The sequence below is a fragment of the Streptomyces sp. NPDC001536 genome, from assembly GCF_042894505.1.
In the GTDB taxonomy this organism is placed as follows: Bacteria; Actinomycetota; Actinomycetes; order Streptomycetales; family Streptomycetaceae; genus Streptomyces.
The window spans coordinates 1-56625 of record NZ_JBIAVQ010000019.1; the positions used below are offsets into that span (position 1 = coordinate 1).

At 70.1% G+C, this 56625-nt stretch carries 51 protein-coding genes, 3 pseudogenes and 1 riboswitch (1 of these 55 only partly in view); of the genes and pseudogenes, 29 read left to right on the forward strand and 25 right to left on the reverse strand.

The window, feature by feature from the left end; all coding sequences use genetic code 11:
* From ACFY0U_RS38425 to ACFY0U_RS38440, 4 genes are all read right to left on the reverse strand, one after another.
* The coding region (locus ACFY0U_RS38425; protein WP_388644032.1) for a putative T7SS-secreted protein at positions 1-559 on the reverse strand (559 nt) is incomplete at its 3' end.
* Positions 560-670: 111 nt separating this feature from the next.
* A complete protein-coding gene (locus ACFY0U_RS38430; protein ID WP_388644035.1) occupies positions 671-979 on the reverse strand; it encodes a hypothetical protein in 309 nt (102 codons plus the stop codon).
* 62 nt (positions 980-1041) lie between these two features.
* Positions 1042-2121, reverse strand: a complete 1080-nt coding sequence (locus ACFY0U_RS38435) for a hypothetical protein (RefSeq protein ID WP_388644037.1) — start codon at positions 2119-2121, stop codon at positions 1042-1044.
* Positions 2109-2765 carry a hypothetical protein gene (locus ACFY0U_RS38440; RefSeq protein ID WP_388644040.1) on the reverse strand — a complete coding sequence of 219 codons (657 nt, stop codon included), beginning with the start codon at positions 2763-2765 and terminating at the stop codon, positions 2109-2111. Before ACFY0U_RS38440 ends, ACFY0U_RS38435 begins: the two co-directional genes overlap by 13 nt.
* Before the next feature lie 317 nt (positions 2766-3082).
* Between ACFY0U_RS38440 and ACFY0U_RS38445 the strand changes: the two genes are divergently transcribed.
* The 4 genes from ACFY0U_RS38445 (at position 3083) to ACFY0U_RS38460 (ending at position 8558) form a co-directional block, all read left to right on the forward strand.
* Positions 3083-6067: a BTAD domain-containing putative transcriptional regulator gene (locus ACFY0U_RS38445; protein WP_388644042.1), complete on the forward strand. Its 2985-nt coding sequence runs from the start codon at positions 3083-3085 to the stop codon at positions 6065-6067.
* On the forward strand, positions 6064-6795 hold the full coding sequence (locus ACFY0U_RS38450; protein ID WP_388644044.1) for a prepilin peptidase: 732 nt from the start codon (positions 6064-6066) through the stop codon (positions 6793-6795). Before ACFY0U_RS38445 ends, ACFY0U_RS38450 begins: the two co-directional genes overlap by 4 nt.
* Positions 6796-6886: 91 nt before the next feature.
* Positions 6887-8086 (forward strand): cyclic dehypoxanthinyl futalosine synthase, encoded by a 1200-nt coding sequence (gene mqnC, locus ACFY0U_RS38455; protein WP_388644046.1) that lies wholly within the window; start codon positions 6887-6889, stop codon positions 8084-8086.
* Between the two features lie 7 nt (positions 8087-8093).
* On the forward strand, positions 8094-8558 hold the full coding sequence (locus tag ACFY0U_RS38460) for a hypothetical protein (RefSeq protein WP_388644048.1): 465 nt from the start codon (positions 8094-8096) through the stop codon (positions 8556-8558).
* Here the strand turns inward: ACFY0U_RS38460 and ACFY0U_RS38465 are convergent.
* On the reverse strand, positions 8555-9508 hold the full coding sequence (locus tag ACFY0U_RS38465; RefSeq protein WP_388644049.1) for a chitinase: 954 nt from the start codon (positions 9506-9508) through the stop codon (positions 8555-8557). The genes ACFY0U_RS38460 and ACFY0U_RS38465 overlap by 4 nt on opposite strands.
* 307 nt (positions 9509-9815) lie before the next feature.
* Here ACFY0U_RS38465 and ACFY0U_RS38470 point away from each other — a divergent pair, with 307 nt between their 5' ends.
* From ACFY0U_RS38470 to ACFY0U_RS38485, 4 genes are read left to right on the forward strand one after another with little or no spacing between them, the layout of a single operon-like run.
* Entirely contained in the window at positions 9816-10205 is a 390-nt protein-coding gene (locus tag ACFY0U_RS38470; protein WP_388644051.1) for a hypothetical protein, read from the forward strand.
* 19 nt (positions 10206-10224) lie between these two features.
* A complete protein-coding gene (locus tag ACFY0U_RS38475; RefSeq protein ID WP_388644054.1) occupies positions 10225-12510 on the forward strand; it encodes a bifunctional polysaccharide deacetylase/glycosyltransferase family 2 protein in 2286 nt (761 codons plus the stop codon).
* A complete protein-coding gene (locus tag ACFY0U_RS38480; protein WP_388644055.1) occupies positions 12507-13724 on the forward strand; it encodes an acyltransferase in 1218 nt (405 codons plus the stop codon). The genes ACFY0U_RS38475 and ACFY0U_RS38480 overlap by 4 nt, the downstream gene beginning before the upstream one ends.
* A gap of 23 nt (positions 13725-13747) precedes the next feature.
* The gene (locus ACFY0U_RS38485) at positions 13748-14443 is read left to right on the forward strand and encodes a demethylmenaquinone methyltransferase (RefSeq protein ID WP_388644057.1); all 696 of its coding nucleotides are present in this window, start codon (positions 13748-13750) and stop codon (positions 14441-14443) included.
* Between the two features lie 4 nt (positions 14444-14447).
* Here the strand turns inward: ACFY0U_RS38485 and ACFY0U_RS38490 are convergent, their stop codons facing one another.
* Both ACFY0U_RS38490 and ACFY0U_RS38495 read right to left on the reverse strand, forming a co-directional pair.
* A complete protein-coding gene (locus tag ACFY0U_RS38490; protein ID WP_388644059.1) occupies positions 14448-14762 on the reverse strand; it encodes a PASTA domain-containing protein in 315 nt (104 codons plus the stop codon).
* Between the two features lie 120 nt (positions 14763-14882).
* On the reverse strand, positions 14883-15389 hold the full coding sequence (locus ACFY0U_RS38495) for a GNAT family N-acetyltransferase (protein ID WP_388644062.1): 507 nt from the start codon (positions 15387-15389) through the stop codon (positions 14883-14885).
* Positions 15390-15498: 109 nt separating this feature from the next.
* Between ACFY0U_RS38495 and ACFY0U_RS38500 the strand changes: the two genes are divergently transcribed.
* On the forward strand, positions 15499-16788 hold the full coding sequence (locus tag ACFY0U_RS38500; RefSeq protein ID WP_388644065.1) for a geranylgeranyl reductase family protein: 1290 nt from the start codon (positions 15499-15501) through the stop codon (positions 16786-16788).
* A 1-nt stretch (position 16789) separates the two neighbouring features.
* On the opposite strand, the gene def is transcribed toward ACFY0U_RS38500, so the two are convergent.
* Positions 16790-17416 (reverse strand): peptide deformylase, encoded by a 627-nt coding sequence (def, locus tag ACFY0U_RS38505; protein WP_388644067.1) that lies wholly within the window; start codon positions 17414-17416, stop codon positions 16790-16792.
* An 83-nt stretch (positions 17417-17499) separates the two neighbouring features.
* Here def and ACFY0U_RS38510 point away from each other — a divergent pair, with 83 nt between their 5' ends.
* A complete protein-coding gene (locus tag ACFY0U_RS38510; protein ID WP_388644069.1) occupies positions 17500-19326 on the forward strand; it encodes an FAD-dependent oxidoreductase in 1827 nt (608 codons plus the stop codon).
* A 91-nt stretch (positions 19327-19417) separates the two neighbouring features.
* Here the strand turns inward: ACFY0U_RS38510 and ACFY0U_RS38515 are convergent, their stop codons facing one another.
* On the reverse strand, positions 19418-20242 hold the full coding sequence (locus tag ACFY0U_RS38515) for a C40 family peptidase (protein ID WP_388644070.1): 825 nt from the start codon (positions 20240-20242) through the stop codon (positions 19418-19420).
* Between the two features lie 714 nt (positions 20243-20956).
* Between ACFY0U_RS38515 and ACFY0U_RS38520 the strand changes: the two genes are divergently transcribed.
* The 14 genes from ACFY0U_RS38520 to nuoN are packed head-to-tail and all read left to right on the forward strand — an operon-like array spanning position 20957 to position 36923.
* The gene (locus ACFY0U_RS38520) at positions 20957-21316 is read left to right on the forward strand and encodes an NADH-quinone oxidoreductase subunit A (RefSeq protein WP_266823449.1); all 360 of its coding nucleotides are present in this window, start codon (positions 20957-20959) and stop codon (positions 21314-21316) included.
* A gap of 14 nt (positions 21317-21330) precedes the next feature.
* Entirely contained in the window at positions 21331-21885 is a 555-nt protein-coding gene (locus tag ACFY0U_RS38525; RefSeq protein WP_365394045.1) for an NADH-quinone oxidoreductase subunit B family protein, read from the forward strand.
* Entirely contained in the window at positions 21882-22628 is a 747-nt protein-coding gene (locus tag ACFY0U_RS38530) for an NADH-quinone oxidoreductase subunit C (protein ID WP_388644073.1), read from the forward strand. The genes ACFY0U_RS38525 and ACFY0U_RS38530 overlap by 4 nt, the downstream gene beginning before the upstream one ends.
* Positions 22625-23947, forward strand: a complete 1323-nt coding sequence (locus tag ACFY0U_RS38535; protein ID WP_388644076.1) for an NADH-quinone oxidoreductase subunit D — start codon at positions 22625-22627, stop codon at positions 23945-23947. Before ACFY0U_RS38530 ends, ACFY0U_RS38535 begins: the two co-directional genes overlap by 4 nt.
* Complete coding sequence (gene nuoE, locus ACFY0U_RS38540; RefSeq protein ID WP_388644078.1) at positions 23944-24831, forward strand: NADH-quinone oxidoreductase subunit NuoE; 888 nt, start codon at positions 23944-23946, stop codon at positions 24829-24831. The genes ACFY0U_RS38535 and nuoE overlap by 4 nt, the downstream gene beginning before the upstream one ends.
* Positions 24831-26180, forward strand: a complete 1350-nt coding sequence (gene nuoF / locus ACFY0U_RS38545; protein WP_266823440.1) for an NADH-quinone oxidoreductase subunit NuoF — start codon at positions 24831-24833, stop codon at positions 26178-26180. The genes nuoE and nuoF overlap by 1 nt, the downstream gene beginning before the upstream one ends.
* On the forward strand, positions 26177-28681 hold the full coding sequence (locus ACFY0U_RS38550; RefSeq protein ID WP_388644081.1) for an NADH-quinone oxidoreductase subunit G: 2505 nt from the start codon (positions 26177-26179) through the stop codon (positions 28679-28681). Before nuoF ends, ACFY0U_RS38550 begins: the two co-directional genes overlap by 4 nt.
* Positions 28678-30033, forward strand: coding sequence for an NADH-quinone oxidoreductase subunit NuoH (nuoH, locus tag ACFY0U_RS38555; RefSeq protein WP_388644083.1), 1356 nt, complete (start codon positions 28678-28680; stop codon positions 30031-30033). Before ACFY0U_RS38550 ends, nuoH begins: the two co-directional genes overlap by 4 nt.
* On the forward strand, positions 30026-30637 hold the full coding sequence (nuoI, locus tag ACFY0U_RS38560) for an NADH-quinone oxidoreductase subunit NuoI (RefSeq protein WP_388644085.1): 612 nt from the start codon (positions 30026-30028) through the stop codon (positions 30635-30637). Before nuoH ends, nuoI begins: the two co-directional genes overlap by 8 nt.
* Positions 30634-31476 carry an NADH-quinone oxidoreductase subunit J gene (locus ACFY0U_RS38565; RefSeq protein ID WP_388644087.1) on the forward strand — a complete coding sequence of 281 codons (843 nt, stop codon included), beginning with the start codon at positions 30634-30636 and terminating at the stop codon, positions 31474-31476. Before nuoI ends, ACFY0U_RS38565 begins: the two co-directional genes overlap by 4 nt.
* Complete coding sequence (gene nuoK / locus ACFY0U_RS38570; RefSeq protein WP_003974374.1) at positions 31473-31772, forward strand: NADH-quinone oxidoreductase subunit NuoK; 300 nt, start codon at positions 31473-31475, stop codon at positions 31770-31772. The genes ACFY0U_RS38565 and nuoK overlap by 4 nt, the downstream gene beginning before the upstream one ends.
* A gap of 14 nt (positions 31773-31786) precedes the next feature.
* Complete coding sequence (gene nuoL / locus ACFY0U_RS38575; protein WP_388644090.1) at positions 31787-33700, forward strand: NADH-quinone oxidoreductase subunit L; 1914 nt, start codon at positions 31787-31789, stop codon at positions 33698-33700.
* Between the two features lie 5 nt (positions 33701-33705).
* Positions 33706-35277 carry an NADH-quinone oxidoreductase subunit M gene (locus ACFY0U_RS38580; protein ID WP_388644092.1) on the forward strand — a complete coding sequence of 524 codons (1572 nt, stop codon included), beginning with the start codon at positions 33706-33708 and terminating at the stop codon, positions 35275-35277.
* Positions 35274-36923 carry an NADH-quinone oxidoreductase subunit NuoN gene (gene nuoN, locus ACFY0U_RS38585; protein WP_388644094.1) on the forward strand — a complete coding sequence of 550 codons (1650 nt, stop codon included), beginning with the start codon at positions 35274-35276 and terminating at the stop codon, positions 36921-36923. Before ACFY0U_RS38580 ends, nuoN begins: the two co-directional genes overlap by 4 nt.
* Before the next feature lie 95 nt (positions 36924-37018).
* Here the strand turns inward: nuoN and ACFY0U_RS38590 are convergent, their stop codons facing one another.
* Entirely contained in the window at positions 37019-37576 is a 558-nt protein-coding gene (locus ACFY0U_RS38590) for a hypothetical protein (RefSeq protein ID WP_388644096.1), read from the reverse strand.
* Between the two features lie 243 nt (positions 37577-37819).
* Here ACFY0U_RS38590 and recQ point away from each other — a divergent pair, with 243 nt between their 5' ends.
* Positions 37820-39823 carry a DNA helicase RecQ gene (gene recQ, locus ACFY0U_RS38595; protein WP_388644097.1) on the forward strand — a complete coding sequence of 668 codons (2004 nt, stop codon included), beginning with the start codon at positions 37820-37822 and terminating at the stop codon, positions 39821-39823.
* A 120-nt stretch (positions 39824-39943) separates the two neighbouring features.
* Here recQ and ACFY0U_RS38600 read toward each other — a convergent pair whose 3' ends face one another.
* The 10 genes from ACFY0U_RS38600 to fahA form a co-directional block, all read right to left on the reverse strand.
* Positions 39944-42802 (reverse strand): fumarate reductase/succinate dehydrogenase flavoprotein subunit, encoded by a 2859-nt coding sequence (locus ACFY0U_RS38600; RefSeq protein ID WP_388644100.1) that lies wholly within the window; start codon positions 42800-42802, stop codon positions 39944-39946.
* 11 nt (positions 42803-42813) lie between these two features.
* On the reverse strand, positions 42814-43698 hold the full coding sequence (locus tag ACFY0U_RS38605; protein WP_388644103.1) for an ABC transporter ATP-binding protein: 885 nt from the start codon (positions 43696-43698) through the stop codon (positions 42814-42816).
* Entirely contained in the window at positions 43682-44635 is a 954-nt protein-coding gene (locus ACFY0U_RS38610; RefSeq protein WP_388644106.1) for an ABC transporter permease, read from the reverse strand. Before ACFY0U_RS38610 ends, ACFY0U_RS38605 begins: the two co-directional genes overlap by 17 nt.
* The gene (locus ACFY0U_RS38615; protein ID WP_388644108.1) at positions 44632-45975 is read right to left on the reverse strand and encodes an ABC transporter substrate-binding protein; all 1344 of its coding nucleotides are present in this window, start codon (positions 45973-45975) and stop codon (positions 44632-44634) included. The genes ACFY0U_RS38610 and ACFY0U_RS38615 overlap by 4 nt, the downstream gene beginning before the upstream one ends.
* A 16-nt stretch (positions 45976-45991) precedes the next feature.
* A complete protein-coding gene (locus ACFY0U_RS38620) occupies positions 45992-46219 on the reverse strand; it encodes a ferredoxin family protein (protein WP_388644110.1) in 228 nt (75 codons plus the stop codon).
* A gap of 87 nt (positions 46220-46306) precedes the next feature.
* Positions 46307-47095 carry a GntR family transcriptional regulator gene (locus tag ACFY0U_RS38625; RefSeq protein ID WP_388644113.1) on the reverse strand — a complete coding sequence of 263 codons (789 nt, stop codon included), beginning with the start codon at positions 47093-47095 and terminating at the stop codon, positions 46307-46309.
* A gap of 121 nt (positions 47096-47216) precedes the next feature.
* Entirely contained in the window at positions 47217-48158 is a 942-nt protein-coding gene (locus tag ACFY0U_RS38630; RefSeq protein ID WP_388644114.1) for a M56 family metallopeptidase, read from the reverse strand.
* A 230-nt stretch (positions 48159-48388) separates the two neighbouring features.
* On the reverse strand, positions 48389-48769 hold the full coding sequence (locus ACFY0U_RS38635; RefSeq protein ID WP_388644117.1) for a GntR family transcriptional regulator: 381 nt from the start codon (positions 48767-48769) through the stop codon (positions 48389-48391).
* Between the two features lie 43 nt (positions 48770-48812).
* Positions 48813-49586: a hypothetical protein gene (locus ACFY0U_RS38640; RefSeq protein WP_388644118.1), complete on the reverse strand. Its 774-nt coding sequence runs from the start codon at positions 49584-49586 to the stop codon at positions 48813-48815.
* Positions 49587-49689: 103 nt separating this feature from the next.
* Complete coding sequence (fahA, locus tag ACFY0U_RS38645; protein WP_388644120.1) at positions 49690-50910, reverse strand: fumarylacetoacetase; 1221 nt, start codon at positions 50908-50910, stop codon at positions 49690-49692.
* A 249-nt stretch (positions 50911-51159) separates the two neighbouring features.
* Between fahA and ACFY0U_RS38650 the strand changes: the two are divergent.
* Positions 51160-51308, forward strand: a pseudogene (locus tag ACFY0U_RS38650) (ATP-grasp domain-containing protein); the annotation flags it as partial.
* A 44-nt stretch (positions 51309-51352) separates the two neighbouring features.
* Here the strand turns inward: ACFY0U_RS38650 and ACFY0U_RS38655 are convergent.
* From ACFY0U_RS38655 to ACFY0U_RS38670, 4 genes and pseudogenes are all read right to left on the reverse strand, one after another.
* Complete coding sequence (locus ACFY0U_RS38655; RefSeq protein WP_388644122.1) at positions 51353-51958, reverse strand: hypothetical protein; 606 nt, start codon at positions 51956-51958, stop codon at positions 51353-51355.
* Positions 51959-52057: 99 nt separating this feature from the next.
* Positions 52058-53206 carry an arabinogalactan endo-beta-1,4-galactanase gene (locus ACFY0U_RS38660; protein WP_388644124.1) on the reverse strand — a complete coding sequence of 383 codons (1149 nt, stop codon included), beginning with the start codon at positions 53204-53206 and terminating at the stop codon, positions 52058-52060.
* 115 nt (positions 53207-53321) lie between these two features.
* Positions 53322-53525 (reverse strand): Beta-galactosidase C-terminal domain, encoded by a 204-nt coding sequence (locus ACFY0U_RS38665; RefSeq protein ID WP_388644354.1) that lies wholly within the window; start codon positions 53523-53525, stop codon positions 53322-53324.
* 12 nt (positions 53526-53537) lie between these two features.
* A pseudogene (locus ACFY0U_RS38670) lies at positions 53538-54203 on the reverse strand (beta-galactosidase); the annotation flags it as partial.
* Between the two features lie 254 nt (positions 54204-54457).
* On the opposite strand from ACFY0U_RS38670, the pseudogene ACFY0U_RS38675 reads away from it, so the two are divergent.
* From ACFY0U_RS38675 to ACFY0U_RS38685, 3 genes and pseudogenes are all read left to right on the forward strand, one after another.
* A pseudogene (locus ACFY0U_RS38675) lies at positions 54458-54756 on the forward strand (extracellular solute-binding protein); the annotation flags it as partial.
* Between the two features lie 276 nt (positions 54757-55032).
* Positions 55033-55866 carry an HAD family hydrolase gene (locus tag ACFY0U_RS38680; RefSeq protein ID WP_388644126.1) on the forward strand — a complete coding sequence of 278 codons (834 nt, stop codon included), beginning with the start codon at positions 55033-55035 and terminating at the stop codon, positions 55864-55866.
* Positions 55863-56120, forward strand: coding sequence for a hypothetical protein (locus ACFY0U_RS38685; RefSeq protein WP_388644127.1), 258 nt, complete (start codon positions 55863-55865; stop codon positions 56118-56120). The genes ACFY0U_RS38680 and ACFY0U_RS38685 overlap by 4 nt, the downstream gene beginning before the upstream one ends.
* Here ACFY0U_RS38685 and ACFY0U_RS38690 read toward each other — a convergent pair.
* Entirely contained in the window at positions 56117-56596 is a 480-nt protein-coding gene (locus ACFY0U_RS38690) for a transglycosylase SLT domain-containing protein (protein ID WP_388644130.1), read from the reverse strand. The genes ACFY0U_RS38685 and ACFY0U_RS38690 overlap by 4 nt on opposite strands.
* Before the next feature lies 1 nt (position 56597).
* A riboswitch (cyclic di-AMP (ydaO/yuaA leader) is annotated at positions 56598-56625 on the reverse strand; it runs 169 nt beyond the window's last position.

Sequence of the window (56625 nt, forward strand, 5' to 3'; positions counted from 1 at the left end):
TCTGTGCGGTTTCGACGTTGCGTTCGGCGGTGGCCTGGCGGGTTTTGGCGTGCTGGGCGTCGCGGGTGGCGCGGCGGACGTCGGCTTCGTCGGGTGTGGGGATGTCCTTGCCGCCGTTTTTGGCCGGGTCGTAGGAGTCGGCTTTGGCGGTGGCGGTGCGGACCCAGTCGTTGGCGCCGGCGAGGGCGCTCTGGGCGGTGGTGAGTTCGTCGCGGGCTGTGCGGCCGTCGCGCAGGGCTTTGTCGGCTTTGGTCTGGGCGATTTCCAGGTCGGGCCAGAAGGAGGCGAGGGCGTCGCCCGCGAGGTCGTAGGACTTGCGGAGTTTGCGTAGTTGCTTGGGGGCGTCGCCGAACTGGTCGGCGAAGGATTTGGCGGTCTTGCCGGCCCAGGAGAGGATCTCTTCCTCGGTGGCGATGCCTTTGAGGTCGCGCAGTGCGTCGGCGACGTCGTCGGCGAAGTCGTGGAGGGTGCCGGCGAGTTTGCGGATGCGTTGGGGGTCGCCGGGGGTGGGGTCCTTGTCCAGGTCGAGTATGTGCCAGTCCGTCGGCCTGTGTGACACGTGTTTCCCCCATAACACCTGCAACGCATGTATCAGAACTCGCGTGTGAATGTAGCGCATGAGGTCGCTGGTGCCGGAGGTGTTGGGTTCGCGTTCACCGTGGTTCGCGTCTCACCCGAAGTACTTGCGGATCTCCCGTGGAGGGTGTCCACACCTCTGCCACTCGGCTGCCAGATGGGCGGCGAGCAGGGCGAAACCCCTGACCGCGTCCCGCTCCTCCGAGGAGCCCGAGAGGTTTCTGCCGCTCAGACTCATGCGGAGGCCGGGGAGGGGCGTGCCGTTCGAGTCCGCGGGGCGGATCGAGTCGGACCGCTCGTCGAGGATGAGGAACACCTCGTGCGTGCCGTCGACTTCGGCTCTGTAGAGAGGGGCGGGGGAGCGGGCGTCGGGTATGAGCGTGAGCCGGAAGGAGTAGGTCACCGAGGCTCCGAGGGCATGGTGCGGGGCTGCGTACCGCCAGTATCTCCGGCATGGGTGGCGCGTCAGCGGTTGATCGACTGGATCTCCTGGACGTTCATGTCCTGCGTCGTCTCGAAGGTGCCGTCGGGCAGGTCGCCGCCGGTGCCGTTCGAGCCCTGCCAGGTGATCTGCCAGGTGATGCTGGCCTTCAGCTGGTACGGCGTGCCGTTGGTCGCCTTGAGGTAGCGGATGCCGCAAGGCGGCGCCTGATTGCCGGTGCCCTTCTCGTACGGGGTGCCGATGCTGCCGTCCGCGTTGATCTCGCAGTTCCCGGAGGCGGGGTAGGTCTCGGCGGCGGTCGTACCGGGGTCCAGGTGCAGCGCGATCGGCTTCGCCGTTGTCTCCGCCCACAACCCCGTGTTCGGGAGCTCGGCCCGGACCTTGACGTCCTGGAAGGTGGCCTTGTCCAGCCAGGCCCAAGTAGGCAGGTTCACGGTGGACTTGGTGGTGGGCTTCAGTTCGATCTCGGTGGTGGGGACCTTGACCTTGTCGTAGGCGTACTCGGCGAGGGTCTTCGGCGTGGGGGCGTTCGGTACGTCGGGGATCTCCCCGGCGTTCTGCCAGAACATGACGCGCTCACAGCCGAACGAGTCGGGGTCGGAGGTGTCCCGGGCCACACCGCGCCAGAAGTAGCCCTTCTTGCCGATGTTGTAGTCGTCGTAACCCTCGCGGGACACGAGCGCGTTGTCCTCGTAGTTGTACGCGACCTTGCTGTCCCGGTAGTGGTCCGTCCACAGCTTCTGGCCGCCCCACATCTCGTGAGGGCTCACGTATCCCAGCGGATTGTCACCCTCGGAGAACGCCTTGAGCTGCTCCGGCGTGTAGACGGGCTCGTACCAGCAGGGCGGCGGCTCCCAGTTCACGTCCGCCGAGGAGATGCTGCCCGTCTTGCCGCCGGTGGGGCCGCTGACCTGGGTGACCTTGATCCGGGACACGGCGGCGGACAACTCCCCGCTGTTGTCGGCGTTGCCGGACGTCGGGGGAGGGGTCGTGTTGTCGGCTGGCCCGTTCGCGTGAGCGGTGCCACCGGTCCACAGCACCGCTGCCGCGCCCACGAGACCGCCCCAGCGCAGCATCCGTCGCGAGGGCGTCACGGCCGGCATTCCTTCGCCTTGCCGATGACCTCGATGGTGAAGGCTCTCCAGACCTGGGAGGAGCCCGACGGGGGGATCATGCGCAGCCGGAACGTCTGGTAACTCGCCAGGTTCTCCCCCGAGTAGAGGACCTTCCCGCTCTTGATCTCCTTGCCGTAGAACTTGGCCTGGTTCCGGCAGAACTTGACCAGGACGCCCTGGCCACCACTCAGGGTGCTGACCTCTTCGTCGTAGTACTTGTCCGTCCCGGTGACGGTCCAGCCGCCCTTCTTCCAGGTCTCGATCTGCGACTTGGCGTACTGCGCGGCCTGGTTGAGCGAGTAGTACTGGTACGCCGGGTCGTTCGGGTCCTGCTGGTCGATGCCGTGATCCAGCGCGCGGATGTAGTTCTGCGCGCCGACGAGCGCTGCCGCGTGCTTCGCGTCGGACGGCTCGTCGAAGTCGAAGACCAGGTCGAGGTCCTTCGGAAGGCTGATGTCGGGGGCGCCTTCCGGCGCCGAAGCCGAAGCCGAGGCCGACGGACCGCCCGACGCCCTGTCCGCCCCCTCGATGTCGTCCGTAGACCCCCCGTCACCCCCACCGCACGCGCTGAGCAGAAGGGCCGCCGTCATGGCGAACGCGGCGGTGGTCACGGGCAGGGCGCGGCGGGCCACGGTGGATCTCCCCCGGAGGTCGGCGTGTGCAACGGGGAACGAAGTTATCAGGGGCAGGTGAGAGGCCTTTAACTACCTGCGGGGGATTGTGTAGAGAGCGTGAGGGTGTGGCGTGGCGATTGCGAACGGCACTGTCGACGGGAGCCCAAAGAGGCGTCAACTCGGGCATGTCCGGCAGGTCGTGAGGAAGTGAACCGAGAGGTTGTCCACAGGGCCCTGCCCGACCTTCGACGCCGTACATAAGATCTCTGTAGGCTCGTTACACCCCTCAGGACACCCTCACCCACTCCCTCCACTCACCACCCAGGACACCCGCCATGCCGCGACGCCGCACTTCCAGCTCGTCAAGCTCGACGGGAAGCTCGACGGGCAGCCCGACCACCCCGAGGAACCGGACCCCGCAGGCCGTGCGGATCCGGCGGCGTTCGTTCGGGGACTTCGTCAAGGCGTTCTTCGCGTTCGTGGCGTTGCTGGTGCTCGTGGTCGGGGTGCCCGGCGCGCTGGCCATGTCCGTCGGGTGGCCGCTGCCCAACGGGGTGCCGGAGCTCGAGTGGTTGCAGAAGCCCATCACCACCGGCACTTTCCTGAACATCCTCACGGTCATCGTGTGGCTCGCGTGGGCCCAGTTCACCGCCTGTGTGCTCGTCGAGATAAAGGCCGCCGTCTCCGGCATCGGAGTCCCCGGCCGCGTTCCCGGCTCCGGCCCCAGCCAGCTCCTCGCCCGGCAGCTCGTCGCCGCCCTGCTGCTCGTCGGCGCCACCGCCGCCAGCCTCACCCCGGGGCTGTCCCAGCTCGGGCACGACATGGAGGGCAACCAGAGGGGCACGGTCGCCGCCGCCCAGCAGACCCCCGGCGGCGGGCTCTTCGCCCAGCAGCAGGAGCAGGCCGCCAGTACCGCCGCCGCCCTCGCCGAGCAGGCCGCCGGTGCCGCCGCGCACGCCGACGCCGCGGGCAGTGCGGCCAAGGCCGACGACACGAAGTACTACCGGATCCAGCCGCCCGAGGGCCGTCACCACGACTCCCTCTGGGAGATCGCCGAACGGCACCTCGGTGACGGGCGCCGGTACAAGGAGATCTTCGACCTCAACAAGGACCGGGTGCAGCCGGACGGTTCCAAGCTGTCCGAGGCCAGCCTCATCCGGCCCGGCTGGATCATGGAGATGCCGGGCGACGCGCGCGGCGGGGATCTCGTCGAGATGCCCGAGGCGGGTGGCTCCGCCGCCCAGCAGCAGCTCCACGACTACGGCAAGGCCGGTGGCGACCAGGCCGGAGGGGGCGGCGGTCACGCACAGGGCGGCGGACAGCAGGGCGGCGCCACCCAGGTCTCCGTACCCGAGCAGCGCCCCGCACCCGACCAGCGGACCGGCGGTCACCAGCAGCACGCCACCGCCGGGACATCCGCCGCCTCCGACGCCTTCGGCCTCCCGCAGGCCCTCGTCGGTGCCCCCCTCCTGGCCGCCGGTCTCCTCGGCGCCCTCGGGCGCCGGCGCCGGCAGGCCCTGTGGCAGTCGGCCTTCGGTGCCGTCGGCGGCCGGCGCGGCATGGAGCCGCCCACGCCGACCGGGGACGCCGCCGACGCCCAGGACGCGCTGCTCGTGGGCGCCGACCCCGAAGGCGTACGACTCCTCGACCGCTCCCTGCGCGGACTCGCCGCCTCCCTCGCCGCCGAGTCCCGCCCCCTGCCCACCGTCTACGCGACCTGGCTCAGCAACAACGGCGACCTCCACCTCCAGCTCGCCCAGCCGTCCGGAAACCCGCCGGCCCCCTGGCAGCTCGGACAGGACCAGACGTTCTGGATGCTCGCGCGCACCGACGCCGAGCGGTACGAGGACGTCGACGCCGCCGCCCCCTACCCCGGCCTCGTCAGCCTCGGCACCATGGACGACTCCCGGCTGCTGCTCAACCTGGAGTCGGTGCCCGGCATCGTGTCGCTGAGCGGCCGCGAGGCCGACCGCGCCGCCGTCTTCGCCTCCGTCGCCGCCGAACTGGCCACCAACGGCTGGTCGGACCGGATGACCATCACCCTCGTCGGCTTCGGCGAGGACCTCACACCCCTCGCCCCCAACCGGCTGCGGCACCTCGAAGGGATCGACGACCTCGTCGAGACCATGGAGGCCGAGACCCGGCAGCGGCGCGGCGCGCTGGGGGCCGCCGGGCACGACTCGGTCCTCACCGGCCGTACCGGCCCCGCCCGGCACACCCGCTGGGCCCCGCACCTCGTCCTCCTCGCCGCCGAACCCTCCGCCGACGACGCGATGAAGCTCGCCGAACTCGCCGCCGACGCCAGCCGGCTCGGCATCGGCTACCTCGTCGGCACCGAGAGCGGCGATCTGCCCGGCGCCGCCTGGGAGATGGAGATCACCGGCGAGGGCAAGCTGCTCGCCCCGCTGCTCGGCCTCGAACTCGACGCCCAGCTCCTGCCCGTGCCGCTCCAGCGCGCGGTCGTCGAACTGTTCGTCGAGTCCGACCCGGAGCGCGAACCGCAGGGACCGGCCACCGCACCCCCGTTCCTCGTCGACATCAGCGAGCAGGGACGGCCTGCGGTGTACGCGCGGCTCGTCGGGCCGTACGAGATCATCGGCCTCGACACCCCCGACGGCGACCGCAGCGCCCTGCTCCACGAGGCGCTCGCCCTGCTGCTCCTGCACCGCGAGGGCGTGCACCCGCGCGTGCTGTCCTCCGCGCTCTGGCCGCGCGGCGTCACGGACGACGTACGCGAGGCCCTCCTCGACCGGCTCCGGGCCTGGCTCGGCACCGACCCCGACGGCACCCCGCGCCTCAAGACCGACGCGACCGGGCGGCTCACGCTCGCCAAGACCGTCGTCTCCGACCTCGACGTCCTGCGCTCCCTCTACCACGAGGCCACGCAGGGCCGCGGTGTCGACAGCCGTGCCGTGCGCGGCCGGCTGCTCACCGACGCGCTCGTCCTCGTCCGCGGCCCGCTCCTCGCCGACCGGCCCGAGGGGCGCTACCGCTGGCTCACCCACGAGATCATCGACGCCCAACTCCCGCTGCTCGTCGCGGACATCGGCCTCGCGCTCTCCGAGTTCCACCTGGTCAAGGACCGTGCGGAGAAGGCCATCGAGGCCCTCGGCGCCGCCCTCAACTCCGCGCCCGGCGACGAGCGCCTGTGGCACGAACTGCTCCGCGCCACCCATGCCACCGGCGACACCGACCGGCTCCAGGCCCTCGCCGCCGACCTCATCGCCCGCAGCGGGGCCCGCGGCCTGCCGCCGCGCACCGAGGCACTGCTCGACGAGCTCCTGCCGACGTGGCGCAACGGCGTCGCGGCCGTGGGATGACCACCTTCCTCGTGATCGCCGCCGCGCTGTGGGGCGCGGCGGCGGGTGCGTTCCTGCCGAGGGCCGCCTACCGGTTCTCCGTCCCGTCGGGGCAGGAGTGGCGGGCCACCTGCCCGGGTGAGCACCCCCTCGGGGGGTGGCTCGGACGGGCCCGCTGCAAGCAGTGTGATCAGGGCGAACAGTCCTACGGCCCGCCCGTGGCCCTCCTCTCCACCGTCACCGCCCTGGTCTGCGCCGCCCTCGCCGCCGCGACCGGCACCCGGCCCGAGATCGGCGTCTGGCTGCTGCTCGCCCCCGTCGGCGTCCTGCTGGCCGTGGTCGACCTGCGCGTCCAGCGGCTGCCCGACGTCCTGACCCTGCCGCTCGCGGGCGCCGCCCTCGCGCTGTTGGGCGCGGTCTCCTTCGTGCCCGAGCACACCGGGAGCTGGATCACGGCACTCCTGGGCGCCCTCGCGCTCGGCGGCGGCTACTTCGTGCTGTTCCTGATCAACCCCGCCGGCATGGGCTTCGGCGATGTGAAGCTCGCGCTCGGCATGGGGGCGGTCCTGGGCTGGTACGGCTGGCCGACGGTCATGCTCGGGACCTTCGCCGGGTTCCTGCTGGGGGCGCTGTACGGCGGTGCGCTGGTCGTTGCGCGGAAGGCGGGGCGCAAGACGTCGATCCCGTTCGGGCCGTTCCTGATCATGGGGGCGTTCGTCGGGCTGCTGATGGGCGCGTACGCGGCCTGACGTCGGTGCCGTGCAGGGGCTGGCGTAGGCTGGCCGGGTCCGTCCAATACCGATGGTTCCGTCCACAACCCTTGACGAAAGGGACACCCCGGTGACCGAGAAGGCCGACCTTCAGTCCGTCCTCGACCGCGCCGCCGCCGGTGGGCGGATCACCCCGGAGGAGGCGCTCGACCTCTACCGCGACGCCCCGCTGCACGCGCTGGGCGCGGCCGCCGACGCGGTACGACGCCGTCGGTACGCCGGGACCGAGCACATCGCGACGTACATCATCGAGCGGAACATCAACTACACGAACGTCTGCGTGACGGCGTGCAAGTTCTGCGCGTTCTACGCCCCGCCGACCGCCAAGGACAAGGGCTGGACGCGCGACCTCGACGACATCCTGCGCCGCTGCGCGGAGACCGTCGAGCTGGGCGGCACGCAGATCATGTTCCAGGGCGGGCACCACCCGGACTACGGCGTCGAGTACTACGAGAAGCACTTCGCCGCCATCAAGCAGGCCTACCCGCAGCTGGTGATCCACTCGCTGGGCGCGTCCGAGGTCGAGCACATGGCGCGGATCTCGAAGGTGTCCGTCGAGGAGGCGATCCAGCGGATTCACGCCGCCGGGCTCGACTCCTTCGCGGGCGCGGGCGCGGAGCTGCTGCCCGAGCGCCCCCGCAAGGCCATCGCGCCGCTCAAGGAGTCCGGCGAGCGCTGGCTGGAGATCATGGAGACCGCGCACAACCTGGGCGTGGAGTCCACCTCCACGATGCTCATGGGCACCGGCGAGACCAACGCCGAGCGCATCGAGCACCTGCGGATGATCCGTGACGTGCAGGACCGCACCGGTGGTTTCCGGGCCTTCATCCCGTACCTCTACCAGCCGATGAACAACCACCTGAAGGGCCGCACGCAGGCCACGATCTTCGAGTACCTGCGGATGATCGCGATCTCCCGGCTCTTCATGGACAACATCGCCCACATCCAGGGCTCCTGGCTGACCACCGGCCAGGACGCCGGCCAGCTGACCCTGCACTACGGCGCGGACGACCTCGGCTCGATCATGCTGGAGGAGAACGTCGTCTCGGCGGCCGGTGCCAAGCACCGCTCCAACCTCCAGGAAATGATCGACATGATCCGTACGGCGGGGCGGGTCCCGGCCCAGCGCTCCACGACGTACGAGCACCTCGTCGTCCACGACGACCCGGCGAACGACCCCGTCGACAAGCGGATCGTGTCCCACATCTCGTCGACGGCGATCGAGGGTGGCACGGCGCATCCCGAGCTGAAGATCCTCGCCTCCAACTGACGTACCCGTGCTGACGATTCACGCCGCCGACGCGCTGCGGTACGGGTGGGACGAGGAGTTCGAGCCGGTACCGGGCGGCGCCGTCGCCGTGCAGGGCAACCGGGTCGTCGGCATGGGGACGCTGGCCGAGGTCCAGGAGCAGTTCCCGGACGCCCGGGTGCGGCACTGGCCCGGCGTCCTCGGGCCGGCCTTTCTCCACCGGGGCCCGCTCCCGGACGCGCCGACGCCACGGGAGCGCATGCACGCGGTGCTGAAACTGGGGGCGACGGCCGTCCTGGAGGAGCACGCGGACACCCCCGAACTGCGGGCCGCCGCCGCCCGGAACGACATCGTCGTAGTGCCGACGAGAAATCCGACCCACCGCCGGTACGGCTTCCTGCACGCCGGTCGCGCCGACTTCGCCGTCTTCGACGAGAACGGCGAGTGCATCGCGACGGTTCTCGGGGGCCGACTGGTGCACCGCAGACGTTAGTTCTCCGCGAACGCCTTCGCGAAAGCGCCCGAACTCTGCTTCACCCCGCTGCAGTTCGTCAGCTCATCGCCCTCGTCGTCACACTGCTGATCCCGGAACGTCGACCACATCGACACCCACCCGATCTCCTTCTCCTCGGCGAAGGAACGCACTTGAGCCGCGTCCGACAACGTGAACGTCTCGTTGTCGACGTCGTTGACCCCGATCATCGACGTCAGCGCGATCGCCCGCCACGCGACGGCGTCCGACGTCCCGAAGACATCCATCAGCTGCGTGTGCGCGGCCTTCGCCGCGGTGATCGCGTAGTCGCCCATGTCCTCGTCGTACGACTCGCCGTAGTTCATGGTCATGAGATTGACCGTCGAGACCTGCACGGCACTGTTGTTGGCGGACTCCAGCAACGCGAGGCTGTCGTCGTCGAGCCCCGACGGCATCACCGGCAGCGTGAAGGACACGGAGAGGTCGCCGCGCGACTTCTGCAGCAGCGCGATCGCCTCCGACCGCAGCTCCACCGACGCGGAGTCCGTCAGCGCGTCCCCCTCGATGTCGAAGTCGGCCTGGGCGGAGCCGGCCGCGTCGAGGGCCTCGCCGTACGCCTGCGCGAGCTCCGTCGCACTGTCGCAGCTCTCCGCCAGCTCCTTGCCCGACGCCCCGCCGAAGGAGACCCGCACACTCGCGCCGTCCTCCTTGAGCTGTGAGATCCGGGACGCCACCGAGGAGTCGCCGATGGCGTGCGAGTCGTTCCACGTCGGTGTGCAGTCACTGCCGTCCGCGATCACGAAGGCCAGGTTGTACGTCGTCGGCGAGCCGGCCGAGTCGTTGGCGGAGGCCTCGGTGGCGCTGACGTAGGGGGCGTACGAGGTGCTCGGCTCCGTCTCCTCGGAACACCCCGCCGTGGCCAGGGCAAACAGGCAACTCAGCCCCGCCGCCGGCCTCAGGAAACGCCGCATTCCGGTGCACCCGCTCTCGTGATTTCTGTCTCAGGATGGAAAAAGAACTGTGTTTGGCGAGTGGAAATGTCTCACACGAGGCTGAGTTTCATGAGGACAGGATGTGCACAGCGGGCCCATGGACGTGTGCGGACTAAACGGACTGTCCGGGCGCCCAAAGCGGGTAATCAACCCCTTTCCCCTCCCCGGGAGTTACGCAGACGTTCCAGTGAATTCTCAGGAAAGGGACAGGTTAAGGCGTCTCTCATACGCGCCTCACATGGATTCCTGAGTTTTGGACACATAAAGACTCTCTACCGTCCGGGGAATGCATTCCGAGCCCTCCATCGAAAACCGCGCCAAACGTGGTCGCCGCCGCAAACGCCGTGGCAACGAGTCCGCCGACGGACCCGTGTTCGTTGACAACTCCGGACGCCGCTCCAAGCTGCTGCGCCGGATCGGTCTCCTCGTCGGTGTCCTGTGTGTGGGGTACGCCGTCGTCCTGGGCCTGGCCTTCATGGGCATCGGCACCTCGAACCCGTCCTCGCTGCTGCCCTTCGGAGGCGGCCGGGGCCAGGGCGGTCCGGGCGCCCAGAACGGATCCGGCTTCGGCACCCGGCCGCAGGGCGGCATCGGCGACGACGTGCGACCCAGCGGCTCGCCGCCCGCGCTGCCGTCGGGCGTGCCCACGCCGTCCGCCTCCGCGACCGCCGACTGACCGGAGCGCAGCCACCGTCATGACTACGACGACTCCCTCCCGCGGCCGCCGCCGCGCCCCCTCCCGGCTCGGGCGGGCGGCGGGCAGGGCCGCGGCGCTCCAGAAGCCGCGCGTGCTGCTCGCCCTGCTGCTCCTGTTCGCGCTGACCAGCGTGATGCTGCTCGACGGCTATCTGCGCGCCGAGGTCGGCGGCGACGAGCGGGTCCGCGACGGCGCCAGCTCCAGCGAGGTGCCGGACAAGATCCTCGACGGCGGACCGATCGTCAGCTTCCGCGGCGGCTCCGCGACGAGCATCTCCGTGCCGGACAAGACGATCGCGCTGACCTTCGACGACGGCCCCAACCCGACCTACACACCACAGGTGTTGAAGATCCTGGAGAAGTACGACGTCCCCGCCACGTTCTTCGTGGTCGGCTCGATGGTCTCGCGCTACCCGGGCATCGTGAAGGACATGGTCGAGCAGGGCAACGAGGTGGGCATCCACACCTTCACCCACGTCGACCTCTCCTACCAGAGCGACGCCCGGGTCAACCGCGAGATGCAGCAGACCCAGTTGGCGCTCGCGGGCGCGGCCGGCATCACCACCACGCTGTTCCGGGCGCCGTACTCCTCGGAGACGGACGCCATCGACAACTACAGCTGGCCCGTCTACGAGAAGCTCGGCGAGGACGGCTACACCAGCGTCTTCGTCGACACCGACAGCGACGACTGGAAGAAGCCGGGCGTCTCGAAGATCGTCAAGTGGGCGACGCCGTCCAAGAGCAACGGTGCGTCCGTGCTCTTCCACGACGCCGGCGGTGAGCGCTCGCAGACGATCAAGGCGCTGCCCACGTACATCGAGAAGATGAAGGCGAAGGGGTACACCTTCACCACCATCAGCGGGGTCATCGAGAAGGAGCAGGGGGGCGACGCCCAGCAGACGGGCGCGCCGACCGGTGCCGGCGGTCAGCAGAACGGCCGGCAGCCCGGTGGGGCCGCCTCCGGCGCCGCCAACCTCCAGGCCGCCCACCGCGAGGCCACCGGCGCGACCCTCTACGAGGGCAAGGCCCTGCTCGCGGCCGTCGCCGTCGCCGAGTACGCCGTACCCGCCCTGTCGGTCGGCCTCATGGTCGTCGGCGTGGCCGTGATGGGGCGGTTCGGGATGATGCTGATCCTCGCCCGCCGCCACTACAGGCAGCGCAACAGACGCCGCTTCAGCTGGGGTCCGACGGTCACCCGGCCGGTGAGCGTGATCGTCCCGGCGTACAACGAGAAGGAGTGCATCGCCAACACCCTCAAGTCGCTGGCGCGGAGCACCCATCCGATCGAGATCATCGTCGTCGACGACGGGTCCACGGACGGCACGTCCGAGATCTCGCGCCAAGCGGCCCACGAGCTCGGCATGACCAACGTCCGGGTCATCCGGCAGGAGAACGCGGGCAAGCCGGCCGCCCTCAACAACGGGGTGCGCAACGCCAGTCACGACATCGTCGTCATGATGGACGGCGACACCGTCTTCGAGCCGGACGCCGTGCACCAGCTGGTGCAGCCCTTCGCCGACCCCGAGGTCGGCGCGGTCGCCGGCAACGCCAAGGTCGGCAACCGCGACACGATCATCGGCGCCTGGCAGCACATCGAGTACGTGATGGGCTTCAACCTCGACCGCCGTATGTACGACCTGCTGCGCTGCATGCCGACGATCCCCGGCGCGATCGGCGCGTTCCGCCGCGAGGCCGTCCTTGAGGTCGGCGGGATGAGCGAGGACACGCTCGCCGAGGACACCGACATCACCATCGCCATGCACCGCGCGGGCCGGCGGGTCGTCTACCAGGAGCACGCCAAGGCCTGGACGGAGGCGCCCGGTTCGCTCAAGCAGCTGTGGTCGCAGCGCTACCGCTGGTCGTACGGCACCATGCAGGCGCTGTGGAAGCACCGCAAGTCCCTGACCGACAAGGGTCCTTCGGGACGCTTCGGCCGGGTCGGGATGCCGCTGGTGGTGATCTTCCAGATCGTCACGCCGGTCTTCGCCCCGCTGATCGACGTCTTCACCGCGTACTCGATGATCTTCATCGACTTCAAGGCGGCGCTGCTGGCGTGGCTCGCGGTGCTGGGCATCCAACTGGTCTGCGCCGCGTACGCCTTCCGGCTGGACCGCGAGAAGTACCGCTACCTGCTGATGATGCCGCTCCAGCAGCTGGCCTACCGGCAGATGATGTACCTCGTCCTCATCCACTCCTGCATCACGGCCCTCACGGGCGGCCGGCTGCGCTGGCAGAAGCTGAAGCGGACCGGCGAGGTCGGCACGCCGGCGGGGGCGAGCGGATGAGCTGGGGGCAGGAGCAGCAGGGGTACCCGTCCGGTTACCAGCAGGGCTACGGCTACGGGTACGGCGCTTATCAGCAGCCGCAGTATGTGCAGCAGCAGTACGTGGACTACGGGCAGCCGGTGGCGGTGGAGGAGCCGGCGGAGGAGACGGTGGAGGAGCCGCCGTCCTCTCCGGCGAAGCCTGCTGGTCGTGACCGGTATTTCGACACCCTGCGGGCCGTCGCGCTCATCCGCGTCGTCACGTATCACACCTTCGGGTGGGCCTGGTGCGGGATGGTCTTCCCCTCCATGGGGATCATGTTCGGCCTGGCCGGCACCCTGATGGCGAAGTCGCTGGAGCGGCCCGCGCCGAAGGTCGTCAGGAGCAGGCTCCGCCGGCTGCTGCCCCCGTTCTGGTTCTGGGGCTTCTTCGTGGTCCTCGCGATGCTGGTCCACGGCTGGATGCCGCACTGGGAGATCGTCTACTGGATCGTGCCGTTCGGCGATCCGCCGGGCAACCGGTGGGGCGTACAGGCCTGGGAGATCCTCTGGTACCTGCGGACGTATCTGTGGTTCGTCCTGCTGTCCCCGCTGCTGCTGAAGGCGTTCCGGCTGGCCCCGGTCCCGGTGCTCTTCCTGTCCCTCGCGCCGATCCTGGTCCTCGACTTCGTGTGGTCCGGCCCCGAGGGACGGCTCGGCAACGAGATGTGGGACTTCTCGACGTACCTCTTCTGCTGGATCCTCGGCTTCGCGCACCGCGACGGGGTGCTCCAGAGGATGCGACCGGCGCTCGTGGTCGTCCTGTCCTTCGCCGCGATCGGCTACGGCGGTTGGTACGCCTTCACGCACCAGGGCGAGGTCGGCACGTACGACCTCGACGAGATTCCGCTCGCGCAGGCCTTCTGGTCGGCCGGGTTCGTGATGCTGCTGATGTGGGCCAAGGCGTACTTCGGGATCGACTTCGCGTGGCTCACCCGCTTCAGGCGACTCGACCGGGTCGTGACGGTCTTCAACGCGCGCGCGGTCACGATCTACCTCTGGCACGAGATCGCCTTGATCCTCGCCGTACCGCTGATCGACCAGTTCTGGAACGTGCCGGCCTTCGAGAAGTACCTGCCGCTGGAGAGCCAGTGGTTCATGTTCGGGATCGGGTGGGTGCTGATCGCGGTGTTCGTCCTGACCTGCGGATGGGTGGAGGACGTGGCGGCGAGGAAGAAGCCCCGGCTCATTCCCTGACGGCGTGCTGCAAGAATGGCGAGGTGACCCGCGCTTCCCTGAACAAGCAGCCGCACGAAGTCGCCTCGATGTTCGACGACGTGGCGGAACGGTACGACCTGACGAACGACGTGCTGTCCCTCGGCCAGGACCGGGCGTGGCGCAAGGAGGTCGCCAAGGCGGTCGACGCCCGGCCCGCACAGAAGATCCTGGACCTGGCGGCCGGTACGGCGACCTCGTCGCTGCCCTTCGCGAGGACCGGCGCCTACGTCGTCCCGTGCGACTTCTCGCTGGGCATGCTCAAGGTCGGCAAGAAGAACCACCCGTGGCTGCCGCTGACCGCGGGCGACGCGACGAAGCTGCCCTTCAGGGACGACACCTTCGACGCCGTCACGATCTCCTTCGGGCTGCGCAATGTGCGGGACTTCGACGCCGGTCTGCGCGAGATGTACCGGGTGACCAAGCCCGGCGGCCGGGTCGTGATCTGCGAGTTCTCGCATCCGACCTGGGCGCCCTTCCGCACGGTCTACACCGAGTACCTGATGCGCGCCCTGCCGCCGGTGGCCCGCGCGGTGTCCTCCAACCCCGACGCCTACGTCTACCTCGCCGAGTCCATCCGTGCCTGGCCGGACCAGCCCGCGCTGGCCGAGCGGCTCCAGCAGGCGGGCTGGTCGAAGGTGGCGTGGCGGAACCTGACGGGCGGGGTCGTGGCCCTGCACCGCGGGTTCAAGGCGGGCTGAGAAGTCAGGGCGGGCCGATCCCGACGGTGCAGGGGTCACCGGGTTCGTCCAGCTCACGCTGCAACCCGCCGCCCGACGGCCTCGGCACGCGCGGCTCGCGGATGCCTCCGCCGCCCTCACCCGGGCCGAAGTCGAACCACACGTAGACCATCGACTCGCGCGGCACCTCGGCGCCGGGCTGCGGGTACTGGCGTACGACATAGTCGACGACGGCGAGATGGAAGTCCTGCCGGTCCGGCGCATTGATGAACAGGCCCTGTGCCTTGGCCGTCTCGCGCGCGTCGACGGCCATCAGACCGACCAGACGAGGGACGCGCACTTCGGGCGTTTTGGGTGTTATTCGCACAGATGTCACCCCCAGCGGTATTGGCAGGGTAACCGCACTGGGGCGCTACCTGGAAGCGCTGAGTATTTTTCTGTAGCCGATTATCACTCTGCGTCACAGATCAAGGCGGAAGCACAGCGCGTCCTCCGGCAGCCGCGGATGCGGGAACGTCTCCGCCAGCTCCATGCCGAGCCGCCGGGCGACCGCGACGGACCGCTCGTTGCCGGGTCTGACCAGCGCCACGACATGGGGGACGCCCGCCGCCCGCAGCCGTTCCAGCGTCATCTGCGCGGCCGCGGTGGCGTACCCCTTGCCCCAGTGCGCGCGCCCGAGCCGCCAGCCGATCTCGATCTCCCCCTTGGGCCCCCAGTCCTGAGGCCACGGCTGGGCGCCGGTGAACCCGATGACCTGCCCGTTCTCATCGACCATGGTCCACAGACAGAACCCCAGCTCGGCGTCGTGCCGGCGCTGGCGGGCGGTGAGTTCCTCGTACACGTACAGCTCCGCCGACCTGCCTCCGTGGAACTCCATGACGTCCCGGTCGTCGAAGATCCGGTGCCAGGCGACGGCGTCCTCGTCGGTGGGGACGCGCAGCCTTACTACAGGGAGAGCTCGGTTCACGGGGCAGCCCTTCAGCCGGGTGATCAATCGTGCTGAATAGACTGCCCATGTCCAGTGCCGGTCGGCACGCAGATTCCGAACTTGATTCCGAGCTTGGGGAGATTCCGCCGTGACCGAGCCCCTGTCCGAGAACACCGCCGATGTCATCGTCGTCGGCGCGGGGCCGGCCGGCTCCACGACCGCGTACTACCTCGCCAAGGCCGGACTCGACGTGCTTCTCCTGGAGAAGACGGCGTTCCCGCGCGAGAAGGTCTGCGGCGACGGCCTCACCCCGCGCGCCACCAAACAGCTGGTGGCCATGGGCATCGACATCTCCGAGGAAGCGGGCTGGCTGCGCAACAAGGGCCTGCGCATCATCGGCGGCGGCGTCCGCCTCCAGTTGGACTGGCCCGATCTCGCCTCCTTCCCGGACTACGGCCTCGTCCGCAAGCGCGACGACTTCGACGAGCAGCTCGCCCGCCAGGCGCAGAAGGCCGGCGCCCGGCTCTACGAGCGCTGCAATGTCGGCGCCCCGATCATCGACGACCGCACCGGTCGCATCACCGGCGTGCACGCCAAGCTCGGCGACACCGGCGAGAAGCGGGAGGTCACCTTCCACGCGCCGCTCGTGGTCGCGGCCGACGGCAACTCCACCCGGCTGTCCCTGGCGATGGGCCTGCACCGCCGCGAGGACCGCCCGATGGGCGTCGCCGTCCGCACGTACTTCGAATCGCCGCGCCACGAGGACGACTACCTGGAGTCCTGGCTGGAGCTGTGGGACCGCCGGGGGCCCGAACCCCGGCTGCTGCCGGGCTACGGCTGGATCTTCGGCATGGGCGACGGCACCTCGAACGTCGGTCTCGGCGTGCTCAACACCTCCGACTCCTTCAAGGAGCTCGACTGGCGCGAGGTCCTCAAGGCCTGGTGCGCGTCGATGCCGGAGGAGTGGGGCTACACGCCGGAGCACATGACGGGCCCGATCCGCGGCGCCGCCCTGCCGATGGCCTTCAACCGCCAGCCCCACTACACCAAGGGCCTGCTCCTGGTCGGCGACGCCGGCGGCATGGTGAACCCCTTCAACGGCGAGGGCATCGCCTACGCCATGGAGTCCGGCAACATCGCCGCCGACGTCATCGTCCAGGCCCACGCCCGGGCCACGCCGGCCCAGCGGGAGATCGCGCTCCAGCGCTATCCGCAGGTCCTCAAGGACACCTACGGCGGCTACTACACGCTGGGCCGCGCCTTCGTGAAGCTCATCGGCAACCCGAAGGTCATGAAGATCGCGGCCCAGCGCGGCCTCACCCACCCGATGCTCATGAAGTTCACCCTGAAGATGCTGGCCAACCTCACCGACCCGACGGGCGGCGACGCGATGGACCGGATCATCAACGGGCTGAGCAAGGTGGCCCCGAAGGCGTGAACTAGCTGCTGAGTGCCTCGATGTTGGCGGCCCGGCGCGCGAAGACCTCTTCGCGCCGGTCCGCCACCTGCCGCAGCGCGTCCTTGCGTTCGCGCTGGGAGAGCCGGTCCAGGTAGACGTGCCCGTTCACATGGTCGGTCTCATGGGCGAGGCAGCGGGCGAAGTAGCCGGTCCCCTCGATCGTGATCGGCTCACCGTCCTTGTCGAGCCCGCGCACGACGGCCCGGTCCGGACGCGGTACGTCCATCACGGCGCCCGGCACGGAGAGGCAGCCCTCGTGGTCGTCGAGGAGCCTGCGCCCGGCCGGGTCGAGCGGGTCCAGCACCGGGTTGACGATGTGGCCGACATGCCGGGCCCCGTCGTCGTCCGGGCAGTCGTACACGAACAGCCGCAGATCCACGCCGACCTGGTTCGCCGCGAGCCCGGCCCCGTCCGCGATGTACATCGTCAGGAACATGTCGTCGATGAGCGCGGCGAGATCGGGCCCGAACTCGGTCACGTCCCGGCACGGCTTGTGCAGGACCTCCTCGCCGACCTCGGTGATGCGCCGCACCTGTCCGCGCCGGGCCTCGGGCGCGAGGCGGGGGTAGGAGTCGGTCGGCCTGCCTTGAACGAACACGCTGGGCATGTTTCTCCTCGTTGTGTGGATGCTGTGGGCGGTGGGCCGACGGGGTTCCGGTCTGCGGAGCCCCTGCCTACCCTCCGTTGCCCATGACAACAGAACACACAGAGCAGCCCGACGGCCACACCCGCAGACGGTTCCTGGCCGGTACGGGAGGAGCGGCGCTGGCCGGTGCCGGGGGAGCGGCCGGCGCGCTCGCGTTATGGCCCGCCGGGAGCGCGAAGGCGGCTCCCGGCAAGCGCGTGGCCGTCCTCGGCGGCGGTGTCTCCGGCCTCAGCGCCGCGCACGAACTCGCCGAACGCGGCTACGCCGTCACCGTCTACGAGTACTACGACACCCTCGGCGGCAAGGCCCGCTCGATGCCCGTCCCCGGCACGGCGGCCGGCGGCCGCGCGGACCTCCCCGCCGAGCACGGCTTCCGCTTCTTCCCCGGCTTCTACCGGAACCTCCCCGACACGCTGCGCCGCATCCCCGTCCCCGGTAACGCCAACGGCGTCCACGACAACCTCGTCAGCGGTACGGAGGCCCTCTTCGCCCGCTCCGGCGGCCGCCCGGACCTGCACTTCCCGCTGCGCCGGGTCACCACCCCGCCCCGGCCCGGCGACCTCACCCCGTCCTGGATCCGCGACCAGATCCTCTCCGTCCTGGACCTCGGCACCCGCCTCCCCGCCCACGAGGCCGCCTACTTCGCCAACCGGCTCCTGGTCCACCTCACCAGCTGCGACGCCCGCCGCGAGGACCAGTGGGAGAAGGTCGCCTGGTGGGACTTCATCCGCGCCGAGGAGATGAGCGCCGAGTACCGGACGCTGCTCGGCATCGGACAGACCCGCAACCTCGTCGCCACCCGCGCGGAGGTCGCCTCCACCCGCACGGTCGGCCGCGTCATCATCGAGGCGCTGCTCCTGTGGGGCCTCCTCGGGCGCGGCATGGACGGCGACGCCGACGTCGACCGCGTCCTCAACGCCCCCACCAGCGAGGCCTGGATCGACCCCTGGGAGCGGCATCTGCGCTCCCTCGGCGTCGAGTTCGTCCTCGGCACACAGGTCCACGACGTCCGGTACGCCGGCGGCCGGGTGACCGGCGTCCGCGTCTCGGCCCGCGACGGCGGCGACGAACGTACCGTCACCGCCGACCACTACGTGTCCGCGCTGCCCGTCGAGCACGCGCGCGTGACGTGGGGTCCGGCCCTGCGCGCGGCGGATCCGCAGCTCGCGCGCTGCGACGCGCTCCAGACGGACTGGATGACCGGTGTGATGTTCTACCTCCGCACGCCCACGCCCGTCGTCCACGGACACGTCAACTGCCTCGACTCACCTTGGTCGGTGACGGCCGTCGGCCAGGCGCAGTTCTGGCCCGGACGGGACTTCTCGCGCGACTACGGCGACGGACAGGCCCGCGACTGTCTCTCGGCGATCATCTCCGAGTGGGACAAACCCGGCATCCTGTACGGCAAGACGGCCAAGGAGTGCACCAAGGAGGAGGTCGTCGCCGAACTCTGGGCCCAGTTGAAGGACGGCCTGAACGACGCCGGCAAGACGACCCTGGTGGACGCCGACCGGCTCGGCTGGTTCATGGACCCGGCCGTGACGGGTCTGGGCGGCCCGGAGCCGCGGAACCGCGAGCAACTCCTCATCCACCCCACGGGCACGCTCTACAACCGCCCCACGGCCCGTACAAAGGTGCCGAACTTCTTCCTCGCGGGCGACTACGTCCGTACCGACGTCGACCTGGCGTCCATGGAAGGCGCCAACGAGTCCGCTCGACTGGCCGTCAACGCGCTGCTGGACGCGGACAATTCGGACGCCGAGCGGTGCGAGATCCAGGAGCTGTACCGGCCCCCGGAGCTGGAGCCGCTGAAGCGGATCGACGAGGTACGCCACCGGCTGGGGCTGCCCAACACCTTCGACCTGGGGTAGGCGGGGCGGGCCTGTGTGAGGGCGGGCGGAAGGGCCGCTGCCCCCGAGCGGCTGCGGCCCTTCCGACGTTCCGTACGCGTGTGCGTGCTCGTCAGAGTACGCGCACCGCGCCCGACGCCGGGTAGCCGGACAGGTCCTGGATGACGACGCCCTTGGAGGGGTTGGCCGCGTCCAGGTACTGGCCGTCACCGATGTAGACGCCCACGTGGTAGGCGGAACCCTTGCCGCCCCAGTACAGGATGTCGCCGACCTGGATCTGCGACAGCGGGATGTCGGTGCCCTGCATCGACTGGTCCTGCGAGACGCGCGGCAGCTCGACGCCGACCTGCTTGAACGCGGCCTGGACCAGGCTGGAGCAGTCCCACGCGTTGGGCCCGGTGGCACCCATGACGTAGGCGTCGCCCACCTGCGCCTTGAGGAAGGCGATGACCGTCGCCACGCTGCCGCTGGCGGGCGCCGAGGCGGTCGTCGTGGTGGTGGACAGGGTGGTCCGCTCCGAGGAACGCGAGACGGCGGCCTCCGCGGCGGCCTTGCGGGCCTCCTCGGCCTTCTTCTTGGCCTCGGCCTTCTTCTTCGCCTCAGCGAGGTCCTTCTTGGCCTCCTTGGCCGCCGCGGCGGCTGCCGCGTCGCGCTCGGCCTGGAGCTCGTAGTTCGCGGCCGCCTGCTGCGTGGCGTCCGCGGACTCGGCGACCTGCACGGCCAGGTCGGCCGTCAGGGTGGGCAGTTCGAGGGTCTGCGTCACCGGCTCGGCGGCGCTCGCCGAAGCCGACGCGCCCGCCGCTGCCATGCTGAGGACGCCACCGGCGACTCCGGCGCGCATCGCGATGGATGTCGTCGCGCTGCGGCGGGGCTTCCGGTGGCTACGTATGTGAGCGGTGTGGGACATGAGACCAAGCGGTATCAGGGGCTCCTCCATACCTTCAAGAAACGTGTGGTGCGCCACAGTTGTTCAACGGGCCCCCCGAATTCGTCGCCCACCGCTCTTTATTGACGCCGTAACGGACATTGCGGACGCGGCCCAAGAAGGCCTTGATCACGTACTTTCGTGTTTACGTCCGAATTGCCCCGCGCCTACCACCGGTTGGGACAGGTGGCCAAGCCCGGTTCTCAGAGGTCTCTCATCGATGTGGCGGAGGTCACGCAACGGTTACAGCGGCGGCTGCGTCACGCGCACGCATCCCGCCCTCACTCGCTCGTGAATGTGTGCACGCGTCCACATCGCGCACCGCGCCTCCTTCTGATGTGTGAACGCGGCGCACTACCAAGCGGCCGCGTCCAGCGCCAATTTGCATGCAAGGGAACTCTCTTGATATGGAGACGCCCGCCCCCAGCTGCGCCGACGAGCCAAAATGTCACCTCTGGTGATCGCTCGGACGCTTCACGTACGAAGATCACCGCTCATCCGACTTCATGATCCTTCGTCAGGTGGTGGAGATCACAAAGCTTGTGCAATACCCCGTGTCGCAGATCACAGAGCGGCGGGCATAAGATGCGAGGCAGTTGGGCTTGTGACCTGCTTCACATGTTCGCGATCTTCGCCGGGACGGGCGGGACTTGCGGGACGCGTGGGACGGAAGCGAACTCAACGCCATCGCCAGCAGTCAGTGCCGACTGAGAGGAGCGAGGAGCGGTGAACGCGTATGCGCCCATCCTCGTACTGGGAGCCCTCGGGGCAGGCTTTGCGATCTTCTCCGTGGTCATGGCCACGCTGATCGGTCCGAAGCGGTACAACCGGGCCAGGCTCGACGCCTACGAGTGCGGGATCGAACCGACCCCCACGCCGGCCGGTGGCGGGCGCTTCCCCATCAAGTACTACCTGACGGCGATGCTCTTCATCGTCTTCGACATCGAGATCGTCTTCCTCTACCCCTGGGCCGTCACCTTCGACGCCCTGGGTGTTTTCGGGCTCGTGGAGATGCTGCTCTTCGTGCTCACCGTCTTCGTCGCGTACGCGTACGTGTGGCGGCGCGGCGGCCTGGAATGGGACTGAGGGGCCTTTAACTCATGGGACTCGAAGAAAAGCTGCCGAGCGGCTTCCTGCTGACCACCGTCGAGCAGGCCGCGGGCTGGGTGCGCAAGGCGTCCGTCTTCCCGGCCACCTTCGGCCTCGCCTGCTGTGCCATCGAGATGATGACCACCGGCGCCGGACGCTACGACCTGGCCCGCTTCGGCATGGAGGTCTTCCGCGGCTCACCCCGCCAGGCCGACCTCATGATCGTCGCCGGCCGGGTCAGCCAGAAGATGGCCCCGGTGGTCAGGCAGGTCTACGACCAGATGGCGAACCCGAAGTGGGTCATCTCCATGGGGGTCTGCGCGTCCTCGGGCGGCATGTTCAACAACTACGCGATCGTCCAGGGCGTCGACCACATCATCCCCGTCGACATCTACCTCCCGGGCTGCCCGCCACGGCCCGAGATGCTGCTGGACGCCATCCTCAAGCTCCACGAGAAGATCCAGGGCTCCAAGCTCGGCGTGAACGCCGAGGAGGCGGCCCGCGAGGCGGAGGAAGCGGCGCTCAAGGCCCTGCCCACGATCGAGATGAAGGGGCTGCTGCGGTGAGCGACGCGAACGGCGCCGACGACGGCGCCAACCCGGAGAAGGACCTCAGCGCCTCCAACCTCCCCGGCCAGCGAGGCCAGGGCGGCGAGGAGATCCGCGTCCAGCGCGGCATGTTCGGCGCCAGCAACGGCGGCGACACCTCCGGCTACGGCGGCCTGGTCCGCTCGATCCGCCTGCCGGGACCCGCGGCCCGCCCCTACGGCGGCTGGTTCGACGAGGTCGCCGACGAACTCGAGGGAGCGCTGGAGGAGCAGGGCCTGCTGCCCGACAACGCGATCGAGAAGACGGTCGTCGACCGCGGTGAGCTCACCTTCCACATCGAGCGCGAGCACCTGCTGCGCGTCGCCCGCACCCTGCGCGACGACCCGGCCCTGCGCTTCGAGCTCTGTACCGGCGTCAGCGGGGTGCACTACCCGCACGACAAGGGCCGCGAGCTGCACGCCGTCTACCACCTGCGCTCGCTCACCCACAACCGGCTGATCCGCCTGGAGGTCAGCGCCCCGGACGCCGATCCGAAGATCCCGTCCCTGGTCTCCGTCTATCCGACGAACGACTGGCACGAGCGCGAGACCTACGACTTCTTCGGGATCGTCTTCGACGGTCACCCGGCCCTGACGCGGATCATGATGCCGGACGACTGGCAGGGCCACCCGCAGCGCAAGGACTACCCCCTCGGCGGCATCCCCGTCGAGTACAAGGGCGCCCAGATCCCGGCTCCGGACCAGCGGAGGTCGTACTCGTGAGCACGCAGTCAGCATCCGCCCGGGAGACCACCGAGGGCACCGTGTACACGGTCACCGGTGGCGACTGGGACGAGGTCGTCCAGTCCGCGGTCCGCGCCGACGACGAGCGCATCGTCGTCAACATGGGCCCCCAGCACCCGTCCACGCACGGAGTGCTCCGCCTGATCCTGGAGATCGACGGCGAGACGGTCACCGAGGCCCGCTGCGGCATCGGCTACCTCCACACCGGCATCGAGAAGAACCTCGAATACCGCACGTGGACGCAGGGCACCACGTTCGTGACGCGCATGGACTACCTGACGTCCTTCTTCAACGAGACCGCCTACTGCCTCGCCGTCGAGAAGCTCCTCGGCATCGAGGACCAGATCACCGAGCGAGCCAAGATCATCCGGGTGCTCCTGATGGAGCTGAACCGGCTCTCCTCGCACCTGGTGTGCATCGCCACCGGCGGCATGGAACTCGGCGCCACCACGATCATGATCTACGGATTCCGTGATCGTGAAATGATTCTCGACATCTACGAGCTCGTCACGGGCCTGCGGATGAACCACGCGTACATCCGCCCCGGCGGACTCGCGCAGGACCTGCCGCCCGGCGCGGTGGACCACATCCGCGAGTTCGTGAAGAAGATGAAGAAGAACCTCCCGGAGTACGACAAGCTCGCCACCGGGAACCCCATCTTCAAGGCCCGTATGCAGGACATCGGCTATCTCGACCTGGCCGGCTGCATGGCCCTCGGCGCCACCGGACCGATCCTGCGCTCCACCGGGCTGCCGTTCGACCTGCGCAAGGCACAGCCGTACTGCGACTACGAGACGTACGACTTCGACGTCCCGACCGCCGACACCTGCGACTCCTACGGCCGCTTCCTGATCCGCCTGGAGGAGATGCGCCAGTCCCTCAGGATCGTCGAGCAGTGCCTGGACCGGCTCCAGCCCGGCCCGGTCATGGTCGCCGACAAGAAGATCGCCTGGCCCGCCCAGCTCGCGCTCGGCCCCGACGGGCTCGGCAACTCCCTCGACCACATCAAGAAGATCATGGGCACCTCCATGGAGGCCCTGATCCACCACTTCAAGCTGGTCACCGAGGGCTTCCGCGTCCCGCCGGGACAGGCGTACGCGGCCGTCGAGTCGCCCAAGGGCGAACTCGGGGTGCACGCCGTGTCCGACGGCGGCACCCGCCCCTTCCGGGTCCACTTCCGGGACCCGTCCTTCACCAACCTTCAGGCCATGGCGGCGATGTGCGAGGGCGGCCAGGTCGCCGATGTCATCGTCGCCGTCGCGTCCATCGACCCCGTGATGGGAGGCGTCGACCGGTGACCACCTCTTCCTCCGAGCAGGGCGTCAGCCTGGGCATGCCCGAACTGCCCGCGCCCGCCTACCCGGACGACGTTCGAGCCCGGCTGGAGGCGGACGCGCGCGAGGTCATCGCCCGCTACCCCGACTCCCGCTCCGCGCTCCTTCCGTTGCTGCATCTCGTGCAGGCGGAGGAGGGCCATGTCACGCGCACCGGGATGCGGTTCTGCGCGGACGTGCTGGGCCTGACCACCGCCGAGGTCACCGCGGTCGCCACCTTCTACACCATGTACCGGCGCAGGCCGAGCGGTGACTACCAGGTGGGCGTCTGCACCAACACCCTCTGCGCGGTGATGGGCGGTGACGCGATCTTCGAGGAGCTCCAGGAGCACCTCGGCGTCGGCAACGGCGAGACCACCGAGGACGGCAAGGTCACGCTGGAGCACATCGAGTGCAACGCGGCCTGCGACTTCGCGCCCGTCGTGATGGTCAACTGGGAGTTCTTCGACAACCAGACCCCCTCCAGCGCCAAGCGTCTCGTCGACGACCTGCGTGCGGGCCGGACGGTCGAGCCCACGCGCGGGGCGCCGCTGTGCACCTTCAAAGAGACCGCGCGGATCCTCGCCGGCTTCCCCGACGAGCGGCCAGGGGCCGTCGAGGCGAGCGGCGGTGCGGGACCCGCGTCGCTGGTGGGCCTCCGCCTGGCCAGAGGAGAGGCCGCACCCGCGCGCGTGGTCCATCCGCGCGACGGCGGGCCGCACGACGAGCCGCAGGACCGTGCGCCGCAGGACCGGGCCGTGCACGACCCGTCACCGACACAGCATCTGAGCTCGCACGACGCGCCTCAGGACACGTCGGCCTCCGACCCGGCCCACCCGGCAGGGCCTACCGCCGAGGAGGGGGAGTGATGACCTTGGCACCCGAGTTGAAAGACACCAGCCCCGAGAAGCTGCTCGCACCCGTGCTGTCGGCCTTCTGGGACGAGGACAAGTCCTGGTCTCTGGACGTCTACCGAAGGCACGAAGGGTACGAGGGGCTCCGCAAGGCGCTCGCCATGTCGCCGGACGACCTGATCGCGTACGTCAAGGACTCCGGTCTGCGCGGCCGCGGCGGCGCGGGATTCCCCACGGGAATGAAATGGCAGTTCATTCCCCAGGGTGATGGAAAGCCGCACTATCTAGTTGTCAACGCCGACGAATCGGAGCCGGGCACCTGTAAGGACATCCCGCTCCTGTTCGCGAACCCGCACAGCCTCATCGAGGGCATTGTCATCGCGTGTTATGCCATCAGGTCGTCGCATGCCTTCATCTATCTGCGGGGTGAAGTCGTCCCAGTACTGCGGCGGTTGCACGAGGCCGTGCGCGAGGCGTATGAGGCGGGCTTCCTCGGCGAGAACATCCTGGGCAGCGGGCTCGACCTGGAACTCACCGTGCACGCGGGCGCAGGCGCGTACATCTGCGGTGAGGAGACCGCACTGCTCGACTCGCTCGAAGGCCGCCGGGGTCAACCGCGGCTCCGTCCCCCTTTCCCTGCCGTCGCGGGCCTCTATGCGTGCCCGACTGTTGTGAACAACGTGGAGTCGATCGCGTCGGTTCCCGCGATTCTGCAAAAAGGCAAAGACTGGTTCAGGTCGATGGGCAGCGAGAAGTCCCCGGGCTTCACGCTCTACTCGCTCAGCGGCCATGTCGCCAGCCCCGGCCAGTACGAGGCCCCGCTCGGCATCACGCTGCGCCAACTCCTGGAGATGAGCGGCGGGATGCGGCCCGGGCACCGGCTGAAGTTCTGGACGCCGGGCGGCTCCTCGACGCCGATGTTCACCGACGAGCACCTCGACGTCCCCCTCGACTACGAGGGAGTGGGCGCCGCGGGTTCCATGCTCGGCACCAAAGCCCTCCAGTGCTTCGACGAGACGACCTGCGTGGTCCGCGCCGTCACCCGCTGGACCGAGTTCTACGCCCACGAGTCCTGCGGCAAGTGCACACCCTGCCGCGAAGGCACGTACTGGCTCGTGCAGTTGCTGCGCGACATCGAGGCCGGCAAGGGCGTCATGTCCGACCTCGACAAGCTCAACGACATCGCCGACAACATCAACGGCAAGTCGTTCTGCGCCCTCGGCGACGGCGCCGCCTCGCCGATCTTCTCCTCGCTCAAGTACTTCCGCGAGGAGTACGAGCAGCACATCACGGGCCGCGGCTGCCCCTTCGACCCGGCCAAGTCGACGGTCTGGGCCGACTCCCGCACGGAGGTGAACGCATGACCGTGACCACCAACGCTCCCTCGGGAGGGGGAGAGGCGGCGGTCCCGCCGGAGGATCTCGTCTCGCTGACCATCGACGGCGTGGAGATCAGCGTGCCCAAGGGCACCCTGGTCATCCGCGCCGCCGAACAGCTCGGCATCGAGATCCCCCGCTTCTGCGACCACCCCCTCCTCGACCCGGCCGGCGCCTGCCGCCAGTGCATCGTCGACGTCGAGGGCCAGCGCAAGCCGATGGCGTCCTGCACCATCACCTGCACCGACGGAATGGTGGTGAAGACCCACCTCACCTCACCGGCCGCCGAGAAGGCCCAGCACGGTGTGATGGAGCTCCTCCTCATCAACCACCCGCTGGACTGCCCGGTCTGCGACAAGGGCGGCGAGTGCCCCCTGCAGAACCAGGCGATGTCCCACGGCCAGTCCGAGTCCCGCTTCGAGGGCAGGAAGCGGACCTACGAGAAGCCGGTCCCGATCTCCACGCAGGTCCTGCTCGACCGCGAGCGGTGCGTGCTGTGCGCCCGCTGCACCCGCTTCTCCAACCAGGTCGCGGGCGACCCGATGATCGAACTGGTCGAGCGGGGCGCGCTCCAGCAGGTCGGCACCGGCGAGGGCGACCCCTTCGAGTCGTACTTCTCCGGCAACACCATCCAGATCTGCCCGGTCGGCGCGCTCACCTCGGCGGCGTACCGCTTCCGTTCGCGCCCCTTTGACCTGGTGTCCTCCCCGAGCGTCTGCGAGCACTGCTCCGGCGGCTGCGCCACCCGCACCGACCACCGGCGCGGCAAGGTCATGCGCAAGCTCGCGGCCAACGACCCCGAGGTCAACGAGGAGTGGATCTGCGACAAGGGACGCTTCGGCTTCCGGTACGCGCAGCAGCGCGACCGCCTGGAGACGCCCCTGGTGCGCAACGCCGAAGGCGTCCTGGAGCCCGCTTCCTGGCCCGAGGCCCTGGAGGCGGCCGCCCAGGGACTCACCGCGGCCCGCTCCCGGACCGGAGTCCTCACCGGTGGCCGGCTCACCGTCGAGGACGCCTACGCGTACAGCAAGTTCGCGCGCGTGGCGCTCGACACCAACGACATCGACTTCCGCGCGCGCGTGCACAGCGGTGAGGAGACCGACTTCCTCGCCGCAAGGATCGCCGGACGCGGCCGTGACCTCGACGGTACGGGCGTCACGTACACCGCGCTGGAGAAGGCGCCCGCCGTTCTGCTGGTCGGGTTCGAGGCCGAGGAGGAGGCGCCCGGCGTCTTCCTGAGGCTGCGCAAGGCCTGGCGCAAGCACGGGCAGAAGGTGTTCGCCCTGGCCACGCACGCGACGCGCGGTCTGGAGAAGGCCGGCGGCACGCTGCTCCCCGCCGCTCCCGGCACCGAGACCGAGTGGCTGGACGCGCTCGCGGGCGGGGTCGGCCTGGAGGGCGACGGCGCACGGGCCGCCGAGGCGCTGCGCTCCGAGGGCGCGGTACTCGTCGTCGGCGAACGGCTGGCCGCCGTCGCGGGCGGACTGACCGCCGCCGTACGGGCCGCGTCCGCGACCGGCGCGCAGCTGGTGTGGATCCCGCGCAGGGCCGGAGAGCGCGGCTCCGTCGAGGCGGGCGCGCTGCCGTCGCTGCTGCCGGGCGGACGTCCGGCGACCGACCCGCGCGCGCGTGAGGAGGTCGCCACCGTCTGGGGCGTCGCCGAACTCCCGCACCGCTACGGCCGCGACACCAGCCAGATCGTCGAGGCCGCCGCCACCGGAGAGCTCCAGGCGCTGGTCGTCGCGGGCGTCGAGGTCGCCGACCTGCCGGACCCGGCACGCGCGCGTGAAGCACTTCACGAGGTCGGCTTCCTGGTCTCGCTGGAGCTGCGGCCCAGCGAGGTCACCGAGCACGCGGACGTGGTCCTGCCGGTCGCCGCGGTCGCCGAGAAGGCCGGCACCTTCCTCAACTGGGAAGGCCGGGTGCGCTTCTTCGAGACCGCGCTCAAGCCCGAGCAGATGACCCGCCGCCTCGCGCCCACCGACGCGCGCGTGCTCCAGATGCTGGCCGACGCCATGGACGTCCACCTGGGTCTGCCGGACCTGCGGACCGTGCGCGGCGAGATCGACCGGCTCGGCGCCTGGGACGGGCCCCGGGCCACCGAACCGCTGGAGACCGCCGCCCATTTGCCGCGCCCGGCCGCCGGGGAGGCCGTACTGGCCGGGCACCGGCTGCTGCTCGACCAGGGCCGCCTCCAGGAGGGCGACGAAGCGCTCGCCGGGACGCGGCACGCGGCCCGCGCGCGCGTGTCGGCCGCCACCGCCGCCGAGGCCGGCGTCAAGGACGGCGACGTCCTCGCCGTGACCGGCCTCGCCGGAGCCGTCGAACTCCCGCTGCAGATCACCGAGATGCCCGACCGCGTGGTCTGGCTCCCGCTGAACTCCACGGGCGGGGGAGTCGCCTCCGACGCCGGAGCGGTGCCCGGCTCACTCGTCCGCATCGGCCCGGCGACGCTCGCCGCCGAAGCCCCCAAGGAGGTGGAGGCATGAGCCCGTACCTCGCCGCTGAAGACCTCTCGCTGTTCGGCACCGACCCCTGGTGGCTGGTCCTCCTCAAGGCGGTCTTCTGCTTCGCCTTCGTGGTGCTGTCCGTGCTGCTCGCCATCGTCTGGGAACGCAAGGTCGTCGCCTGGATGCAGCTGCGCATCGGACCCAACCGCAACGGCCCCTGGGGCATGCTCCAGTCGCTCGCCGACGGCGTGAAACTGATGCTCAAGGAAGACCTCGTCGTCAAGCGCGCCGACAAGGTCGTCTACATCCTCGCGCCGATCATCATGACCGTGCCGGCCTTCATGGCGATCGCGGTGATCCCCTTCGGCCCGGCCGGCAACGAGATCTCGATCTTCGGCCACCGCACCACGATGCAGCTCACCGACCTGCCGATCGCGATGCTCTACATCCTCGCGACCGCGTCCGTCGGCATCTACGGCCTCGTCCTCGCCGGATGGAGCTCCGGATCGACGTACCCGCTGCTCGGCGGCCTGCGCTCCTGCGCGCAGATGATCTCGTACGAGATCGCCATGGGCGCCGCGTTTGCCTCCGTGTTCCTCTACTCGGGCTCGATGTCGACGTCCACGATCGTCGAGCAGCAGCAGGACCGCTGGTACGTCCTCTTGCTGCCGGTCTCGTTCGTCCTCTACATCGTCACGATGATCGGCGAGACCAACCGCGCTCCCTTCGACATGCCGGAGTCCGAGGGCGACCTGGTCGGCGGCTTCAACACCGAGTACACGTCCATCAAGTTCGCGCTGTTCATGCTCGCCGAGTACGCGAACATGATCACTGTCTCGGCCGTGGCGACCACACTGTTCCTGGGCGGCTGGCGGGCCCCCTGGCCGGTCAGCACCTTCTGGGAGGGCGCGAACCACGGCTGGTGGCCGATGCTCTGGTTCATCCTCAAGGTCCAGGCGTTCCTGTTCATGTTCATCTGGGTGCGCGCCTCGCTCCCACGGGTCCGCTACGACCAGCTGATGAAGCTCGGCTGGAAGGTCCTCATCCCGGTCTCCGTGGTGTGGCTGATGCTCGTCGCGACCGTGCGGACCCTGCGCAACGAGAACTACGACTTCGCCGACATCGCCCTCTACGTCGGCGGCGGTGTCCTGCTGCTCCTGCTGCTGTCCTTCGTCGCGGACATGTTCCGAGGCAAGCCGAAGGAGGAGCCCGCCCCGCCCGTCGAATTCGACCCGATGGCCGGCGGATTCCCCGTACCGCCGCTGCCCGGACAGGAGTTGCCCCCCGCGCCCAGGCGCCGCCCGCGCCGGGAGCGGGAGCTGATTGTCAGTGGCGGGCCCGATACTCAGAGTGACGGATCTCTGGATGGAAAGGAGGCGTCCGATGGCTGAGGAGTCCAAGGAGGCCGGGCAGTCGTCGCCCGGTTTCCAGAACCCCGTGGCCGGCTTCGGCGTGACCTTCAAGGCCATGTTCAAGAAGCGGCTGACCGAGCAGTACCCCGAGCAGCAGAAGACCACCGCTCCCCGTTTCCACGGACGGCACCAGCTCAACCGCCATCCGGACGGCCTGGAGAAGTGCGTCGGCTGCGAGCTGTGCGCCTGGGCCTGCCCCGCCGACGCGATCTACGTCGAGGGCGCGGACAACACGGACGAGGAGCGCTACTCGCCGGGCGAGCGGTACGGGCGCGTGTACCAGATCAACTACGCCCGCTGCATCCTGTGCGGCCTGTGCATCGAGGCGTGCCCCACGCGCGCGCTGACGATGACCAACGAGTTCGAGCTCGCCGACTCCAGCCGCGCCAACCTCATCTACACCAAGGAGCAACTGCTCGCCGGGCTGGAGGAGGGCATGGTCGACTCGCCCCACTCGATCTTCCCGGGGACGGACGAGCAGGACTACTACCGGGGCCTGGTGACCGAGGCCGCGCCCGGCACGGTCCAGCAGGTCGCCGTCTCCAAGGGCGAGAAGCCTCAGGAAGAGGGGGTGGAGGCATGAGCGCGCAGCTCGCCGCCTACACCACCTCCACCGGCGAGGCCTTCCAGTTCTGGGTGCTCGGCACCGTCGCCGTGATCGGCGCCCTGTGCACCGTCTTCATGAAGAGGGCCGTGCACAGCGCGCTCTGTCTCGCCGGCACCATGATCATCCTGGCGGTGTTCTACCTCGCCAACGGCGCCTACTTCCTGGGCGTCGTACAGATCATCGTCTACACCGGCGCGATCATGATGCTGTTCCTCTTCGTGGTGATGCTCGTCGGCGTCACGGCCGCGGACTCCCTGAAGGAGACCATCAAGGGCCAGCGCTGGCTGGCCCTTCTCTGCGGGCTCGGCTTCGGCATCCTGCTGGTCGCCGGCATCGGCAACGCGTCCCTGACGGAGTTCAACGGGACGGCGCAGGCCAACGCCAACGGCAATGTGGAGGGCCTCGCCACCCTCATCTTCACCAAGTACGTGTTCGCCTTCGAGATCACCGGCGCCCTGCTGATCACGGCCACCGTCGGCGCCATGCTGCTCACCCACCGCGAGCGCACCGAGCGCGCCAAGACCCAGCGGGAACTGGCCGAGCAGCGCGTCCGCGAAGGCAAGCACCTTCCGCCGCTGCCCGCGCCCGGTGTCTACGCCCGGCACAACGCCGTGGACATCGCGGGCCTGCTGCCCGACGGCACCCCCTCCGAACTCACCGTCAACAAGACCCTGCGCGAGCGCGGCCAGATCCGTGACGTCTCCACCGAGGCGCTCAACGATCTGCGCGCGTTGGAGCAGCGTGCCGAGGAGCGCCTGGAGCGGACCGACGTGGAACCGGCGAACTTCAAGCGGGCCGAGGAGGCGTCGAAGTGAACCCCGTCAACTACCTCTATCTCGCGGCCCTGTTGTTCACGATCGGCGCCACCGGTGTGCTGATCAGGCGCAACGCGATCGTGGTGTTCATGTGCATCGAGCTCATGCTCAACGCCTGCAACCTCGCGTTCGTCGCCTTCTCCCGGATGCACGGCAACCTCGACGGCCAGATCATCGCGTTCTTCACGATGGTCGTCGCCGCCGCGGAGGTCGTGGTCGGGCTCGCGATCATCGTGTCCCTGTTCCGCTCCCGCCACTCGGCCTCGGTCGACGACGCCAGCCTGATGAAGCTCTGAGGGGTCGCTGAATCGTGGAGAACCTGATTGCGCTGCTGGTGGCGGCGCCTCTGCTCGGAGCGGCCGTACTGCTGTGCGGCGGTCGGCGGCTCGATGCCGTCGGCCACTGGATCGGCACGGCCCTCGCGGCCGCCTCCTTCGTGATCGGCGCCGTCCTCTTCGCCGACCTGCTCGGCAAGGACGCCGAACACCGGACCCTGACCAGCCACCTGTTCAGCTGGGTCCCGGTCGAGGGCTTCCAGGCGGACATCGCCTTCCGCCTCGACCAACTGTCGATGACCTTCGTGCTGCTGATCACCGGCGTCGGCTCGCTGATCCACCTGTACTCCGTCGGATACATGGAGCACGACGAGCGCCGCCGCCGCTTCTTCGGCTATCTGAACCTGTTCCTCGCGGCGATGCTGCTGCTCGTCCTCGCCGACAACTACCTTCTGCTGTACGTCGGCTGGGAGGGCGTCGGTCTCGCCTCCTACCTGCTGATCGGCTTCTGGCAGCACAAGCCCAGTGCCGCGACCGCCGCGAAGAAGGCCTTCCTGGTCAACCGCGTCGGCGACATGGGCCTGTCGATCGCGATCATGCTGATGTTCACGACGTTCGGGACCTTCGCCTTCGGTCCGGTCCTCGGCAGCCACGAGGAGCCGGGACTCGTCACCGGCGCATCCGAGGCCACGCTCACCGGCATCGCCCTGATGCTGCTGCTCGCCGCCTGCGGCAAGTCCGCCCAGGTGCCGCTGCAGTCCTGGCTCGGGGACGCGATGGAGGGCCCGACCCCGGTCTCGGCCCTCATCCACGCCGCGACGATGGTGACCGCGGGCGTCTACCTGATCGTCCGCTCCGCCAACATCTTCAACCTCGCCCCGGACGCGCAGCTCGTCGTCACCATCGTCGGTGCCGTCACGCTCCTGTTCGGTGCGATCGTCGGTTGCGCGAAGGACGACATCAAGAAGGCGCTGGCCGGCTCGACCATGTCGCAGATCGGCTACATGGTGCTGGCCGCGGGCCTCGGCCCGATCGGCTACGTCTTCGCGATCATGCACCTGGTGACGCACGGCTTCTTCAAGGCCGGGCTGTTCCTCGGCGCCGGATCGGTCATGCACGGCATGAACGACGAGGTCGACATGAGGAAGTACGGCGGCCTCAGGAAGTACATGCCGGTCACCTTCGTCACCTTCGGCCTCGGCTACCTCGCCATCATCGGCTTCCCGGGTCTGTCCGGCTTCTTCTCCAAGGACAAGATCATCGAGGCGGCCTTCGCCAAGGGCGGCACCGAGGGCTGGATCCTCGGCGGGTGCGCCTTGCTGGGCGCGGCCATCACGGCGTACTACATGACGCGCGTGATGCTGATGACGTTCTTCGGCGAGAAGCGCTGGCAGCCGGACGCCGCAGGCCATGAGCCGCACCCGCACGAGTCGCCCAGGTCCATGACGATCCCCATGATCGTGCTGGCCTTCGGATCGGTCTTCGCGGGTGGATTCTTCAGCATCGGCGACCGCTTCCTGCACTGGCTGGAGCCCATCACCGGGCACGACCACGGTCACGCGCCGATCAGCGCCACGACGGTCACGGCCGCCACGGTCGCCGTGATGGTCATCGGCGTCACCTTCGCCTACCTCCAGTACGGCCGCCGCCCGGTCCCGGTCGTCGCCCCGCGCGGATCGCTGCTCACCCGTGCCGCGCGACGCGACCTGCTCCAGGACGACTTCAACCACGTCGTCCTGGTCCGCGGCGGCGAGCACCTCACGCGGTCCCTGGTGTACGTCGACCACACCCTGGTCGACGGAGTCGTCAACGGCACGGCGGCCTCGGTCGGCGGCCTCTCCGGGCGGATGCGCAAGCTGCAGAACGGCTACGTGCGGTCGTACGCGGTCTCGATGTTCGGCGGTGCGGCGGTCATCGTCGCCGCGACCCTGCTGATGAGGGCGGTCTGATACCGATGTCCTTTCCTCTGCTGACAGCGACGGCGGTGCTCCCGGCGATCGGGGCGATCGCCACGGCCGCCGTACCGGCCGCGCGGCGCACCGCGGCGAAGTGGCTCGCGCTGCTCGTCTCGCTCGCCACGCTCGCCCTCGCGATCGTCGTCCTGGTCCGCTTCGACCCGGACGGCGACCGCTACCAGCTCACCGAATCCCACTGGTGGATCAAGGACTTCGGGGTCCGCTACGAACTGGGCGTCGACGGCATCGCGGTGGCGCTCATCGCGCTGACCGCGCTGCTGATCCCCTTCATCATCCTCGCGGGCTGGCACGACGCCGACCCGCTGGAGACCGGCAACACCCGGTGGCGGCCGACGCAGGGTTTCTTCGCCCTGATCCTGGGCGTCGAGGCGATGGTGATCATTTCCTTCGAGGCCACCGACGTCTTTCTCTTCTACATCTTCTTCGAAGCCATGCTGATCCCGATGTACTTCCTCATCGGCGGCTTCGGCGACCGGGCCCACGAGCACGGCGAGGAGACGGCGTCCACGCAACGGTCGTACGCCGCCGTGAAGTTCCTCCTCTACAACCTGGTCGGCGGTCTGATCATGCTGGCCGCGGTGATCGGCCTGTACGTGGTCGCAGGGAACTTCAGCCTTCAGGAGATCGCCGAGGCGCGGGCCAACGGCTCGCTCGACATGGCGACCAACACCGAACGCTGGCTGTTCCTCGGCTTCTTCTTCGCCTTCGCGGTGAAGGCGCCGCTGTGGCCGCTGCACACCTGGCTGCCCAACGCGATGGGGGAGGCCACCGCCCCGGTCGCCGTCCTCATCACGGCGGTCGTCGACAAGGTCGGCACCTTCGCGATGCTCCGCTTCTGCCTCCAGCTCTTCCCGGAGGCCAGCAAGTGGGCGACGCCCGCGATCCTCGTACTGGCGCTGATCAGCATCATCTACGGGGCGCTGCTCGCGGTCGGCCAGCGGGACATCAAGCGCCTGGTGGCGTACGCGTCGATCTCGCACTTCGGCTTCATCATCATGGGCATCTTCGCGATGACCAGCCAGGGCCAGTCCGGTGCGACGCTCTACATGGTCAACCACGGTATTTCCACGGCCGCGTTGATGCTGGTCGCCGGCTTCTTGATCTCGCGGCGCGGGTCGCGGCTCATCGCCGACTACGGCGGGGTGCAGAAGGTGGCCCCGGTGCTCGCCGGCACGTTCCTGATCGGCGGTCTGGCGACGCTGTCGCTGCCGGGTCTGGCACCGTTCGTGAGTGAGTTCCTGGTCCTGGTCGGCACGTTCGCGAGCTACCCGGTGATCGGGATCATCGCCACCTTCGGCATCGTGCTCGCCGCGCTCTACACCCTCGTCCTCTACCAGCGGACGATGACGGGCCCGGTGAAACCCGAGGTCGCGGAGATGCCCGACCTCAGGGTGCGCGAACTCGTGGTGGTCGCGCCGCTGGTCGTGCTGCTGATCTTCCTGGGCGTCTACCCCAAGCCCGTCACGGACATCGTGAACCCGGCGGTCGAGCACACCATGTCCGACGTACAGAAGAAGGACCCCCAGCCCGAGGTGGAGGCGGCCAAGTGAGCGCAACAGCCGTCCACAGCCTGTGGACAACCGCGGCCGATCCGATCTCGAAGATCGACACGCCGAAGATCGAATACGGACAATTGTCACCCACGCTGATCGTCGTCGGTGCGGCGGTCATCGGAGTGCTGATCGAGGCGGCGGTACCGCGCAAGCAGCGGTACTACGCCCAGGTGTTCGTCTCCGCCGTAGCGCTGATCTCGGCCTTCGCCGCGGTCGTCGCACTCGCCACGAGCGGATACGCCACCACCAAGGCGGGCATCGTCGCGATGGGCGCGATCGCCGTCGACGGACCGGCGCTCTTCCTCCAGGGCACGATCCTGCTGGCGGGCCTGGTCGGCCTGTTCACCTTCGCCGAACGGCGCCTGGACCCGGTCGAGCACGGCAAACAGGTCGACTCCTTCGCCGCACAGGCCGCCTCCGTGCCGGGCAGCGACAGCGAGAAGGCCGCGGTGAAGGCCGGGTTCACCACCACCGAGGTGTTCCCGCTGCTGCTGTTCGCCGTCGCCGGCATGCTGATCTTCCCGGCGGCCAACGACCTGCTGACGCTGTTCATCGCCCTGGAAGTCTTCTCGCTGCCGCTGTACCTGATGTGCGCCCTGGCCCGCCGCAAGCGGCTCATGTCGCAGGAGGCCGCGGTCAAGTACTTCCTGCTCGGCGCGTTCGCCTCCGCGTTCACCCTGTTCGGCATCGCACTGCTGTACGGGTACGCGGGCTCGGTGTCCTACGCGACCATCGCGCAGGTCGTCGACGGCACGGTCACGAACGTCGACCCGGCGCTCGCGGACACCATGGGCAACGACGCGCTGCTGCTGATCGGCGCCGCGATGATCGTGATGGGCCTGCTGTTCAAGGTCGGCGCGGTCCCCTTCCACATGTGGACGCCGGACGTGTACCAGGGCGCGCCGACGCCGGTGACCGGGTTCATGGCGGCGGCGACCAAGGTGGCCGCGTTCGGCGCGCTGCTGCGGATCCTGTACGTCGTACTGCCGGGCCTGCGCTGGGACTGGCGGCCGGTCATGTGGGGCGTCGCGATCGTCACCATGCTCGGCGGTGCGATCGTCGCGATCACCCAGACCGACATCAAGCGACTGCTGGCGTACTCGTCGATCGCGCACGCGGGCTTCATCCTCGCGGGCGTCATCGCGACCACGCCGGACGGCGTCTCGTCCGTCCTCTTCTACCTGGCGGCGTACTCCTTCGTCACGATCGGCGCGTTCGCCGTGGTGACGCTGGTGCGCGACGCCGGGGGTGAGGCGACGCACCTGTCCAAGTGGGCCGGTCTCGGCCGTCGTTCGCCGCTGGTCGCCGCCGTGTTCGCGGTGTTCCTGCTGGCCTTCGCCGGCATTCCGCTGACCTCCGGGTTCGCCGGGAAGTTCGCCGTGTTCAAGGCGGCGGCGGAAGGCGGCGCGGCACCGCTGGTCGTGGTCGGTGTGATCTCGTCGGCGATCGCGGCGTTCTTCTACATCCGCGTCATCGTGCTGATGTTCTTCAGCGAGCCGCGGCCCGAGGGCCCGACGGTCGCCGTGCCGTCGCCGCTGACGATGGCGGCGATCGGCGTCGGCGTGGCGGTCACGCTGGTGCTCGGTGTGGCGCCGCAGTACTTCCTGGACCTGGCGAACCAGGCGGGAGTGTTCGTGCGCTGACCTGCGGCGCCTGTGCCCGCGGTGCGTGCGGTTCCTGCGGTGCTTTTACGGCGGCCCCGGTTCCCCTCGTGGGAACCGGGGCCGCCGCGTCGTGCTCAGGACGTCCAGAGGGCGTCGAGGTCGGACACCCAGTCCGGCACGGTCATGGTGGTCGCCGGGGTCGGCGTGCCGGAGCACTGCACCGTGGGGTTGAGGCCCTCGAAGAGCCCGTCGGGGTTGTCCTCGTAGAGCCACGCGTGAAGCGTGTAGTAGCCGGGCACCTCGGTGCTGCGGAACGTCTCGCCGAACAGCGTCGGCGCGGCCTGGCCCGTGTTCTTCACGGCCCATCCCACCCCGGCCAGATCGCGGTCCTCGGTGTCGGGCCCGCCCTGGTACAGCAGGACGTCCGGCTTGGCGGGGTCGACGACATTGTCGGCGAGATGCCCGGCGTTCTCGTAGCGGTAGCCCCGCCCGGCCACGCACTGGTCGGTGCGGACCCAGTCCGGCGGGGCGAGCGGCTCGTAGTTGTACTCGGCGGTGCTCGTGTACGCCGGGACCAGGTCCACCCAGACGAACGGATCGGGGTCGGACGCCGCCTGCGCGGGGGCGGCGGTCAGGGAGAGCGCGCCGGCTATCGCCATGGTGATGGCGGCCTTGAGGGGCCGAGAGGACATGATGGGGCTCCTTGAAGCGGAAGCGGCGCGCGCTCTTGTGGGACACGCCGTGCAGGGACAGTCGGGCCTCCCCTGACCCGCCCGAGCAGCATGTCCCGGTGGTCACGACGGCGCCATGTGACGGAGGCCATCCGGATGAGCGCGCAGAGTGACGGGGTGAGCCTGTGGATAACTCCGGCGTTGTCGGTGCGGGCCCCTATCGTGGACGCAGTGGTCGAGGGACGACGTACGGGGGACAGGGCTATGCGCGGGATGGGTGGGATCAGCGAGATGCCAAGGGTGACCGAGCCGGCAGGGACGGCTGAGAGCGAGGCGCTGGCCACGCTGCACCGGGTCTTCGGGTACGAGGCCTTCCGCGGTGAGCAGGGCGAGGTCATCGAGCATGTGGTCGCGGGCGGCGACGCCGTGGTCCTCATGCCGACCGGTGGCGGCAAGTCCCTGTGCTACCAGATCCCGTCCCTGGTCAGACCCGGTACCGGCATCGTGGTCTCGCCGCTCATCGCGCTGATGCAGGACCAGGTGGACGCGCTGCGGGCGCTCGGTGTGAATGCCGGGTTCATGAACTCCACGCAGGACTTCGACGAGCGGCGGGTGGTGGAGGCGGAGTTCCTGGCGGGCGAGCTGGACCTGCTCTATCTGGCACCGGAGCGGCTGCGGCTCGACTCCACGCTGGACCTCCTCTCGCGCGGCAAGATCTCGGTCTTCGCGATCGACGAGGCGCACTGCGTGTCCCAGTGGGGCCACGACTTCCGCCCCGACTACCTGTCTCTCGCCCTGCTCGGCGAGCGCTGGCCGGACGTCCCGCGGATCGCGCTGACCGCGACGGCCACACACGCCACCCACCAGGAGATCACCCAGCGGCTGAACATGCCGGCGGCCCGGCACTTCGTGGCGAGCTTCGACCGGCCCAACATCCAGTACCGGATCGTGCCCAAGGCCGACCCCAAGAAGCAGCTGCTGAGCTTCCTGCGCCAGGAACACGAGGGCGACGCGGGCATCGTGTACTGCCTCTCGCGCAACTCGGTCGAGAAGACGGCGGAGTTCCTCAGCAAGAACGGCATCGAGGCCGTGCCCTACCACGCGGGGCTCGACGCGGGCACACGCGCGGCGCACCAGTCGCGGTTCCTGCGCGAGGAGGGCCTGGTCGTGTGCGCGACCATCGCCTTCGGCATGGGCATCGACAAGCCGGACGTCCGTTTCGTCGCCCACCTCGACCTGCCCAAGTCGGTCGAGGGCTACTACCAGGAGACCGGCCGCGCGGGACGTGACGGACTGCCGTCGACGGCCTGGATGGCCTACGGACTCAACGACGTCATACAACAGCGCAAGCTGATCCAGTCAGGCGAGGGCGACGAGGCGTTCCGCCGCCGGGCCGCCTCCCACCTGGACGCGATGCTGGCGCTGTGCGAGACGGCCCAGTGCCGGCGCGGGCAGCTGCTGAACTACTTCGGCCAGGAGCCCGACCCGGCGGGCTGCGGCAACTGCGACACCTGCCTCACCCCGCCGGAGACCATGGACGGCACGGTCGCCGCGCAGAAGGTCCTGTCGACGGTGGTGCGGCTCCAGCGCGAGCGCGGTCAGAAGTTCGGCGCGGTGCAGATCGTCGACATCCTGCTCGGCAAGCGCACCGGCAAGGTCATCCAGTTCGACCACGACCAGCTGTCCGTGTTCGGCATCGGCGAGGAACTGTCCGAGGGCGAATGGCGCGGTGTCGTCCGCCAGTTGCTGGCACAGGGACTGCTCGCGGTCGAGGGGGAGTACGGCACGCTGGTGCTCACCGAGGCGAGCGGCGCTGTGCTGCGGCGCGAACGCGACGTGCCGCTGCGCAAGGAGCCGAAGAAGCCGGCCGCCGCGAAGGCCGCCGGGTCCGCTTCCGGGCGGGGCGAGCGCAAGGCGAAGGCCGCGGCCGCCGAGCTGCCCGAGTCGCTGCTGCCGGCCTTCGAGGCGCTGCGGGCGTGGCGGGGCGAGCGGGCGCGGGAGCAGGGCGTTCCGGCCTACGTCATCTTCCACGACGCCACGCTCAGGGAGATCGTGACCGTGTGGCCGACATCGGTGGCACAGCTCGGGACGGTCGGCGGGGTCGGCGAGAAGAAGCTGGTGACGTACGGGGAGGGCGTGCTGGCGGTCCTGGCCGCACTAGGCGACGGCGCTCCGGCCGCGGCGGCGCCGAGTCCCCAGGGCGACGGGGATCCGGGTGCGGACCACTGGCCCGAGATGGACGAGGAGCCGGAGCCCGACTGGGATTAGGGACCGTCGGCGGCGCCGGACCTCGACTGGGCTCAGGGATGGTCGAGGGCGCCGGAGCCTGACTGGGCTCAGGGATCGTCGGGGGCGCCGGAACGGACATGAGCTCCGGCGCCGATCCCGTCACAGCGCTCGGGCCGCGTACGCCCTGACGTCCGCGTCCGGGTCCGTCGTCGCCGTGGCCAGGGCCGCTCGCGCGTCCTCGGTGGCCGTGTGACGGGTCAGGGCCAGGACCGCCGCCTTGCGGACGTCGGCGTTCTGGTCGGCGAGTGCCTTGGCGAGGGCGGGGACGGCGACATCCGGTCCGGCCGCGGACAGCGCGGTCGCGGCGCCCGACCTGACCTGCCAGGCGGGGTCGGCGAGGGCGGTCACCGCGCGGGCGGTGAGGGGTGCCGGGCAACCGGTGGTGCCGAGTGCGGCGTAGGCGGCGGCACGGACCAGGGCGTCGGGGTCGTCGACGAGGCCGGCGAGGGCCGCGTGGACGGCGTGCTCGGCAGGGGTTTCGGCGGGGACGGCGGCGGTCGCCCGGCCCGTGGGCGGCTGCGTGGCTGCTCCCAGCCGGCCTGCGAACACCGTCGCCAGTGCCTTGGCGATGGTGACCCGGACCTCGCGGGACGGGTCGGTCAGCGCCGCTCGGGCGAGTGGTGCGGCGGCGTCGACCGAGACGAGGGCGCGTACCGCCTCGATGCGGACGGCGATGTCGGAGTCCGTCAGCGAGTCGGCGAACAGCTCCGTGTCGCCCAGCCGCAGGGCGCGCAGGACGTCGAGGGCGGCGGCGCGGACGACCGGGTCGGGCTCGGTGAGGGCGGCGGCGAGGCCGTCACGGAGGGCCGGTTCGGGCGGGAGCGTCTCGACGAGCTCGCGCAGTGAGGCCGCGGCGGCGGCGCGTACCTCGGCGGCGGGGTCGCGGAGCGCGCCGGCCAGGGCGGGGCCGGTACCCGGGGGCAGGGTCTCGGTGAGCACGGCGACGGCCTCGCGTCGGACGGAGGGCGCCTCGTCGGTCAAGTAGGGGCGCAGGGCGTCGAGTTCGGGCTGCTCCTCGGCGAGGGCGACGAGTTCGAGGAGGCGGGACGAGGAAGTCTGGGGGGTGGGGTGGGTGGGGAGGGGGAGGGGCCCCCTCCCCGACAGCGATTCCGCAGATGCCGCCGACCCAGCCGCCTCCCCCAGCACCCCCGCCGCCACCGGCGCCCGGTCCCTGGACCCCGCCGTCGCCACATCCTCCGCATGCACCTCGCCCAGGTGCCGGGAGGGGCCGCCCGTCGGGGTGAACTCCTCGACGGGGACCAGATAGGGAGCCACGGGGCGGGCCGTGAACTCCATCGTGCCGGAGGGGGACTTGTGCAGGTCGAGGTGGTGGAACCAGGACGCGTCGTCGCGCTGAGGATGGTCGAGACGGTCGTGGTAGAGACCCCAGCGGGACTCCGTGCGGGCCAGGGAGGCGCGCGCGGCCATCTCCGCGCAGTCGCGGATGAAGGAGACCTCGGCGCAGCGCATGAGTTCGTGCGGGGTGCGGGCGCCCATCTCCGCGATGTCGGTGTGCATCCGCTCGAAGGCCTCCAGGGCGAGGGAGAGACGGGCGCCGGACTTCGGCGGGGCGACGTAGTCGTTCACGAAGCGGCGCAGCTTGTACTCGACCTGGGGCTGCGGCGGGCCGTCCGGGTTGCGCAGCGGGCGGTAGATCAGCTCGTGCGCCTCGCGGAGCTGGTGAAGCGGCAACTCACCCTCGTACGGCCGGTATTGCGCGGCGTCCGCGCCCGCCAGGTCGCCGTAGACGAAGGCGCCGATCATGTAGTTGTGGGGGACGCAGGCGAGGTCGCCGGCGGCGTACAGGCGGGGGACGGTCGTACGGGCGTGGTCGTCCACCCGTACTCCCGAGGCCGAATGGCCGCCGCACAGGCCGATCTCGGAGATGTGCATCTCGATGTCGTGGGTGCGGTAGTCGTGGCCGCGACCGGAGTGGAAGGTGCCGCGGGAGGGGCGTTCCGTGGAGTGCAGGATCGACTCCAGGGCCGATATCGACTCCTCCGGCAGATGGCTCAGCTTCAGGTACACGGGGCCTCGGTCCGAGGCCACCTCCGCCGCGAACTCCGCCATCATCTGGCCCGACCAGTAGTCGGAGTCGACGAAGCGTTCGCCGTGCCGGTTGACCTGGTAGCCGCCGAAGGGGTTGGCGACGTAGGCGCAGGCGGGGCCGTTGTAGTCCTTGATCAGCGGGTTGATCTGGAAGCACTCGATGCCGGTGAGTTCGGCGCCCGCGTGGTAGGCCATCGCGTAGCCGTCGCCCGCGTTCGTCGGGTTCTCGTAGGTGCCGTAGAGGTAGCCGGAGGCGGGCAGGCCCAGGCGGCCGCAGGGGCCGGTGGCGAGGATGACCGCGCCCGCGCGGACCGTCACGAAGGCGCCCGTGCGGGTGTGGAAGCCGGCCGCGCCCACGGCCCGGCCCTCGGCCGTCAGCACCCGGACCGGCATCACCCGGTTCTCGATACGGATGCGTTCCCGCATCTCGCGCCGCCGCAGCTGCCGGTACAGGACCTTCTTGACGTCCTTGCCCTCCGGCATGGGCAGCACGTAGGAGCCGGAGCGGTGGACCTGGCGGACCGCGTACTCGCCGTGCTCATCCTTCTCGAACTTCACACCGTAGGACTCCAGTCGCTGCACCATGGCGAAGCCGCGGGTGGCGGTCTGGCGGACGGTGGACTGGTCGACGATGCCGTCGTTGGCGCGGGTGATCTCGGCGACGTAGTCGTCGGGTTCGGCGCGGCCCGGGACGACCGCGTTGTTGACGCCGTCCATGCCCATGGCGAGGGCGCCGGAGTGCCGGACGTGGGCCTTCTCCAGGAGGATCACGTCGGCGCCGTGCTCGGCGGCGGTCAGGGCGGCCATGGTGCCGGCGGTGCCGCCGCCGATGACGAGGACGTCGCAGCTCAGCTCCTCGGCGTCGGTGAGTGCGGGGATCTCCAGGGGGGTGTTCACGGAGGCGGTCACCAGGTGGCCTTTCAGGTACCGAGCGAGGTGAGGACTTCGCGCCGCAGAGCCAGGCGCGCGGGATCTTCGTGTGCCGTGCGGTCACGCGGACGGGGTATCTCGTGTACGGCGGTGAGGCGGCCGGCGCCGAGGAGGGCCACGCGGTCGCCGAGGAACAGGGCCTCGTCCACGTCGTGGGTGACGAAGACGACGGTCGCGCCCGTGCCCCGCAGCACCTCCACGAGCAGGTCCTGCATGCCGGCGCGGGTCTGGGCGTCGAGGGCGCCGAAGGGTTCGTCCATCAGGACGGCGCGGGGCGCTCCCGCGAGGGCCCGGGCGAGCTGGGCGCGTTGGCGTTGCCCGCCGGAGACGCGGTGCGGCAGGTGCCGGGCCCGGTCGGCGAGTCCTACGCGGTCCAGCCAGGACTCGGCCTGGGCCCGGCGTTCGGCGCGGGGCACCCCCTTGATGGCGAGGGGGAGTTCGACGTTGGCCCGCAGGGTGCGCCAGGGCAGGAGGGCGTCCTCCTGGAAGACCAGGGCGCGGTCCGCCGCCGGGGCGGTGATCCGGCGGCCGTCCTGCTCCACGGTTCCGTCGAGCGGGGGCAGCAGGCCGGCGAGGGTGCGCAGCAGCGTCGACTTTCCGCAGCCGGAGGAGCCGACGACGGTCAGGATCTCGCCGGGCGCGATGTCCAGGTCGACACCGGACACGGCGGGGGCACCGGGTCGCCCGAGGCCGGCGCCGGTGAGGGTGAGGCGGGTGCCGCGGACGGGGGCGGCGGCCGGAGTGTCGGCGCCGGAGGTGGGCTGATGCGGGGCGGTGCCCGGTCCGGTGCCGGAGGCTTGCGGGGTGGTGCGGGTGACGCCGGTCGGCCCGGGGGCCTCCAGGGCTGGGCCGGTCGTCTCAGACGAGGTGCTCATCACGTGCCTCCTCGGTCCTGGAGTCGGACCCCTTGTCCTCGGGCCTGTCGTGCACGGCCCCTTCGTCCGCAGCAGCCGGCGGTACCGATCCGCCCGAGCGCGCAGCCCTCGGACGAGACCCCGCCCCCACGTCGTACGACGTCCGTGGCAGCCACCGCGTCAGCCGGCGCCCCAGTGCCTCGACCGCCGTGGACGTGAGCCAGCCGAGGACGCCGATCGTGACCATGCCGACGAAGACGCCGGGGTAGTCGACGACCGTGTAGTCCTGCCAGGTGCGGTAGCCGACGCCGTACTGGCCGGAGATCATCTCGGCGGAGATCACGCAGATCCACGAGACGCCGATGCCGACCGAGAGGCCGCCGAAGATGCCCGGGAGCGCGCCCGGCAGGACGACCGAGGCGAGGATCCGCGACCGTCCGCCGCCCATCGTCAGCACCGCTTCCTCCCAGGCGGGGGTGAGGGCGCGGACCGCGTGCCGGGTGGAGACCAGGACGGGGAAGAACGCGGCGGTGAAGGTGATGAAGACGATGCCCTGTTCGTTGGAGGGGAACAGGAGGATCGCGACGGGGACCAGGGCGATCGCCGGGATGGGGCGGATCACTTCGAGGACCGGTCCGAGCAGGTCCTCGGCGAGGCGGGAGCGTGCCACGAGCACGCCCGTCGCCACACCGAGCACCGCGGCGAGGAGGAACCCGCTGAGGATGCGGGTGAGGCTGTCGGTGAGGTCGGTCCAGTAGTCCGGGCCGGACAGCCGGTCGGCGAAGGCGTGGGCGACGTCGGTGACCGTGGGGAACTGCGAGAAGCGCAGCCACAGGTCGATGTCCAGGCTGGTCAGCAGCTGCCACACGCCGAGGGCGAGGGCCAGCGAGCCGGCCCGCAGGGCGAGCCGGCCGCCCCGGCGTGGATACCGGGGCGCCCGTCGTGCGTTTCCGCTCACGACGCCTGCTCCAGCGCGGCGGCGTACGAGACGACGCGGGCGCCGTCGTGTTCGCCGACGTACGCTCGCGCGGTCGCCGGGGCGACGAAGGGCAGCAGTTCCTTGCCGTCGGTCACCCAGATCGCCTTGTCGGCGAACCACAGGGTGCCGGTGGTGGCGTCGGGGACGTACGCGGCGCGGATGCCGGCCTGGTGCTGGGAGACGTAAGCCAGAAGCTGAGAAGGGGACTTGAAGCCGAGCGTCTTCTCGGCGCCCTTGGGCCAGACCTCGCTCGCGGACGCCGGGGGAGCGGTGGCGAGCCGCTTCGCGTACTCGGCGCCCAGGGCCTTCTTGACGTACTGGTCGTCGACGAAGGCGTCCACGTCCACGTCGCCGGTCAGCTTGGCGGACTTCAGGACGGAGACGTCCTCCTTGAGGGCGGAGATCAGCTGGGGCTTGATCGCCGGGTCGAAGGTGGAGATGCCGTGGGCGCCGTTGTAGAGGTAGACGACCTCGGCGGGCAGGCCGGTGGCGTCGGCGACCTTCTCGGCGGCGGCCACCGGGTGGTCGTTGAGATAGTCCGTGGCCTCCGCCTGGGCCTTGAGGAAGGCCTCCAGGACGGCGGGGCGTTCCTTGGCGAAGTCCTCGCGGGCGGTGACGCCGTGGAAGGTGGGGAGGTTCAGCTGGGCACCGTCGTAGAGGGCCTTCGCCTTGCCCTGGTAGGCGAGCAGGCCGGGCCAGGCGACGAACTGGGAGAGCGCGTCCGCGCTGCCGGCGGAGAGGGCGGAGGCGCCCACCGCGGGCTGCTGGTTGAGCTTCTCGATGCCCTTGTCGGGGTCGATGCCGGCGCGCTGGAGGGCGCGGACGAGGGTGCCGTCGGCGGCGGAGCCGATGCTGGTCGACACCTTCTTGCCCTTGAGGTCCGTCAGGGAGGCCAGCTTCGAATCCGGGGCGGTGACGATGGTGTTGAGGCCGCCGCGGAGGTTGTAGCCGGTGACGGAGACCAGGTGGGTCGGCTTGCCGAGCTGCTTGCCGCGGGCGGCGTTGATGAGGAGCGGGAAGTCGCCCATCGAGCCGATGTCGATCTTCCCGGCGGTCATCTGGGCGGTGATGGGGGCTCCGGTGGCGTAGTCCTGCCAGTCGACTTTGTACGTCTTGCCGTCGCCCAGTGAGTTGAGCTGCTTCTCGAAGGAGCCGAGGGAGCGCAGCAGGGTGCCGGCGGTGACGGTGTTGATGGTCTTGGACTGGTAGCCGACGGTGACGGTCACCGTGGAGCCGTCGCCTGCCTGGGCGCTGCCGCCGCAGGCCGTCAGGGGTGCGAGCAACAGGGCCAGTGAGGCGGCGATTGCCTTGTGTTTCATGGGAGTCGGGGACCTTTCACCGGAGCAGATAGGGCGTGTTGACCGTGACGGCTCCGGTGGGACAGCGGGCCGCGCACGGGCCGCAGTACCAGCACTCGTCGACGTGCATGTAGGCCTTGCCGCTGCTGTCGTCGATGGCGAGGGAGTCCAGCGGGCACATGTCCACGCAGAGCGTGCAGCCGTCGATGCACTTCGACTCGTCGATGGTCACGGGCACGTCGGCCCGCTGGGGCGCCAAGGGCATGGCTGTCTCCAGAGATGTCCTGAGATTTCCCGCGCGGAGGTGAACCGAGCCGGGTCTGCCGAACGATGAAGAGGTGAGAGGGGGTGGTCAGAGGGCGCGGTGCAGCAGGCCGCTCATGGTGATGCGGTCGCCGCGGAAGCGGATGAACTCCAGGTCGACGGGGCGGCCGTCGGCGAGGTGGGTGAGGCGTTCCAGCATGAGGACCGCCGCGCCGCGCGGGGCCTCCAGGACGGCGGCGGAGTGGGTGTCCGCGTTCACCGCCTCCAGGGTGATCTCGGCGTGGCCGAGGCGCTGGCCGGTGATCGTCTCCAGGAGGCGGAAGACGTCGGTGTTCTCCAGGTCAGCGCCGAGCAGGGCGGTGCCGATGTCGAGCGGGATGTAGGTGAGGTCCAGGGAGAGGGGGAGACCGTTGAGGCGGCGCAGGCGTTCGATGTAGAGGACGTCGGTGCCGGGTTTGACCTGGAGGCGTTCGGCCACCGGGGCGGGTGCGGGGGCGGGGCCCATGGTGCGGACCTCGTTGGTGACCGTGCCGTGTTCGTGGAGGGTTTCCGCGAGGCCCATCAGACGGTCCAGGCCGTGGGGGTACTTCTGTGCGACGACCACGGTGCCCACACCGGGCAGGCGGTCGACGAGGCCTTCGGCGCGCAGCAGGTCCAGGGCCAGGCGGACCGTGTTGCGGGAGGCCCGGTAGTCGGTGGCCAGGGTCGACTCGTGGGGGAGGGTGTCGTCCGTGAAGCCGCCGGTGAGGATCTGGTGGCGCAGGAGGTCGGCGAGTTGCCGGGCCTGGTCCGCGCGCAGCCGGCGACGCGTGCGGTGGGCGGCGACGGTGGTCGCGCCCTGGCCGGCGTGGTCGCGGATGCGGTCGGAGGGAGGCATGCCTCGAACCATAGCGAGGAGGTAGGAAAAGGGGTGTTGCGGCAGTGTTGCGCCACCTGCCAGGGCGTCAGGTGTGCGGCTGACCTGCGCAGACGGCTGCCGTCGAGCAAGATCTGCCAGGTTAGGCCAGTGCCGTGAGCCCCGGCCCGAAAGCGATCAGCAGGGGCAGCAGGGGGACCAGGGCCGCCACGGTCGCCGTCAGTGCCCGGTGTCTGCGCAGCAGGCGCGGCCGGGGTTCCAGGAGGCGGTCCACCCGCTCGCCCAGCAGGCGGTGGCTGGAGGAGCAGGACAGGACGCCCCGGTGCTGGTTCAGCTCGATCAGGGCCAGGGCGGTGGTCAGGTGGCCGCAGCGGCGGGAGGCCGTGTCGTCGGCGGCCAGTTCGACGAGGCGGTGGGTCTCGTCGCAGAAGTGGGCGAACAGGGGCACTCGGGGGAAGCCGGTGGCGAGGGCGGTCGAGAGGTGGAGCAGCCAGTCGTGGTGGGAGCGGGCGTGGTCGCGCTCATGGGTGAGGACGGCGTCCAGCTGGTGGTCGGTCAGGCGGTGCAGGGCGCCGGTCGTGACCACGAGCTGGGGCGGGCTGCCCGGCATCCACCAGGCGTCGGGGTATTCGTCCTCCAGCACCAGCAGGGGGCCGCGCGCGGCCTTCTCCAGGCCGCCGGGCAGTTCGGGGGCGCGTTCGCGCAGGTGGGCCCTGGTGAGGCCGCGTCGGCGGCGGGCCTCCACCAGTTCGCGGGCCAGCATCGCGGTCGTCCAGGCGGCCCCGCAGGCCAGCAGCAGGGTCAGAAGGGCGGCCCAGGCGGGGGCGGCGGACAGGTCGTAGGCCGCGGTCACCGCGGGCGGCGCGGGGGCGAAGACATGGTCGCGGACGGTGTGGAAGACGGCGGCGGCGCCGAGCACCAGGGCCGTCAGACAGCACATCAGGACGGTGGCGACCAGGCACTGCCACACCCACAGGGCGACGACGGGTTCCCGTTCGGGCCAGGTGGCCCGGGTCAGCGCACGGGGCGCCGGCACGGCGGCGGTCAGCGCGACCGCACTCAGCAGGAGCAGGCAGACAGTCATGCCACGGGCTCCGGATCCTGGTCGGAAGGGAAGGAAAAGCGGCTGTGGGGCGGGCGGTGCGCGGATCACGCCGCGTCCCGTGCGGCACGGATGCGCCACATCGTCGCCCGCCGCCAGTATGACGGCCCGGACGAGCGGCGTCAGGGGACAGAACGGACGCTCTGCCCCTCGGCGGCTCTCGCTGAACCCTCGGTGCCTGGCCGCTTCAGCCCCCTGGGGCCCCGCACTCCTCATTCCCGCAGGGCCTCCGCCACGGCCGCCACGACCGCCGCGTCCCCCGCCCCGGCCGCCCGCGCGGCCGCCACGAACCCCTGGGCCAGCGCGGCCAGTTCGGCGGGGTCCGGTCCCTGCCGCAGGTCGGCCGGCAGCGGGGCCACCCGCGTCCCGGCTCCCCGTCGGGTCCGGATCAGTGCCGCGGCCTCCAGCTCCCGGTACGCCCGGGCCACCGTTCCCGGCGCGAGCCCGAGGTCGGACGCGAGCTGTCGTACCGTCGGCAGCCGCTCGCCCTCCGGCAGCCGGCCCGCGGTGATCAGCCCGGCGAGCTGCGCACGGATCTGCTCGTACGGCGGGACGGGGCTGGTCGTGTCGACACGCACGGCCTCGCCGCTCACCGGCGGCCGCCCTTGGAGTGCCCGGCGCCTGCGGTCCCGTCGCTCACCGGCCGTTCCCCTCGGCCTTCTTGGCGCGCGGGGCCCGCGGCGAGGCGATGGTGAACAGGCACCATGGCGCCACGATCAGTGAGAGGAGGCCCAGTGGCCACACCGCCCAGTTCGCGACGGTCCCGGCCGTCCCGTCGCAGCTTGTGCTCATGAGGGCGCCGGACACGGTCGAGGCGACCCCGAGCAGGGACGAGGAGACCACCAGCCCCCACGCGGCCACGATCGCCAGTGTCCGGTCGCGGCGGGACTGGTCGTCACTGGGCCGGGTCGCGATCCGCCGCAGGGACCAGCCGCAGGCGGCGGTCGAGAGGGCGAGGGAGACGAGCATGGGGAGGCTGTAGTAGAAGCCGGGCCAGGGGGAGGCAGACTCGGTCACGCCCCGGCAGGTCAGTGTGAGCGCACGGCCCGCCCGCCCCAGATCGTCCGGCGAGGCCACCGCGGTCGCCACGGCCAGCACGGCGACCAGCGCGGCGGCGAGTGCGAGCAGCAGCCCTGTCATCCGGGGCGGGACGTGGTCGCGGACCCGGCGCGGGGTGAGGCCGGCCGTGCGTACGGCACCCTGTCGGGGACCGGTGAGCGCGTCGCCCACCAGCACCCCGGCCACCGCGCACAGGCCGAACGCCGGGATGGCGTAGAGGATGCCGTCGTCGCCGATGAGGGGCGACAGCAGGCGGGCCGCCAGGACCCCGACGGCCAGGCCCGTCCAGCGGGCGTAGCGGTCGAGGGGCGCGCGGGACGAGGACCGCGCGGTGGAATCGAGTTCGAGCATGACGGACAGACCCCCGGGGAGACGCAACCGACGACCACTTGTATCAAGTCGTGAGTACAAGATGCGTCTCCAGGGCGCTTGTGTCAACTCCTTGCTACAAGGGTCACTCGCCGGCCGTCACCCGCCCGGTGACCTCGCCGAGCCCCACCCGCACCCCGTCAGGACCCGGCGCCCACGCCGACAGCGTCACCACGTCCCCGTCCTCCAGGAAGGTCCGCTTGCCGTCGGGGAGTTCGAGGGCGTCGCGGCCGTTCCAGGTCAGCTCCAGCAGGGAGCCGCGTTCGTGTTCGGAGGGGCCGCTCACGGTTCCGGAGCCGTAGAGGTCACCGGTCCGCAGGGAGGCCCCGTTCACCGTCATGTGGGCCAGTTGCTGCGCTGCGGTCCAGTACATGGTGGAGAAGGGGGGTTCGGAGACCACGTGCCCGTTGATCGACACGGAGATACGGAGGTCGTAGCCGCCGGGGCCGTCCCCCGAGGCCGAGTCGTCGAGATACGGCAGCAGTTCGTGCGTCCGCTCCGGCGGCGCCACCCGTGCCTCCTCCAGCGCGTCCAGCGGGGTGATCCACGCCGACACCGAGGTGGCGAAGGACTTGCCGAGGAACGGGCCGAGCGGGACGTACTCCCAGGCCTGGATGTCGCGCGCGGACCAGTCGTTGAGGAGGCACAGCCCGAAGACGTGCTCCCGGAAGTCGCCCAGCGCCACCGGCGAGCCCATCGCCGACGGCACCCCGACCACGAAGCCGACCTCCGCCTCGATGTCCAGGCGGACCGACGGGCCGAAGACGGGGGTCGCGTCCGAAGGGGCCTTGCGCTGGCCCGACGGCCGTACGACATCCGTGCCCGACACCACGACCGTGCCCGAGCGGCCGTGGTAGCCGATCGGCAGGTGCTTCCAGTTGGGGGTCAGGGAGTCCGTGGCGTCGGGGCGGAAGATCTGGCCGACGTTGCGGGCGTGGTTCTCGGAGGCGTAGAAGTCGACGTAGTCCGCGACCTCGAAGGGCAGGTGCAGGGTCACCGACGAGAGCGGGTGCAGGAACTCCGCGACGGCCGACCGGTGCGAGGGCACCGTCACCCATGCCGTCAGGGCCCGCCGTACGTCCGACCACGCGGTGCGGCCCGCCGCGAGCAGCGGGTTCAGGGACGGCCGGGCGAGCAGAGCGGCGTAGGGCGAACCCAGTGCGTGGGCCGCCGCGCCCGCGTCGAGGACGTGGTCGCCGAGCCGGACGCCGACGGTCCGGTCGGCCGACTCTCCCACGGAGAAGACGCCGTACGGAAGATTGTGCGGGCCGAAGGGGTCGCCCTCGGGGAGATCGAAGGGGGGCATGGGGTGCTGCCTCGCTCTCAATCGCTGCGTGTGCCAGGTGGTCGCGCCACACGTTACGTGCGAGTCGCTTGTCTTGGGAGGGCTTAAAGGGCTGACCGGGAAGGGATAAAGAAAGTCCGCAATGCCCCGGTAAGGGAAAGATGGCGGCATGGATTCTGGTTTGGCGTCCTTTGGGGCCAACGGGCGGGGTGGGGCCGGCCCGTGGACGGGATACCTGGGGGACCCGTGGCCGGGAGCGCGGACAGACGTGTGCCTTTTGAGGCCGACCGTGAGGTGCCGGGCCTGATCGTGAAGTTCGGGGCCCGATGTACGCGAGCACGGAGGACCGCCGCACCCCCGCGGCAGCCTCCCGCTACCTGCGGAAGGCCTTCGGGACGTGGTTCGTGTGCGGTACGGAGTTCGCGGCACCGAGGCTGGTGAGGCATCTGGCCGCCGCGCACGTCTAGAACTCCTCGGCCGCGAGCTGCCAGGCCATGAACTCCTCGACCAGCTCGGGCGGGTTGGCGGCCTCGGTGGCATGGAGCTCCCAGCCGGGGCAGGACATGTCGAACACGACGACGGGGAGCGGGCGGCCGAGGACCCGCTCGATCACCCCGTCGGCGTGCAGATGGCGGGCCAGGTCGATGACGGCGTCGTAGAAGTGGAGCCGGAGAAGGTCCGCCCGGGCGCCGATGTCCTCGTCGTCCAGCAACCGGTCGAGGTCGAACTCGCCCTCGTACCAGGCGCCGAGCCGCTTGACCTCCTCGACGTACACCGGGCCGCCCACCGGATCCTCGGGGATGTTGCCGAGCGTCTCGAAGCCCTCCAGGAGCCAGTAGGCGTAGTTCCAGCGGACCTCGCCCTCGTCCCCCGGATACCTCTCCCGCTCGTACTGGCTCTCGGTGTTGTAGCCGATGGCCACGTACGGACGGCGATCGTCGTCGTCGACGCGCCAGATACGGAAGGACAGGGCGTACATCTCGGGCCTGAGCTCCTCGGGGAAGCGCTCAAGGACGCCGACCGCGGCCGTCCGCAGATGGTCCAGAAAGGTCTCCGGCTGATCCGTCACCCCGCGAGCATCTCACCCGCGCCGGTACGACCGTTCTCCCAGAGAGGGTGGTCGCGGCGGCGGCCCGGCGGCCGCCGACGGAACCCTGACCGAGGGGAGTTACGACCGGTAGCGGCCCAGCGTCCGCAGCCCCGGCAGTGCCCTGTCCTCGAAGTCGAACAGCGCCAGGTTCTCCCACGCGTTGCCCGAGCCCGGGTCCTGCGGGTTCCAGCCGCTGCCGGCGCGGTAGGTCCACACGCCTTCCCAGTAGCAGTAACCGAGACCCTGTCCGCCGGGGACGGCGGCGGCGAGGTCGGCGACCGCGCGCAGCCAGGCGGCCTGGCCCTCGGGGGTGGCGGGGAAGCCGGGGGTCAGCTGCGAGGGGCTGTTGAGGATGTCGTTGATGTCGTCCTCGCTGCCCAGCGTGAACGGGTACGCCGTCTCGGCGATCACGACCGGCTTGCCGTAACGGGCGGTGAGATCCGCGAAGTTGGCGGCGGCCGTCTCCAACGTGCCGTGCCAGAAGGGGTAGTAGGACTGGGCGATGATGTCGAAGTCGAGGCCGTAGGACACCGCGGTGTCGAACCACCAGCGGGACGTGCCGTTGTCGCCGCCCGAGGCGATGTGCAGCATCGTGCGGACACGCGGCGAGGTGTCGCGGGCAGCGCTCAGACCGGACTTGAGCAGCGCCGCGAGATTTCCCCAACCCCCGCCGTCACTGCCCCAGTTCTTGCCCTCGGGCCAGAGCATGCCGCCGTTGATCTCGTTGCCGACCTGCACGAGGTCGGCGGGGGTGCCCTGCCGCTTCAGGGCGCCGAGCACGTCGGCCGTGTGGTCGTAGACGGCCCGCGTCAGACCCGTGACGTCCAGGTCCGCCCACGCGGCCGGCTTCGTCTGGTGCGCCGGGTCGGCCCACGTGTCGGAGTAGTGGAAGTCGATCCAGATGCCGATGCCGGCCCGCCTCAGCCGGCGGGCGAGCGGCAGGACGCGGGCCTTGTTGTTGTAGCCGTCGACCGGGTTCACCCAGACCTTCAGCCGGGCGTGGGTGATCCCCGCGTGGGCGAGCAGCCGGACCGGGTCCTCGCGGCGGCCGTCGGCCGTGCGGTACACGGCGCCGTGGTCCTCGTTCTTGGGCAGCGAGGAGATGTCCATGGCCCGGATGTCCAGCCCCCGGCGACCCCCCGCGGAGGCGGCCGCGGGCGCCGCCCCCAGCACGGGAACGGCCAGCGCGGCGGCTCCCGCAGCGGTGAGAACACTGCGTCTACGCATGTCAGAGTCCTTTCACAGAGCAAAAACAGAGATGCCGGCTCACAGAGCAAAAACAGAGATGCCGGCTGGCAGAGCAGGAACAGAGCTGTCGGCTCGCAGAGCAAAAGCAGAGGTGTCAGCGCGGCTCGCGGAACACCTCGACCGCACCCGCCGGCACGGCGGCCCGACCGCCGTCCGGCAGCACGACCTTCACCTCGCCACCGGTGTGGTTGGCGGCGAAGCGGTACGTCCCCGACTCGCCTTCCCGTAAGACGAGTTCGACGTCCCGGGGCAGCGCGGCGGGAGTGATACCGGCGTCCGTGAGGGCCAGGTCCACCACCGCCGCCAGCCCGTCGCCGGTGAGCCGGAAGTCCAGCTGCTGGGTGGGGTTGGTGACGGTGGGCGTGGCCCGGGGTGCCTCGATCTCCTCCCAGGCGCCGTACTGCTGACCCCAAAACGCTGTGCCCCAGGCCTGGTTGAGGGCCCCGAGCGTGCCGTTGCGGTCCATCAGCCAGTGCCGGAAGGCCACCGCGCAGGTGTCGCAGAAGCAGCTCGTCACCGGAGCGCCGTACTCGTCGTGGACGTGCCACAGCACGACCGCCGGATGACGGCCGTACCGCTCGCCCAGCCGCGACGCGATCTCCCGCGAAGCCGCCCGGTAGTGAGGGTTCGAGTGGCAGATCGCCCCGCGCGCCCCGAACGTCGGCCGCACGCCCTCCCGCGTCACCGGCAGCGCCTCGGGATGCGCGCGGTAGAGCCACGCGGGCGGTACGACGGTCGGGGTCGCCAGGGCCACGCCGATGCCAGCGTCGTGGAGCATGCCGATGATCCGGTCCAGCCGCGCGAAGTCGTACGCCCCGCGCCGGGGCTCCATCCGCGCCCACGCGAAGACGCCGAACGAGACCAGCGTGACACCGGCCGCCCGCATCAGCCGTACGTCCTCCTCCCGCGCCTCCTCCGGCCACTGCTCGGGGTTGTAGTCACCCCCGAAAGCGAGCGTCTGACCGTCGTACGGCATAGGTGGACTCCCAGGGGATCGGCAAGGAGACGTCTCGATATCTGTGATCGTGCACAGCATCGAGAGCGTCTGACATCCGCGAGCAACAAGTAGGTAACCCGACGGCACCTTCCTTGACAAGGGGTTGAAACGCTTCTCTGCTGTGCACGATCACAGAGCCGATCGGCGTTCGCGCGCAGCCCCTCGTGCGGCGGTTCCGACGACGACGCCGGCGACGACGACTCCGGGAACAGCGAGCCGGTCAAGCTGACCGACGCACCGACGCGGTCTACGCGATCCCGCAGGACTCCGGGCCGCTGATGTTCTACTACCGCGAGGACCTCTTCCGGCAGTACGGACTCAGCGTCCCGAAGACCTGGACGGAGTTCGCGGAGACGATCCGGGCCGCCAAGAAGGCCTTGCCGAACGCCTCCTTGACCACCTTCTCCTCCAACGACCCCTTCTGTGGGCCGGGTTGGCCCAGCAGGTCGGCGCCAAGTGGTGGACCGTCGACAGCGGCGCCCAGTGGACGTTCGCCATCGACGACGCCGCGACCGAGCAGGTCACCGAGTTCTGATCGCGCTGTTCCTGGCGATCCAGCGCTTCTGGTCGCTGGATCTGCTGAGGGGCTCGATCGAGACGTGACGGGGCCTTGTTGTTGACCGAACCCGGGGAGAAGCTCTTCGAGGATCCCGACTTCAGTGTCCTGGCGGGGGTGGTCCCGCCGACGGAACCGGTGGTGCGGGATTCCACTTGAGCGCGGAACCGGAGCGGCGGTCAACGCATGTGAAGGCTGCGCCCGTCCGGTTCGCGTCGAGTCGATGGGGGAAACCATCCGTATTCTCTGATCATGGCCGCACCCACCGCATATTCACTCGTCGCCACTGACCTGGACGGAACCCTGCTCCGGGGCGACGACACACTCTCCGACCGTTCGCTCGCCGCGCTCGCGCGGGTGGCGGAGGCCGGGGCCCGGCATCTGGTGGTGACCGGCCGGCCGGCCCCGAGAGTGCGGCCGCTCCTCGACGACCTGGGCAGTACGGGGCTCGCGGTGTGCGGGCAGGGCGCGCAGGTGTACGACGCCGGCGCGGACCGTCTGCTGTGGTCGGTCACCCTGGACCGGGAGCTGGCCGAGACCGCGCTCGGCAAGATCGAGGCCGAGGTCGGGCAGGTCTACGCCGCCGTGGACCAGGACGGCGTCGACGGACTCACCCTCATCGAGCCGGGGTACCTGATGCCGCACCCCACCCTGCCCGCGGTCCGGGTCGACCGCCGCGACGACCTGTGGTGCGAGCCCATCAGCAAGGTCCTGCTCCGCCACCCCGCCCTGTCCGACGACGAGTTGGCGGCAACGGCCCGCGGAGTCGTCGGTTCCCTCGCGACGGTGACGATGTCGGGCCCCGGCACCGTCGAACTCCAGCCATGCGGCATCACCAAGGCGACGGGCCTCGCCCTCGCCGCCGACCACTTGGGCCTCGGCCCGGAACACACCATCGCCTTCGGCGACATGCCCAACGACATCCCCATGTTCGACTGGGCCTCCCACGGCGTAGCCATGGCCAACGCCCACCCCGAACTCAAGGCGGTAGCCGACGAGGTGACGTTGTCGAACGAGGACGACGGCATCGCGGTCGTCCTGGAGAGGCTGTTCCAGGAAAACCTGCTCGGGAACGGGGTCCGGTGAAGATCGACCTGACGGACGACCAGGCACTCGTCCTGTCCGACTGGCTCGATCGGGTCATGCACCGCAGGGAGTTCTCGGCGGTCGTCGACGATCGTGCCGTCTGGTCCCCGCTGTTGCGCATCAGCGGGTCGCTGGAGACACAGCTCTCGTCGATCCTCGATGCCTCGTACGGCGAGCAACTGGAAGCGGCCCGCCGACGGTTGATCGGCGAGCTGGGCGACTTCGGTGAGCCGCCCAGCGGTCGCTCGTCCTAGTACGCGCCCCACACGTTGTCGATCGACCCGTACCGCTGCGCCGCGTAGTTGCAGGCCGCGGTGATGTTGGCGACCGGGTCGTACGGGTCCCAGGAGGTGCCCGAGACGTGGTACGCCTGGAAGGTGGGGTCGATGACCTGGAGGAGGCCCTTGGAGGGGGTGCCGGCGGCGGCGTTGGAGTCCCAGTTGTTGATGGCGTAGGGGTTGCCGGAGGACTCGCGGATGATGTTGCGGTAGATGCCGTCGTACGACCCCGGGATGCCGTTCTGGGCCATGACCTGGAGCGAGGCCCGGATCCAGCCGTCGAGGGTGTTGGAGTAGCCCAGCGAGGTGGCCGTGGCCACGGTCGGGGTGGCCGCGGAGGCGCTGGTCGCGCCGATGACCGGGAGCGCGAGCACGGCGATACCGGTGCCGGCGACGGCGAGCTTGCGGGCGAGACGGGACGTTCTGGTGCGACGGTGAGCGGCAGCAGGCATGACGTTTCCTCTCCGGCGCCTGCGAGGTG

What these genes read in the sequence shown, in the direction of transcription:
- ACFY0U_RS38620 (WP_388644110.1), bottom strand. Translation starts at nt 46,219, where the DNA reads ATGCCCTTGGCGCCCCAGCGGGCCGACGTGCCCGTGACCATCGACGAG.
- ACFY0U_RS38450 (WP_388644044.1), top strand. Translation starts at nt 6,064, where the DNA reads ATGACCACCTTCCTCGTGATCGCCGCCGCGCTGTGGGGCGCGGCGGCG.
- ACFY0U_RS38510 (WP_388644069.1), top strand. Translation starts at nt 17,500, where the DNA reads ATGACAACAGAACACACAGAGCAGCCCGACGGCCACACCCGCAGACGG.
- ACFY0U_RS38550 (WP_388644081.1), top strand. Translation starts at nt 26,177, where the DNA reads ATGACCGTGACCACCAACGCTCCCTCGGGAGGGGGAGAGGCGGCGGTC.
- ACFY0U_RS38565 (WP_388644087.1), top strand. Translation starts at nt 30,634, where the DNA reads ATGAGCGCGCAGCTCGCCGCCTACACCACCTCCACCGGCGAGGCCTTC.
- ACFY0U_RS38470 (WP_388644051.1), top strand. Translation starts at nt 9,816, where the DNA reads ATGCATTCCGAGCCCTCCATCGAAAACCGCGCCAAACGTGGTCGCCGC.
- ACFY0U_RS38630 (WP_388644114.1), bottom strand. Translation starts at nt 48,158, where the DNA reads ATGACTGTCTGCCTGCTCCTGCTGAGTGCGGTCGCGCTGACCGCCGCC.
- ACFY0U_RS38615 (WP_388644108.1), bottom strand. Translation starts at nt 45,975, where the DNA reads ATGAAACACAAGGCAATCGCCGCCTCACTGGCCCTGTTGCTCGCACCC.
- ACFY0U_RS38480 (WP_388644055.1), top strand. Translation starts at nt 12,507, where the DNA reads ATGAGCTGGGGGCAGGAGCAGCAGGGGTACCCGTCCGGTTACCAGCAG.
- recQ (WP_388644097.1), top strand. Translation starts at nt 37,820, where the DNA reads ATGCGCGGGATGGGTGGGATCAGCGAGATGCCAAGGGTGACCGAGCCG.
- ACFY0U_RS38690 (WP_388644130.1), bottom strand. Translation starts at nt 56,596, where the DNA reads ATGCCTGCTGCCGCTCACCGTCGCACCAGAACGTCCCGTCTCGCCCGC.
- ACFY0U_RS38515 (WP_388644070.1), bottom strand. Translation starts at nt 20,242, where the DNA reads ATGGAGGAGCCCCTGATACCGCTTGGTCTCATGTCCCACACCGCTCAC.
- nuoI (WP_388644085.1), top strand. Translation starts at nt 30,026, where the DNA reads ATGGCTGAGGAGTCCAAGGAGGCCGGGCAGTCGTCGCCCGGTTTCCAG.
- ACFY0U_RS38640 (WP_388644118.1), bottom strand. Translation starts at nt 49,586, where the DNA reads ATGCTCGAACTCGATTCCACCGCGCGGTCCTCGTCCCGCGCGCCCCTC.
- ACFY0U_RS38465 (WP_388644049.1), bottom strand. Translation starts at nt 9,508, where the DNA reads ATGCGGCGTTTCCTGAGGCCGGCGGCGGGGCTGAGTTGCCTGTTTGCC.
- ACFY0U_RS38660 (WP_388644124.1), bottom strand. Translation starts at nt 53,206, where the DNA reads ATGCGTAGACGCAGTGTTCTCACCGCTGCGGGAGCCGCCGCGCTGGCC.
- ACFY0U_RS38475 (WP_388644054.1), top strand. Translation starts at nt 10,225, where the DNA reads ATGACTACGACGACTCCCTCCCGCGGCCGCCGCCGCGCCCCCTCCCGG.
- ACFY0U_RS38435 (WP_388644037.1), bottom strand. Translation starts at nt 2,121, where the DNA reads ATGCCGGCCGTGACGCCCTCGCGACGGATGCTGCGCTGGGGCGGTCTC.
- nuoF (WP_266823440.1), top strand. Translation starts at nt 24,831, where the DNA reads ATGACCTTGGCACCCGAGTTGAAAGACACCAGCCCCGAGAAGCTGCTC.
- ACFY0U_RS38605 (WP_388644103.1), bottom strand. Translation starts at nt 43,698, where the DNA reads ATGAGCACCTCGTCTGAGACGACCGGCCCAGCCCTGGAGGCCCCCGGG.
- ACFY0U_RS38580 (WP_388644092.1), top strand. Translation starts at nt 33,706, where the DNA reads ATGTCCTTTCCTCTGCTGACAGCGACGGCGGTGCTCCCGGCGATCGGG.
- ACFY0U_RS38625 (WP_388644113.1), bottom strand. Translation starts at nt 47,095, where the DNA reads ATGCCTCCCTCCGACCGCATCCGCGACCACGCCGGCCAGGGCGCGACC.
- def (WP_388644067.1), bottom strand. Translation starts at nt 17,416, where the DNA reads ATGCCCAGCGTGTTCGTTCAAGGCAGGCCGACCGACTCCTACCCCCGC.
- nuoH (WP_388644083.1), top strand. Translation starts at nt 28,678, where the DNA reads ATGAGCCCGTACCTCGCCGCTGAAGACCTCTCGCTGTTCGGCACCGAC.
- ACFY0U_RS38445 (WP_388644042.1), top strand. Translation starts at nt 3,083, where the DNA reads ATGCCGCGACGCCGCACTTCCAGCTCGTCAAGCTCGACGGGAAGCTCG.
- fahA (WP_388644120.1), bottom strand. Translation starts at nt 50,910, where the DNA reads ATGCCCCCCTTCGATCTCCCCGAGGGCGACCCCTTCGGCCCGCACAAT.
- ACFY0U_RS38680 (WP_388644126.1), top strand. Translation starts at nt 55,033, where the DNA reads ATGGCCGCACCCACCGCATATTCACTCGTCGCCACTGACCTGGACGGA.
- ACFY0U_RS38525 (WP_365394045.1), top strand. Translation starts at nt 21,331, where the DNA reads ATGGGACTCGAAGAAAAGCTGCCGAGCGGCTTCCTGCTGACCACCGTC.
- ACFY0U_RS38590 (WP_388644096.1), bottom strand. Translation starts at nt 37,576, where the DNA reads ATGTCCTCTCGGCCCCTCAAGGCCGCCATCACCATGGCGATAGCCGGC.